This is a genomic window from Pseudomonadota bacterium (genome assembly GCA_013285465.1).
Classification (GTDB): Bacteria; Pseudomonadota; Alphaproteobacteria; order Micavibrionales; family CSBR16-224; genus CSBR16-224.
Map to the genome: position 1 here is coordinate 1,862,694 of CP053449.1, position 57,671 is coordinate 1,920,364.

Sequence of the window (57,671 nt, forward strand, 5' to 3'; positions counted from 1 at the left end):
CTGGTGATGGCCATCCGCCAGATTATCCCGTCCTCGCAGGCTTTTGCCTTTGAGCCGGGTGTTGATCTGGGTGCGCCCGTTTCCTGGCAGGGCGGCGCGCCCTGGCCGGAAGTGTTGAGCAACACGCTGTCAGCGGCCGGACTTTACGCACGTATGCACCGCGATATGGTGATTATCGGTAAATATGACGGCGGCGCAGCCCCCGCACCGGTTTCCGGCGGTGAAGACCATGCGGCTTTTGACGCACCGGTCACCTCCATGACGGCTTCCGCTCCGACACAAAGCACCAAACCGCAAACGGAAATTGAAAAAAGCATGGCCGGACAATCCGGCGGCATGATGACCGCCCCCGCAAGTGATACGGGTATGAACAGTCCGGACAGCGCCCCTGTTGCAGCCGCCGCGCCGCAATGGAGCGTTACCCCCGGCCAAACCCTGCGTGACGCCGTCACGTCATGGGCAACGGAAGCAGGCGTTAAGCTGTACTGGACCACCGATTATGATTACCGTATTGATGCAAGCCATGTTTTCCAAGGCTCTTTCGAAGAGGCGCTGGCACAGCTTCTCGATACTTTTGCCGATACAACACCACAACCTTACGGACAGCTGCATAAAAGCTCCGAAGGCGGCCAGATCCTTGTCATCAAAACATATGACAGCAATCTGGGCTGAGCCTTATATATAAGGTAAATTCTGTTTTAGAGAGCGCGCTGTTTTACAGCGCGTTTTCTTTTGGCTTGTCTTTGGGCATTGTGACATCCGGCGGACGGATATAAAACGGCTTGGCGGGATAGCGGGATGACAGATCAGTATCCGAGACTTCCGCCGCTTCCATCAGCAGCCGTCCCAGCAATATTGATGAATTTTCCGCCGCAAAATCATCCGGAATATCCGGCGCATGATAGCCTGCGGCGTCCAGCTCCCGCAAAACCGGTACGGCGTTCCCCGTTAGCAGCAGACCCTCTTTTTCGGTAAAGCGCGCCATAATACCTGCCGCATCTTCCTGAAACGGGTCGTCTTTCTTTTTGCCGTTTTTATCAAACAACTGGCAGAAACATTCCTTGCGGTGGCTTTCCAGCAGGACAAGCCTGTCCCTGCCCGTATCCGGCGCTGTAGGCAAAGCATAGATAGAAAAATTGTCAAACCCCGCCAACGGCAGACCGGAGGCAAGCGCGATTCCCTGCATGGCGGCAAGGCCGACACGGATGCCTGTAAAGCTGCCCGGCCCCGTTGCCGCCGCCAGCGCATCCAGACCGGAAAAACCGAGCTCTGCCGCTTTCAATGCCTCCATAACCGATGGCAACAGGCTTTTCGCCTGATCGCGCATCTCGCCGGAAACGCGCGTCACAACCGGCACACCGTCACGGAAAACGGAAACCGACATGCCGCGCGTCGCGGTATCAACAGCCAGAATATTCAGCGTGCCGGACATAGGGGTTAAACGATCTCGCAGGCCTGTTCAAAGCTCAGACGCGGACCGCGCGGATGCAATAAGGACGCATCGCCGTAACCCAGATTGCACAGCATATTGGCTTCGAAATTGCTGTCCGGGAAGAACGCCTCTTTGACTTTGCCGGGATTAAAACCGGACATCGGGCCGCAATCCAGCCCCAGACCGCGCGCGGCCAGCATAAAATAAGCCGCCTGCAGCGAGCCGTTGCGCATCGCTGTCTCCCGCACATAGTTTTCTTTTCCCGCACCGGTAAACCAGGATTTTGCATCGGTATGCGGAAACAGTTCCGGCAAATGCTCATAGAATTCCAGATCATTGGCCATGATGACCGTGACCGGTGCGGACATGGTTTTTTCGACATTTCCCGCCATCAAAGCCGGTTTCAGCTTTTCCTTGGCGGCAGGGGATTTGACGAAAACGAGGCGCAGCGGGCAGCAATTTGCCGAGGTCGGGCCGAATTTCATCAATGCGTAAATCTCCTGCAACAGGGCATCATCCACATCTTTCGCCAGCCAGCCGTTATGGGTTCTGGCTGTTCTGAACAGGATGTCCTGTACTTTTGCATCGATTTGCGCCGCATCTACGGCCTGTTTTTCCGCCTGTTGCATACTGCTTTCCTTTCTATTGTCCGGTCGTTTTCCGGTTTTTTATTGCAAATTCCTCTTCTTTTATATATCACTAAGGGCAGATTGCAATGATATTCGAGACTGTATTCAAGCAATGAGGAACCGCCTTCTCATCTTCTGCGCTATATTATTACTGCCCTTCTGCACCGGAAGCGCCCATGCGGAGGATATTCACCGCATTGCCCAGGATCGCAGCAAAGCCGTCTTTTTCGTCTATTTCCACATTGGTGAAGACCAGTATCCCGGTGCCAATATCCAGATGGAGCGCTTTCGCGAACATGTACTGGAAATGAAAACGGCGGGCTATAACGTGCTGCCGCTGGGCGAGATTGTCAGTGCGCTTGAAAACGGCACACCGCTGCCCCAGCACACGATCGGTATTACGCTGGAAGGTGCTTACCGCAGCTCTTTTGAAAATGCCGTGCCGCTGCTGCTGGAAGCCGGTCTGCCCTTCACGATTTTCCTTGCGCCCGAGCGCATCGACCGCGACAGCGATTTTTACATGAACTGGCGCGAGGTCAAGAAACTGGCGCGCAACAATCTGGTGACCATCGGTGCCATGGCCTATTCCTATGATCATCTGATCCGTATGGAGGAAAATGCGCAACGCCAACAACTTACCCGCGCCATCGCCCGTTTTCAGGAAGAGCTGGGGACCACGCCGGAGTTTTTCGCATGGCCGCATGGCGAATATACGGCCGCGCTGCAAGAAACGCTGCCGGAGCTCGGCTTTCGCGCCGGTTTCGGGCAGCAATCCGGCGTTGCCGCACATGGCGGCAGCGATATGATGTCCTTGCCGCGCTTTTCCATGACGGATCAATATGGCGGGCTTGACCGTTTCCGCCTGACGGCGCAAAGCTTTCCCTTTCCGGTTCTGCAGGAAGACCCGCCCGGCATGATCTGGGAGGACGGGCAGAACAGTATCAGCTTTACCCTGCCGCAAGAGCTGCGCGATGCGGCGGAGCGTCTGGCCTGTTTTGTTTCAGATACCGGCAAAGTGCCGCTGACGCGGGCGGATAACGGACGCATCACATTGCAACTTGAAGACATGGTCGCGGCAAGCCGCATCCGTATGAACTGCACCCTGCCCGTCCTGACAGTCGAGGAGACGAAGCACCGTCAACAGATCTGGCGCTGGTATGGCCGGCTTTTCACAGGCAAAGACGGCAGCGAGGCCGGTGATGATGACGAAACACTCATCAGCCTGTCACCTGAAAACGGCGCTTCCAACGAATAAAAAATAGAAAAAACGTCTAGGATTTCTGCAAATCGGCGCGTGTTTCCGGCGCGGTTGCGACGGATGCGTTTTTATCTCTACCGCCGCGGAGCGGTTTCTTCTTGAGATGGGTTTTGTGCAACACGCCCGCTTTTTCCAAAATCGGATAGGCGACAGCCGTCAGATAGCTGTTGATGCGGCGCAGATCTCGCAGGATATCCAGATGCAGGCTGGATGTGGCAACCGTCTCGGCAACACCTTTGCGCAGACGCTCGATATGGCTTTCCGATGCGCGGATTTCGCTTTTGCGGATAGCGGCTTTTTCCTCGACCAGCTTATAGGCCATATCCATATCGCCGGACATGAAAACATTCTGCGCCGCACGCAGATTTTCCATGATGACCGCATGCATTGCGGCAATCTCCTGAAAGCCTTCGTCAGAAAAAGTATATTGGTTACGGATTTTCTTGGCGGCCATTTCCATCAGGCTTTTATCAATGATATCGCCGATATGTTCCAGATTGGTCGCAAAAGTCAAAATCTCCAGATAGCGCTGGCTTTCCTTTTTATCCAGATACTGTCCCGACATCTGCGCCATATAGCGTTTGATATCCTCGTAAAGCCCGTCAACAACATCATCCTGTTCGCGGACGGCCTGTACGCGTTGCAGATTATGGGTTTTGAAGCTCTCCAGCGTGTCGCGCAACATGCGCTGGATATAATCGCTCATCCGCAGCGTTTCGCGCATGGCGCAGGACAGCGCAGCCGGCGGCGTGCTAAGCGCGGAATTATCCAGATAACGCGCCTTGCCTTTTTCTTCCTCCTCGCCCTGATTTTCCGGCAGAATTTTTGCCACCAGTGCCGCAACCGGTTTGGTCAGGAAGATAAAGCTGAAAGCCAGCGCAAGGTTGAACATCATGTGGAAACTGACCATCTGCCTTGCGCGGTCATCACCCATGCCGATTTTCATCAAGGCACCGTGAATAACACCGCCTTCAACAAACAGCGCCTCGCCAATCAGCGGCAGGAAGGGCATTGTTACCATCACAAAAATACCGCGCATCATCAGATTGGCCAGCGGGATGCGCCGTGCCACGGCATTTTCACTCAGCGTCATCATCACAGGCGCAATCGCACCGCCCAAATTCGCGCCCAAAATCATCATTAATCCCATTTGCGGCGGGATGGTCCCCATGCCGACAAAAGATGAAAACAGCAGCACCATCGCCAGACTGGAATGGGCAACCCATGTCAATAAAGCTGCCAGCATCACCGCCAACAACGGTTCAGAAGAAAGAGATTCCACCAAAGCTGCCAGCGTAGGGGAACTGCGCAAAGGTTCGGAAACCGTCACGACCATTTTCAGCGCCAGCAGTATCAGTGCAATCCCGATCATTGCGCGACCGACATGTTTATATTGCCCTCCGCTGAGAGCTTTATTGGTGACATAGCCTGCCGCCAGCAGGATCGGTGCCAGCAAAGACAGATCGAATGTCAGAATTTGTGCGACGAGCGTTGTACCGACATCCGCCCCCAGCACCACGGCAATACCGCCCGGCACTTGTATTAAGCCGCGCCCGGCAAAAGAAGACAGGATCAGCACGGCTGCCGTACTGCTTTGCAGAACCAGCGTAGCCGCCATCCCCGATACCATGCCTTTAAAACGGTTGCTGGTCGAACGCGCAAGCAAACGGCGCAATTCGGCCCCGAATGCGCGGTTAAAACCGGTATTGACCATACTGACGCCCCATAATAGAAGGCAGACACCGCCAATGATGTGGATAAACACTGCAGTAGCGCTAATGAGTTTTCTCCCTGGAGTGAAAACGCGGCATGCGCGTATCTGTTATCTTAGCAAAATATTTGAATAAGCAACAGCGAGATTTTTCAATCCCGCCATTGCGGCAATCCAAAAGAAAATTTACGGGCTGTTAATGCACATCGGCCCAAATGCGGCGTTTTGCGGCATAGGCAAAGCCGGCAAAGAAGAGCATGAAAAACAGAACTTTCAGACCGATTGTTTTACGGTATTCCATATGCGGCTCGGATGCCCAGGCAAGAAACTGCACAACGTCACGCGAGGCACTTTCAACAGAGGCGGAACGCCCGCTTGAATAGGTAATCTGCCCGTCAGACAGCGGCTGCGGCATGGCAATCTGATTCCCGGGGAAGTAATGATTCCAGTGCATACCATCGGGAATATCCACATCTTCCGGCGCTGTGCCATAGCCTGTCAGGAGGGCATAGATATAATCTTCACCGCCGTGGCGGGCTTTAATCAACAGCGACATATCCGGCGGCAATGCGCCGTTATTCGAGAAACGCGCCTGCTCGTCATTTGCGAAGGGAGAGACAAAACGGTCTGCCGGCGCAGCAGCGCGTTCAAACATATCGCCTTCATCATTCGGGCCGTCCATCACGGTGGCCTCGGACGCAACCGCCTTCACTTGCGCTTCGGTAAATCCCAGATCCTGCAAATTCCGGTAAGCCAGCAACCGCAGAGAATGGCAGGACGCACAGGCTTCACGGTAAACCTGAAAACCGCGCTGCAGGGCAGCCTTATCATATTTGCCCATAAAACCTTTATGCGGCCAGTATTGCTGCGGCAGCGGTGTATTGCCTTCCGCAGCATGAGCTGCAGCAGGCAGTACCATCATCATCGCCAGCAAAGCCAGCACCGTCAACGGGTAGATACGCATCGCTTTTGTTGTCATTATTGCGCTCCCTCTTTATCCTGCAAGACCGCAGCATTAATGCTTTTTGGTACAGGCAGTGTTTTCTCATTACGGCTAAGATACGGTATCACCGCCAGGAAGTGCAGGAAGTAATAACCGGTTGCACAACGTGCCAATGTCAGCATCGTGCCTTCAGCCGGCTGTGACCCTGCATAACCCAGGATAAACATTGCCAGCAACAGCAGATAGTTACATTTACGATAAGTCGGACGATAGCGTGAGCTGCGCACAGGTGACTTATCCAGCCAGGGCAGGACAAACAGGATCAGAACCGAACCGAACATCGCGATAACGCCCTGCAGTTTCGCCGTAAACACAATGCCGTGTTCAATGATGAAACCGGTAAACGGAATATGCAGATCCACCGTAAAGGAGCGCAGGATGGCATAGAATGGCAGGAAGTACCATTCAGGCACGATATGCTGCGGCGTCACCATCGGGTCAAAAGGCACGAAGTGATCGGCATGTGTCGCCGCCAGCGGTGCGAAGAATACGATCAGCATATAGGCGATCATAAACACGGTCAGACCGAAGGTGTCCTTAATCGTGTAATAGGGATGGAACGGAACCGTGTCCTTTTTATTGGCCGGCTCAACACCTGACGGGTTGTTTGATCCGGTGATGTGCAATGCCCAGACATGCAGGAACACGACACCGACAATCACGAAAGGCAGCAGGAAATGCAGCGCAAAAAAGCGGTTCAGCGTCGGGTTGCCGACCGAAGGACCGCCCCACAGCCATGTCACGATGGAATCGCCGAAGAACGGTATGGCCGAGAACAGATTGGTAATCACATTCACGCCCCAGCCGGACATCTGGCTCCACGGCAGCGAATAGCCCATAAAGGCTGTCGCCATCATCAACAGGAAGATCAGCACGCCGAAAATCCATAAAAGTTCACGCGGCTGTTTATACGACCCGTAATAAAGGCCGCGGAAAATATGGACATAAACGGCAAAGAAGAAGAAATGCGAACCGTTCATGTGCAGATAGCGCAGCATCCAGCCGTAATTGACATCACGCATAATACGCTCGACACTGTCAAAAGCCATGCTGGTATGCGGCGTGTAATTCATCGCCAGAAAAATGCCCGTTGCGATCATCAGCATCAGCATCACCATCGCGATGGCACCGAAATTCCAGAAATAGTTGAAATTCTTCGGTGTCGGATAAGCGCCATATTCCTTATCCATCATCGTAAAGATCGGTAAACGTTCGTCTACCCAGCGAATAACAGGATTTTCAAAGCTTGATTTATTCAGTTTCGCGGCCATGTTCGTTCATTCTCTTTATGTTTTTTTATGGTCAAATCAACCGATTTTAACAACCGTGTCCGAAAGAAATTCGTAAGGCGGCACCGGCAGGTTTTTCGGCGCCGGACCGGCACGCAGACGCCCGGATGTATCATAATGAGAGCCGTGGCAAGGGCAGAACCAGCCGTTAAAGTCGCCATGCGGCTGACCGGCTTTACTGCCCTGCGGGATACAGCCAAGATGGGTGCAAACCCCGACAACGATCAGCCATTCCGGCTTTTGCGTACGGTCGGAGTCTTTTTGCGGGTCGCGGAGATCCGCTTCATCATCGGCGATTGCCTGTGCGATTTCCTCTTCGGTGCGCCGTTTGATAAAAACGGGTTTTCCCTGCCATTTTACCACGCGGGTCTGTCCGACCTCGATGCCCGACAAATCGACTTCCGTCGTTGCCATTGCCAGCGTATCCGCTGCGGGGTTCATCGTATCAATCAGCGGAACAAGTCCCGAACCGACACCGACGGCACCCATGGCGCCGACTGTCAGGTTAAGAAAATCCCGTCTGCTTTGCGTTTCCGAATCTTTTTTTGCTGCCATTCCTGCACGGCTCCGTTTTTGTTGTTTTGATCCTGTTTTGTCGCGCACTTGATTTAAATCTAGTAACCCACCATTACTGAATAATCCTACAAAAAGCTTTTGTAAAGGCCAAGTTACATTTTTTACTTATCCAGGAAATAGGTATTTTTGTCATCGGTATAGATTGCCATATCCTTATCTCCCGCGGGATCATTGCGGTAGATATATATGACATTGCTGATATACATACCGCGCCCGAGCCTTGTTTTTTCCCAGCCGTTAAACTCCTCGCCCGATCCCGGCATCACGGTGCGCGTCAGATGGGGAAAGACCGAACGCAGCGTATTATCCATACGGCGCGTATAGTCATCCTCGAAATGCGCACTGGCGATCGAGTTCATAATCATAAAACCGCCCGGCTTCAGCGCCGCTTTTACATCCTGAAAATATTCCCGCGTCAAAAGATGTTCGGGCATCGCGAAGCCGGCTTTAAACGTATCCAGCACAATCATATCGTAGAGTTCACCACGCTCCGCCGCCTGATGCACATAGGCGCGCGCGTCAATGACGGCGAATTTCTTGTTTGCGCCCAGCTTGTGCAGCAGCAGATGGTCTTCCGCAGCCTTTTGCAGCGCGGGATCAACATCCACAAACAGATAATCATTATGATCGTCAAAATCACCCAGCGTAAAACCTGCCGCGCCCAAAACCAGAATCTGTTTTTTCGGATCCGCTTTGGCAATCGGTTCCAGATAAGATTTGCGCACCAGCTTGGCGTAGTTGAAGATACTGCCTTCACCCGTTTTATAGCTGGAAGACAGATTGTTATTCAGCAGCATCAGACGGGTATCCTCATCCTTGGAGGAATTGAACACCTGCACCGTGTTATAGCCGTTATTGCTGACAATCCCCAGACTGCGCATCTGTTCGCTGCTATTGGCGGCCAGCATAAAGACAAAAGCCCCCGCCGCCGTTGCCATATAGGCGATTTGACGTTTTTTCGCCAGCAGGAAGATCAGCACGCATAACAGAAAAATCACGAAGACAGCCGTGTAATGCACCCCGACAACCGCCATCAGAACGACGCTTGAAAACACCGAGCCCAAAAACGATCCCAGCGTTGAAAAAGACAGCATTTTCCCCGTCATTTCCGACAAGGCGCTTGAGGAAAAATAATGGCTGACCAGCGGAATGGTTTGCCCCAGCAGAAAGACCGGATAGACCAGAAAGACCGCGCAATAAATCGCCAGCTGTAACAGGCGCTGTTCAATCCCCAGATTATTCAGCGCTCCGAAAAACACTTCCAGCAGAATATAGGACAAACCGACGCACAGAATCAGGGTCGAGCGCGTAACGTTTGACAGCAGCTTCCGGCGCACGGAGATATGGCCCAGCCCTTTTTCACGGCAGCGCTTGCGGAATGTTCCGCCGAAATGATAACCGAAGGCCAGCGGCAGCAACACCGCCGCAATAATAATGGAAATAACATCCGTTCCCGTGCCGATCCATGGCAGCACCAAGCGGATCGCCAGCAGTTCCGATGCAAGGACGATATAGCCCTCCATTAAAATAACCGCAAATAACAGGAATTGCATAACCGCTCCGTTGTTTCTCTGTCGAAAATTCTTTAAAATCAAGCTAGCAGAAAATAACGGAAAGTGACAACGAGAAATGCGCCTTGCCCTTTATGAACCCGACATTCCCCAAAACACCGGTGCGGTGATGCGCCTGTGCAGCTGTTTTGACGTCCCGCTGGAAATTATCGAGCCCTGCGGCTTTGTGCTTAGCGACAGCCGTATGAAACGTGCGGGAATGGATTATATGCAGCATCTGGACCTGACCCGCCACAGTAACTGGCAGGATTTTTACGAAAACAGCCGCAAACACGGGCGGCGCATCATCCTGCTGTCCACAAAGGCGGATTCTTTCTATACCGACTTTACCTTCAAACCGGGCGATATCCTGCTGGGCGGGCGCGAAAGCGTCGGCGTTCCCGATGATGTACATGCCGATGCCGATGCGCGGATTACGATTCCGATGGCGGCGCATGCGCGGTCGCTGAATCTGACGCAAAGCTGTTCCATTGTTTTGGCCGAAGCACTGCGGCAAACGGGGCTGTTTCCCCGTAAGGGCAGGCTTGTCCGCTCCTGATAAATATGGTATCACGGGCGCGGATATCCTTAAAAAAACGCCGGTCATATTTCATGCAAGGAGACTGCACCATGACAGCACATGCCCCGCACCATCGGAAGGAATTATTTCACCTGCAGGGAGAAGACCAGACACGCGCGGCGCTGTGGTTTGAAAAACTGCGCAATGACATCTGCGCGGAATTTGAAAAACTGGAAGATGAATTGACGGAAAGCGAGCTGCCCGCAGGACGCTTCACCCGCAAGACATGGGAACGCGACACATCAGGCCGCGACGCAAATGGCGGCGGCGGCACGATGTCGCTTATGCGCGGGCGCGTCTTTGAAAAAGTCGGCGTGAATATCTCCACAGTTTACGGCACGTTCAGCGAAGAATTCCGCGCGCAAATTCCCGGTGCGGATAAAGACGGTTATTTCTGGGCCAGCGGCGTCAGCCTTGTCGCCCATATGCGCAACCCGCATGTCCCTGCCGTGCATATGAATACCCGCCATATCGTGACATCACAGCGCGGCTGGTTCGGCGGTGGCGCCGATTTGACGCCTGTCTTCCCGCTGGAGCAGGATATTCAGGATTTTCACGGCGCAATGAAAGCGGCCTGCGATCTGCATGATGCGGATTATTATCCCAAGTTCAAAAAATGGTGTGATGAGTATTTCTTCCTGCCGCACCGGAACGAAGCCCGCGGCATCGGCGGTATTTTCTATGACCAGCTGAGCAATGATGACTGGGAAAAGGATTTCGCCTTTACGCAGGATGTCGGACGCGGTTTTCTGGACATCTATCCGCAGCTTGTCCGCCGCCATATGCATAAAAGCTGGACAGCGGAAGACCGCGCCGCCTTACTGCAGAAACGCGGACGCTATGCCGAGTTTAATCTGATTTATGACCGCGGCACGGCTTTCGGTCTGAAAACGGGCGGCAATGTCGAAGCGATTTTAATGTCGCTGCCGCCGGAAGCCAGCTGGGCTTGATGAATCTAATAGGATGCGCGTGCCTGCAGAACTTTCAAAAGCAGGTCATGCACTTTCAGATGTTCATGATCATGCAGCATCTTCTCCGTAACCGCCAGTAGCCGCGTCTGCACCTTTTCCGCGTCAAAAGCGCCGCTTGGCCGGATGGCTTCGCCATTATCGAACATGCTGTAAAGCGTCTGGATATAGGCATTGGCAAGACGCGGTTGATAGCCTTCCAGAAAGGGGCCCTGTCCCTGATCAATGCCGATGGAAATCAGGATGCTGATATTCTGCGTTTTCCCCTCGCGGCTGATGACGGGCAAAAGAATCGGGCTCATATCCACATATTCCAGTGCGCCGTCCTTTTTTTCAGCCTCCGGTTTTTCCGGCGTTGAGGCTACGGCCTGTTGCGGCGGCACAGCCAGCGCCATGCCGCAAAATAACACGCCAATCCACATGTAACGGAGAAACCGCATCAATTCTTTTTCCCTCATCTGCCTGACCGCTTCTGCTGCGGCAGTTTTTTATCTTCTTCCCTTTAGTCTACAGGGAAGAGGTTTACACTTGGTTTAAGCAGGCCGTAAAAATACATACGGCGCTTCTGCGAAGCGCCGTATCTGTTCTCTCCCCCCGAAAGAAACTTTTTAGAAATCAATGCGAATGCGCGGAAAGCGGCGTTTGCGTTCGGCACGGGCATCTTCGGTGAACAGGGCGATATCATCATCCTTCACCACTTCGGCAGTCAGTTTTTCCGGCATTGTGAAGACATGTGCCTCCGCGCCGTTTTTCGCCAGCAATTTGGAAATCACTTTATAACGCGTATGTTCCATATCGCGTTTTTTCACCGCGCGGGTCTGTTTTTCCTCCGGCGAAGACATGGTTTTTTCATCATCAAGCTTGATGTATTTTTCCAGCGCACGATCCAGCGGCGTGCAGCCGTCAAGGTCGCGCTCGCTCAGTTTTGCGCCGTTATCCATCAGCACTTTCATCGCGTCAATATTGCCGTGAATGACCGCCACATGCAGCGGGGTCGAGCCTTCGGCAAATTCCGGACGCGTTCCCAGCGGGTTGGTCAGCGAATAGGCCGATTCAGAGACGCGCTGGAACTGGAAATCAATATCCGCACCTTTTTCAATCAGCGTGCGCATCTCGGAGCCTTTACCTTTTTGCGCCGCCTGGAAAATTTTGGTCAGACCCTGTTTATCAACAGTGTTCACATCTTTTTCCTCCGGCAGATATCTGCGGATATTCCAGATGCTCGGTTTCTTCTCTGCCATGGGTCGTACCTCCAAAAATGTCACATAATGAATATTTCGTAAAAAAGCTGCTTGCGGCAATATATAAAAATCGCTCCGGCTTGTAAATGGTCTAAAGACTTTATATTTCTCTTGACCGCACCGCCTGTTTTTGCTGTCTTGGGTGCAGACTTTAAAAAACACAATATGTTGAAGGGCGGCTAAAAAATGGCTGATATTCTGGACGAAGCGCAGCAGGATCTGAAACAGGAAAAACTGGAACTGCTCTGGCAGGAAAACAGGAATTTCATTATCGGCAGCATTATCTTTGCCATCTTACTGACGGCGAGCCTGTCTTATTGGCGCAACTGGGACTATCAGCAGAAGATGGATGCCACCACGGGCTATTACCATGCCTTTAAAAGCAATGATGTCGATACGATTCTGAATTATGCCGATTCCGCGAAGGGCGACCACGCCGCGCTGGCGCATTTATCTGCAGCCGGTGTTCTGTTCAAAAAGGGACGCAATGACGACGCCGTCAACCAATTACGCGCCGTGCAGGCCGAAAGCGGCGCGGATAAAATGTATCGCGACCTTGCCGCCATAATGGAGGCATCGCATCTTTTGAACAGTGCCGATCCCGCCGCGCTGGAAAAGAAACTGCTGCCGCTGAGCAGCGGCAGCGCATGGAGCCTGACCGCACAGGAGTTCCTGGCCGTATTGGCGGCACGGCAAAAAGATTTCGACAAAGCCGTGCAGATTTTTGACAATCTGCTGCAAAAACCGGACCTGCCGCAAGATATGCGCAGCCGCATCGAAAAACTCGGAGCCCTTTACGCCATCAAAAAGGCGGAAAAAAACGCCTCTCTGCAAAACTAGATCGGATACGGCATGACATCTTTCCGGATGAAATATTTGCGTCATTTTCTTTTTGTACTGTTGCTGACGGCAGTTATGCTGCCCGCCGCCGGCTGCAGCCGCATCAATAAAATCTTTGATGACGGTGACGACCCGCCGCTGCCGGGGGATCGTCTTTCCGTTCTGCAATATCAGGAAGAACTTGAACTTGATCCGGTTCTGGCCGCAACGCAGATGGAGCTGCCGGAAAGTTGGCGCAACAGCTTTTGGCCGCAAGCCGGGGGTTATCCCAGCCATGCGATGGGGCATCTGACGCTCGACACGCCGCTGGTACAAAAATGGTCCGTCTCTGCGGGCAAAACCGGCAAACGCAATAAACCGGTGCTGACGCAACCCGTTATTGCGGATGGCCGCGTTTTCACGATTGATGCGGGTGCCCGCGTCTCCGCCTTTAATGCCGCAAACGGCAAAAAGCTGTGGAACCGCAAAATCGTTCCGAAGAATGAAGAGAATATCGGCACGGCAGGCGGCGGCCTCGCCTTTTCTGACGGGCATCTTTATGTCACGGCAGGATACCGCCAGATTTTATCCCTAAAGCCGGACACCGGCGAAACAATCTGGAAACAAGAGACGACGTCTCCGACGCGGTCTTCACCTGCGGTGGCAGACGGCCGCGTTTTTGTTATTACGCTGGACAATCAGGTGCAGGCCTTCGCCGCGGAAGACGGCAAATTCCTGTGGAATTACACCGGCGTGGTTGAAACCACCAACCTGCTCGGTTCCTCAAGCCCTGCCGTTGACCGCAACACGATTGTTGCCGCACTGTCTTCGGGCGAAGTACTGGCGCTTAGAACCGAAAACGGACAGGTTTTATGGCAGGATAACCTTGCCTCGCTGAAACGCTATGGCGCTTTGCCCGGCATTTCCGATATCCGCGGCATGCCGGTCATGGATCGCGGCATTATATATGTCATCGGTGCCAGCGGGCGCATGCTGGCACTGGACGAAAATACCGGACGGCGCGTCTGGCAGAAAGAAATCGGCGGAACGGAAACGCCGTGGTCGGCAGGTGATACTGTTTTCACCCTGACATCCGACCAGCAGCTGGTCGCACTAAGCCGTCACAGCGGGCAGATCCATTGGGTCACCCGTCTGCAGACCCTGCTGAATGAAAAGGATCAGACCCCTGCCGTCTGGACAGGGCCTGTTCTGGCCGGAGAGCGTTTAATCCTTGCGGGGAATACGGGACATGTTCTGCTGGTGAACCCCTATACGGGTGAGCTGACCGGCAGGCTGAAAGTGAAAGGCGGCACGATTGTACCGCCGGTGGTTGCTGATGGCATGCTTTATATATTGTCGCGGGATGCTCGGCTTTATGCCTTTGGCCTGTCGGAGAAGTAACGCCGCCTGTTGCCATGCGCGCTGTCTATTCCGCCATCATTCTTTATCAAGGTGATTACTTTTTAAAGCCGCCGCCTTTATGGTCGGGCTTGCGCTGTTGCGGTGCTTTTTTCGGCTGATTGCCATTCGCCGCGCGGGGCTGATATTTCCCGTCAAAGGGGTGACCGCCTGTCAGATCTTCGAGCAGGTCGCGGCGGCGGATAAACAAAGGCTTTCCAACAGATTTTCCTGTCATGTCCTCGACCTTCCGCAGCTGCGAACGCAACGGACCGAAGACCGGACGCTGTAAGGCGCCTGTCAACTGGCGTTCGCATTCCGCCATACCCTCGGGGTCGCGCTCTCTGTTCTGTTCAATGCGCTCTTCAACACTGTCCAGAATATCCAGCAATTCCTGCACCAGCGGCTTTATGCGGCGGTCAAAGACACGCTGCGCATCCTCGCCGGCATTAAACTTGCCGGAGACGCCGTTTTTTTGTCCTTTGCCGGATTTCTTTTTCCGCGCCTCTTCATATTCCTGAAAAATGCGGGCTTCCGACGTCAATTGTCCGGCCATAACACCGATCTGATAGATTTCATTCGAAATGCGGCGCTGATGTTTCCAGACATGTTTCTTCTGTTCTGCGGCATCTTCCGGCACATACATATAACATTCGGCCTCGGTTCGTCCGCGGGTAACCATCATCATGGCCCAGCTGGTATCGCCGGGTTTTAAATTCGGCAGCTCCTGCACCTCGTTAATGGCGTTTTTGATACCGTCATGAATACTGGACGGCAGCAGGATCAAATTCGAGAAATGATTGACCTTATAGGTTTTGCGGTGGCCGTTATGGATGCTTTCATCCAGCTCCTGATCATGTCCCCAGTCGCCGCTTCCGGAGCGTTCGATAATGTGATCGACGGTCATGTTATAAACGGCGCGGTCTTCATCGGCGGGATCAAGCCCGTTTTTCATCCGCTTGATACCGTGGTCGCAAATGCCGAGTTTTTTCAGATCCGCCGGGAACTTATCCGCCAGAAACATCAGGAAACGCGGACGGACATAGTCGGAATATTCGCGTTCCGTCTTTTTATTCTGTTCCTTGGAAATACGGGTATAGATCAACTCGCTCAATGTAAATTGCGGCGGAATGTTTTCCAGCGCCTCTTCGAATTTTTTGAGCTTTTCTTTCTGGCTGTCGATGCTTTTCTGAAGTTTTTCGATCGCCTGCTGATCGCTTGTACGGGCGAGTTCTTTCTCTTTTTGGGAAATCATCATGCCGAAACGGCCACGGATATTTTGCAAGAAGAATGCGCGGGATGGCGACGACGATAAACCTTTCGCAGAACCGGATGCCTGCTCACTTAAACCACGGGCCGTATCTGCGGAAACGTTGTGTTTCATCTTCTCCCGGTCTTGATAAAAGCTGTACTTGCCATATGCTAACGGAAGGGCGGCTGTTTTGCAAATATTATTTCACTTTTCTGTCATTTTCGGCATTATTTCATCACATTTTTACCGTTTTAAAAAAATTATACTGTTTTTTAAGACCGTTTCTGTAGAATACAATCTATTGGGGTGAGAAACTATCTCTTACCCTCTTCTTGAGGGGGACTATTTTGGAAGAGCAGATAGAAGAAAAGCCGACAGGCAAGTCGCTTAAAAAAAAGGCTTTTTCTGGACGGACCGGCGAGTTTAAGATTTCGCCCATGCAGCTGTGGTTCAGCCGAATCGGCTGGAAGATCAGTATGCGCGCCTTTTTTACGCTGATTATCATCCAGACCCTTGCCCTTGCCGTCACCCTGCCGAATTTCCAAAACGAATATATTGACCACCTGAAAGAAAACGGCAAAATCGCCTTGATTTCCTCTATGGATCACATGGCGGTGAAACGTGACGTCTCTGTTTTGCCGATTAGCGATAAATCCGCCGATGCCTTGCTGACCCGCACACTGATCATCGGCTTGTCTATTTATGATCTGGAATATAATCATCTCGGCGCCTATGGCAATCTGCTGAAGATGTCTGACGAGACCATTAAAAAAGCCGCAGAAACCGGCATAAATCAAGTCTCTCTGAGCCGCAAAAAAGATTTCCTCAATGTCGTCTATGCGCCGCTGGATCTGGGCCGCCCCTATACGATTGTCGTTCACATGGATTCTTCAAATCTGGCTAGTGCGCTGAAAAGCTATATCATCAGCAGCGCCGTCATCATGCTGATCCTGTCCAGTTTGGTCACCATCGTTCTGATGCTGTCCATCGGCCGTTGGCTGTTGGAGCCCGTCATCCTGCTGCGCAACAACCTGATCGATGCCGCCAAACATCCCGAAACACCGAATATCATGCAGCCGCGGGCGGAAAGCAGTGATGAGGTCGGGGTGGCGCTGAAAATCGCCAATGACCTGATCCGCCAGAATGCGACAAACCTGCTGCGTCTGCGTTCGCAGGCGGAAGACCGCATTCACAAACTGGCTTATTTCGACCGCCTGACCAATCTGCCCAACCGCAGTATGTTCATGGAAAAAATGGATGAATACATCAAAAACATGGTCATCAAAGAGGACAAAAAACTGGTTGTGATGGCGATTGACCTTGATAACTTTAAAGACGTCAATGATACGCTGGGGCATGAAGTCGGTGATAAGGTTCTGGAAGCCGTTGCCCAGCGCTTTGTCCACAATATGCCGGAAAATGCCGTTATCTCCCGCGCCAGCGCCGATGAATTCAATATTCTGGTGCCGATGACGGATAAACAGCGTCCGCAGGATTTTGTCGAAAAAGTCTTTGCCGCGCTGGAAGAACCGATCACCATTTATCAGGAAAGCTTTAAAATCGGCGGTTCCATCGGTGTTTCCAACAGCCCCGGTGACGGTATCGACGGGGCCAAATTGTTGAAAAACGCGGATATCGCCTTGAACCGTTCCAAAGAAGACGGCCGTAATACGGCGCGTTACTATTCCGAGGAGTTCGACAAAGCCGTCCAGAAACGCTTCCAGATGCTGCGGGATCTGCGTGTGGCACTGGATGAAGATCAGTTCCAGTTACATTACCAGCCGCAATTCGACCTGCATACCGGCAAGATGATCGGTACGGAGGCGCTGCTGCGCTGGTGGAAACCGGATAAAAGCAAAGATGGCGGCCATTTTATTTCGCCTGCCGACTTTATTCCCGTGGCCGAACAATCGGGCCTGATCGTCCCGATCGGCGAATGGGTGCTGCGCACGGCCTGTCAAACGGCGACAGAGTGGCTGAAAGAGGGCTTCCCGCCGATCCGCATGGCCGTCAATATCTCCGGCGTGCAGTTCCACCGCAGTAATCTGGTGCGTATCGTCTCTGATGTTTTGCAGGAAACCGGTATTGACCCGAAATTCCTGGAACTGGAAGTCACGGAAAGCATCTTTATGGATGAAATCGAAACAACCATTGCCACGCTGAACAAGCTGCACCAGCTGGGGATCGAGCTGGCGATTGATGATTTCGGAACCGGCTATTCATCCCTTAGTTATCTGCGTCAATTCCCGATTGACCGTCTGAAAATTGACCAGTCCTTCATTCGCAACGCCCTGTCCAACCCCGATGATATGTCGATCACCAAAACCATCATCAGTCTGGGACACAGTTTGAGCCTGAATGTCATCGCCGAAGGCGTTGAAACCAACGAACATGAAGCCTTCCTGAAACAGGAAGGTTGTGATGAAGTTCAAGGCTTTAAATACAGTAAACCGATTGCCAGCGCCGAATTAATGCAGTTCATGCGTACCTATGCGGATGATTTGCAGCCGCCCGGCAAATTAGCCTCCGTCAAGTCCTAAAGCCCGTTTCAGGGGCTAAATATGCGAAAAACCGTTAAATAATTCGTTTTTAACCATAAAACCTACTTTTGTTAACGAATTTGTCATTTTTATATGTAACTCTTATAAGGGGAACAAAGGTCAATAATAATAACCCGCTAACCAATGAAATAAAAAAATGATAGGAATGAGCAACAATATGACATCGGACACGGATAAACGGAATGAGGAAAACTCGTCCGATTTATCCTTTGACATGAATCCGAGTATTTTGCCTGCCGCCGAAGAAAACAAAGGCGACACTGCGCCCGCTCATCCGCCGCCGAACGGGAATGGAACGCCGAACGGAAACGGAAATGACTCCCCCGGCGGCAATGCCGATAGTGACACGGGCGGATTATCTTTGGAACTTGAAACGGATAGCGGCGATGATGACGCCGCCCCGGTCTCCTCCGATGCGCCGCCCGCAGCAGATGCGCCCGCGGAAGCGGGAAAACGCCTGCCGATCGGTGAGAGGCTGATTGTTGCCGGGCTGATTGATAAAGAACAGCTGAACGTCGCCCTTTACGAGAAACAAAACCACCCCGACAAAATGCTTGGGGAAATTATCGTTGATCTCGGCTTTATTACCCCGAATGACCTGTCGGCGATATTGGCGGAGGATGCGGGTTTTGAGAACTTTAACCCGAAAAACGTTCTTTATGACTCTGAAATTCTGGATATGGTCTCCAAAAAAGACGCCCAGAAATTCCAGATGCTGCCGATTTCCATCGACAAAGAGAAAAACGAAGCCACCGTCGCGATGGTTGACCCCTATGACGTTGTCGCAATGGATAAGCTGCGCCGTCTGTTGCCGAAAGGCTGCATTATCAAGCAGCAAATCTGCCCGCAAGGGGTTCTGACGGAGGCGCTTGATGCGGCCTACGGCTACGCCACATCGGTGGAAGGTATTCTGAAAGAGCTGGCCGGTGAAGATGTCAGCAATATCGAGCTGGATGATATTAGCGAAGATGCCGGATATAGCCACCCGATCGTCCGCCTTGTCAACGCGCTGGTGATGAACGGTGTGAAAATCGGCGCCTCGGATTTGCACTTTAACCCCGAGGAAAGCTTTGTCCGTATCCGTTACCGGATTGATGGTGTTTTGCGGTCAACCTATATTATTCACAAAGAATACTGGACCGCGATTGCCCAGCGCCTGAAAATTATGGCCAGCATGAATATCGCCGATAAGATGATGCCTCAGGACGGTCGTTTCAGTATTGAGGCGGCGGGACGCGAGGCTGATTTCCGCGTGTCCTCTCTTCCGACGGTGAATGGGGAAAACTTCGTTCTGCGTGTTCTGGATAAAAGCTCGGGGATTGTGCCGCTGGCGAAGCTGGGCTTTAGCGATCACAATATGAAACTGATTAAAAAAGCCCAATCACGCCCTGAAGGCATCATTATCGTCACCGGCCCGACGGGTAGCGGTAAAACCACCTCGCTTTATTCCATGCTGAATGAAGCCAACCGCGTTGACGTCAATATTATGACCCTTGAGGATCCGGTGGAGTATTCCCTGCCGATGATCCGTCAGGCCAATGTCCGCGAGGGGTCGGGACTGACCTTTGGTGACGGTGTCAAAGCCCTGCTGCGTCAGGATCCGGATATCATCTTCGTTGGTGAGGTACGTGACCAGACGACTGCGGAACAGGCGCTGAAAGCCGCCATGACCGGTCACCAGGTTTACACCTCGCTGCACACCAATGATAGTTTTGGCGCCATCCCGCGTCTGCTGGATTTGAAATTGAAACCGGGGATGCTGGCCGGTGCCATTATCGCCTGTTTTGCCCAGCGTCTGGTACGGCTGTTATGTGCGAATTGCAAACAGGAAAAAACAGCCACGGAAGAGGAATGCCGCCTGCTGGGCGTTGACGCCTCCAATCCGCCCCAGATTTTCGAGGCCAAAGGCTGCCCGCATTGTGACAATACCGGCTATAGCGGCCGGACGGCTGTGGTGGAAATTTTGTTCATGGACGAGGATCTGAACGATCTGGTCGCGGAAAATGCACATAAAGCGCAATTAAAAGCAAAAGCCAAAGAAAAGGGCTTCAAAAGCATGCTGGATGACGGCATTCTCAAAATTCTCGAAGGCAAGACATCCCTTGAAGCTCTGATGAAAGTTGTCGATTTCACAGACAGGATTTAAACCTGCCGCAATATTATGGCTTGTGCTTTTCGGCATGTGATGCCACTCTAAAAGAGTACGTAAATAATGTGCATCGTGCTTTTCCATGATGACGTTTTTTAGGTATGTTTCCGGTGGAGGATGTTGAAAGTAAATGTCTGTAAAATTCAGTTACCGCGCACTTAACACAAAAGGCCACCCCGTCCGGGGTGTGATTTCCGCTGCGAATGAGAATGATCTTGCGCAGCAGCTGGAAAAGCGCGGTTATGAGCTGATTGACTGCAAAGAAGTCAGCGAGAAAAAAGGGAAACTGAGCGCCGCACTGACCCGCGGCGTTAAAACCCGTGATCTGATCCAGCTTTTTGTCCATCTTGAGCAGTTGCAGCGTGCCGGCGTACCGCTGATGGACGGGCTGGCCGATATCCGTGACACAACGGAATCGGCAAAGTTGCGCGATATTATGATGGATATTTACCGTGATGTGTCGGAGGGGCAGTCCCTCTCCGCCGCCATGGCCGTGCACCCGCGCGAATTCGGACAGATTTTTATCTCGCTGATTGCCGCCGGTGAAGAGACCGGTAACCTGACCAACTCCTTCAAACAGCTTGTCCATCACCTGAAATGGACGGATGAAATGAATACGAAGGTAACAAAAGCCACACGTTACCCGAAAATCGTGATTGTCGTGATTTCACTGGTCGTATGGCTGATGATGGCCAAGGTTATTCCGCAGATTACCGAGTTTCTTTTAAGTCTGGATCAGGAAATTCCGCCGATTACCAAGGCGCTGATTGCCACATCGGATTTTTTCGTCAATTATTCCTTGCACACGCTGGGGGTTATGATTGCTTTCTACATGTTCATGAAAGTGATGCGCAGTACCTCTTACGGTTTCCGGCGCGCGACTGATTCCTTTGCCTTGCGCCTGCCGATGTTCGGTATGCTGATCCGCAAAATCAGTCTGTCGCGTTTTGCCCAGACTTTCGGCGTCCTCTTTAATAGCGGTCTGGAAGTTCTGAAATGCCTGAAATCCGCCGAGCAGACCGTCGGAAATCTGGTTCTGCTGGAAGCGCTGGAAGATGTGCGGGAACAGGTGCAGCAAGGAACGCCGCTATCGGATGCGATGGAAACATCGGGGGAATTCCCGTCAATGGTGGTGCGTATGCTGAAAATCGGCGAGGAATCCGGTAGTTTGACAACCGTTTTGAATCAGGTCGTGGAATTTTATAACAATGATGTCAACGATGCCGTTGATGCAATGATTCAAGCAATCGAACCTGCGTTGACAGCCGTACTTGGCTTGATTATCGTATGGATTCTGGCGGCCGTTTTCGGACCTGTTTACGATACGGCCACCACAATGGGAATGTAGGAAAGGACTTACCAAACGCATGGCGAGAAAGCTTCGCGTACTTGTACTGGGTGATGAGGGAATCGCGCTGTTCTTAACGAACGGCACGAAGATCGAACGCGAGTGCTCGCTACCCTGGGCTGTTCCAAATCTTGAGCAAGAGCTCGTGGAAGTTCTGCAAAACAAGAAAAACATCAATACGCCCGTCTTTATTCTTTATGATGCGCTGGAACAGCAATACCGCAAGGAAGATATTGTCCGCACCAATATTCTGGACCAGAAAAAACTGGTGAAACGCAAACTGAGCAGTCTGTTCCCGAATGTTCTGGCCTATTCCTTCGTGCATTTGAAGCCGCCCAAAAAGGCCAAAGTCAAAAGCAAACATAATTCCTATCTGATTGCCGCCCTGCCCTCGACGGAGCATATGCGCCGCCTTGAGGGTATTTTGAAGGAATCACGCGTCGATATTGCAGGTCTGGCCTTCCTGCCTGTTGAATCCTCGCATTTTGCCGGAGCTTTCATTGATAAGCTGACAAAAAAATCGAGCAAGAAAAAAGACAAAGATGCGCCGACCTCGCGCTGGACGCTGATGATCAGTCACCATGAAACGGGCGGTCTCAGGCAGATTTTCACCAAAGACGGAACGCTGGCTCTGACGCGTCTGACGCCGCTGGCCGATAACTCACCCGAAAACCCGAACTGGGTGGAGGAGCTGTATCACGAATTTACCGGTACGATGGGCTATATCTCGCGTTTCGGCTTCTCGACGGCGGACGGGCTGGATATCGTCATCATTTGCAACGAGAACAATAAAAAAGAGCTGCAAGGCCGCGACTTCAAAGGCGCGAATTTACATCTTTATACCGTGGACGAAGCTGCAAAAGTCTTTGGTTTTTCCATTTCCAGCAAACGGAAAAACCCGAATGACCAATATGCGGATTTGTTGCATGCAGGTTGGCTGGCCCGCCAGCGCCGGCTGAAAATGCCGTTCAAAATCGGCTGGATCGAAAAAATCGCCGTACCGCGTCAGGTTGCAAAATCAGCCTCCGGCGTTTTGGCGCTCGGGATGCTGGCACTCTCTTATCTGGCTTTTACAACCTGGCAGCAATATACGGATTTCCAGCAGGATATCGCCGACCGCGAGGGTAATAAGCGTATTTTGGAACAGGAATACGAGCAGGAAGCCAAGATCTTTGATGTGCTGCCTGTCCGTCCGAAAACCGTGCGCACCACACTGGAGATGAAAGACAAAATTGAGGATAGTACGCTTTATTCCTATTCCGTTTTAGAAAAAGTGAATGGCGTCATCAAGGACCGGGCTACATTGCTGAGCCTGACCTATGACGACAAAAGAACGCCAGATGAAGAAATTGTCGATAAAAAGCCGCAAGCCAGAACCGGACTTGCCGGATTGCGCAGCGATAATGAAAACCACTTCTCTGTTTTTGTCCGCTTCCGTTTGCCGGATAAAATGCCGATCGAAGAAAAAATCAAAACCGTTGATGCGGTCAAACTGTCTTTTGAACGCAGCTTTCCCGGTATGAAGGCCGAAGTCACAAAACAATACGGCAGCACTGCCGATCAGATGACTGACGGCGCTTTAAGCGGCAATTTTCAGGACAATGAAAAGAAAAACAAGCAGCAGAACATGCGCCCTGAAGAAAATTACGCTGAAATTATGCTGAAAGGTGCGCGCATATGATGGACACCCTCCGCATTATCGGTCCCAGATTGCTGGCAACACTTGGTGTGCTGGTGGCCTTTAACCTCGCCTTATTTGCAACATGGTTTCTGTGGGCCACGCCAATGCGGACCGATGCGGAAAGAAACCTGCGCAAGCTTGACGGCGAAATCAAAAAATTGCGCAGCTCTATCGTGAATATCAAAGACGAAATGATCTATTACAATGACAATATAGATAAATTTAATGCTTTGAAGGACAAGGGCTTCATTCTGTCCGGAGAGGAAGACAACACCCAGGCGCAGGTCTTTGACTTCATCTCGGCACAGCGCACGGCAAACCGCATTATCAATATGCAGTATGAAATTACGGAACCGACCACCATTAAAAGCCGTGAAATTGAATTAACCAAGCATATGCTGCAAAAGCGCCAGATTACGCTGTCCAATATTGCCGCCTTTTTTGATACGGATATCTTCCGTATGATACACCAGTTAAATACGCAGGCTGCCGGACATACGCGCATTACCTCGGTTTCTTTGGTCAGACCCAACCCCGACAATTTCGAGAAATCTTTGGAACGTATTGCGCTTGGCACGCAAGAGGGGTTAATAACGGCAACGATCCTGCTGGACTGGTATAATATGGCACCATTGCCTGAGGAGAATTTGCCGACAACACCGCGCCGCTGAACAAATGGCACGGAAACATTTTGGAAGAATTGCCGCGCGGAGCAAAAACCTCTATCTTAAAAAAGAAGTGTTTCGCGCATAACAGTATCTTAGGGATATATGAAAGAATATTTTGTACGGATTTTGTGTTTTGCCTGCCTCTGCGCATTTTTGATGGTGCCGCAGCAGGCTGTTTTTGCGCAAAATTCCGCCGCAGACGTTATCGGCGCCGTCAACGGCACGGCGGACACGCCGCAGAACGGAGCGGAACCCGCGCCCATAGATCCGAAAGCCGCACCTTACGGCAAAAGCCTGTTTTTTACGGATGAAGAAATTTCCGCTATTCAGCGTTCCTTGCTTGGCATCAGCCCGACAGGTGACACGCAATCCAACAAACCGAAAAAACCGCGTATTCTGAAATTATCCGGCGTTCTTTACAAATCGCCTGAGGATTGGGTCGTCTGGCTGAACGGCCAGCGCGTCACGCCGAAAAACATCCTGCCCGAGATTATCAATATCGAGGTTGAACCGACCAAAATCCATCTGAAATGGTTTGATTACGGCTTTAACGATGTTATTTTTATCACATTGCGCCCGAACCAGTTTTACGATATCGAGACGGGGCTTTTGCTACCCGGAAAAGGATAAGCATGGCAACGAAAACTTCAAAAAAAACCGCAAAAAAAGCAGCCGCCATTTCCATGAAAGATGTCGCCGCCGATTACGGTAACGGCAATGTCGTGGAACATGTGAGTTTTAATGTTCATACCGGAGAAACCTTCGGCATGATGGGACTGAACGGCGTCGGGAAAACCACCCTGATTAAAATCATGCTGGGATTGATGCCGGCCAGTGCGGGGGAAACAAAGATTTTCAACACCCAGATCCTTGACCGTAAAAGCAAGGAAAAGCTGGCCTATCTTCCCGAAAAATTTGAACCGCCCGCTTTTCTGACGGGGATGGAATTTATCAAATTTTCCCTGTCCATGTATAAAACCCCGTTTCATGAACTGACGGTGCTTGAGGCTGCCGAAAGACTGGCGCTCGACCCCGATGCGCTGTTCCGCCGTGTACACACCTATTCAAAAGGTATGAAGCAAAAAACCGGCCTGCTTGGCACAATCCTGACCGACTGTCCGCTGCTGATACTGGATGAGCCGATGTCGGGTCTTGACCCTTTGGCGCGCGTATTGGTGAAAGACGAAATCGTCGCTTGCCGTGAAAAAGGCATGACGATTTTTCTGAGTTCGCACATCCTGGCTGATATGGATGAGATATGCGATCGCGTCACGATTGTCCATGACGGCGGTTTGCAATTCCTTGGAACTCCCAAAGAGCTGAAGAAGGAAACCAAGGAAGACTATTTAGAACGTGCCTTTTTGAAAAAAATCGGTACAGTAGATAAGAAAAAGGCTGCTTGAAGAACGACCTCTAATCCTTACTGGGAAGATAAAAATGACCGACGAGACAAAACAGGAAAATCCGGAAATCACAGCACCCGAACAGGCTGGCGCCGAAACCGCACCGCCTGCAGCGGATGATGGGGCATCTTCTCTGTCGGATGGCGGCCTGACACTGGATGACAGCGAGCCTGAAATTCCGCAACCGACGGAAGCGCCAACGGAAAAGCCTGCGGATGATATCCCTGAAACCAGCCTTTCCCTTGAAATGGATGAGCCGGAACCCGTTGCGCCCGCCCCTGCGGAAGAAGCGCCCGCACCGGTAGAGACTGCCGCGGAGGTGCCGGTCACAGAAGCTCCCGCAATAGAAGACAACGCTGCGGCACCTGTTTTTGACGATAACGGCGCAACGCAGGAAACGGCACCGCCGGCCGAAGAGCCGGTCATGACCTCCCCGATACAGGAAGAACCCTCTTTTGCTGAAAATCCGGCAATTGAGACGCCTGTTGCAGATGCTCCGGCGGAACCTGCCGCGATGACCGGTACGGAAATGCCGCCTCCGCCGCCTATTGCCGAAGCCCCGCAAGATGATTTCGGTGATGATGCGGGTGGCGCATTTGATGAATTCCCCGGCGATGATACTGCCGCATTCGGCGGTGGTGATGACGGATTTGGCGGCGATGATTTCGGTGATGATGACGGTTTCCCGTCAGAAGACGGCATGATGCCGCCGCCGGAAAAATCCGGTTCAAAAAAGAAAATCCTGATGGCCGGTGGCGCATTAGCGCTGGCCGCCATTGTCGGCGGCGGCTATTTCGTTCTATCTTCCGCAGGCGAGGTTACCCCGCCGCCCAAACGCGTGGCGAAAGTCGCTCCGCAGGACCCCGGCCCCGCACCCAAAAATGATTTTGCCGCTGCAAATACGGGCAGTGATAGCAGCAGCGGAAGTGATGTGATCGGCATGGCGGCACCGCCGCAACCGACCCCCTTGACCAACACTGACAATCTGGATACCGGTTTTGGTGAAAAGACAGAGCTGGCGGCAGTTGCCGTTGAGAAAACCAGTGCCGTCCCCCCGACAGATTCATGGACGATGAGCGATGAAGGCAGCACCGATGATATGCCCGGCGATCTCGCGGCTTTCGGTGATGCTTCTGCAGATGATGCCCTCACAGGAGATGCTTTGGCAGACGGTGCCGAAGATACGGCAATAACTGCACAAACAGCGGATACCGGAACGGCATCCGATTACGACCCGTCGCGGGAAACCGTGACTGTGACTGGCCTTGATGACGGCGCATTGCCGCCGCCGCCCGTTGATACGGAAGCCGATGCCGCACCGCTGGACTTCACCGGAACCGGGGACGATGCTGCGGCAGAAGCAAGCACGGAGACAACGGACGCAGAAAAAACATCTGCTGAAAGCGATATTGTTGCGGACACGGCTACGGATGATCCGCTGACAGCATTGGAAGCAGAGGATTCGCTGGCCGGAGAAAACGGTTTTACGGATTCCCCGCCTGTCGCCATTTCCGATCTGGAACCGCCCGGCATGATGGGTACGCAAACAAGCACAAGCACCGTAGAAACGCCGCAAATCGAGACAGCCACAATCAAGAAGGCTGTTGATCCGCTGGCGGAACCTGCCGTTAAAGCCGCTATTGCGCCGAAAGCGCATGATCCGTTAACTCCGGCGCCCGCCCCCGGTGAGCCGCCGCCGATTTTGTCCAGCACCACGCAGGTCAAAGACATGATGCCGCCGACAAAGCCGGAATTAACTCCTGCGGAACAGGCGCGTATCGAACAGGCACGCATGGCGATGTCGCAGGGACAGCTTGAAGGTGATGCGATTGAAGAACATAAAAAGACTCTGCGTGAAGTGCCGGCGAAGGAGGCCATGATCCGCCCGCTGCCGAAATCCTATCTGATCATGAAACGCGCCGACGGTAAAGCCGGTCAAGCAATCGAGGCACCGCAGCCGCAAGCAGGGACGTCTTTGGCAAATATTTCCAGCAAGCCGGATTTAATGGGACAGGCCGTCGCCGAACAACGTGCGGGGAATACCGCTGCCGCATTGCAGACATATGAGAAAATCCTCAGCGACAACCCGTCGGATCTGAATGCGCTGACAAACATGCTGGGTATTCTGCGCAAGCAGCATAGTACGCTGGCACTGGAAAAGCTGACCGAACTGCACAGCCTGTACCCCCGCCATCCGGGTGTTGCCGCGCAGCTGGCCGTCACCTATGCCGATAAGAAAAGCTATCGGGAGGCGCTGCATTATTTCGATATTGCGGCTTCTTTGGATACGCCGAACGCCTATTACCCGTTCAGCAAAGGAGTTATCCTTGACCGAATGGGGCGCAGAGGCGAGGCAAACAGCTATTATCAGGAAGCGCTCACGATGCTGGAACAGGGCAAAACAGGCCGCCAGCAGGTTCCGCTGAACGCCCTGCGCAGACGTCTCGGCATTCCCGCCTATTAAGGGCTGATATGTGCCTGACCAATAGCTCTTCGCGAAAAGGATGATCATCCGTGCCGTCCCTTCCGATATCTTCGGCTTTGCCGCCATTTCCCTTCTGGCTTGTCACCGGCGGTGTTTTTGTGCTGGGGCTGTTTCTGGGCAGTTTTGTCAGCGCCTTGTCATGGCGGATGCCGCGCGGCTATTCCATTTTAACGATTGAAGGCAGTCAACGCTCCATCTGTCCGCATTGCCGGACACCGCTGGGGGCAAAAGACCTTGTGCCGCTGTTTTCTTATCTTTTTTCCGGCGGCAAATGCCGTCACTGCCACAAAAAGATTAGTCGGCGCTACCCGCTCATCGAACTGATTACGGCCGTGTTTTGCACGGTTATTTTTGCCTTTACCGCATTTGCGCAGGCATCATTGCCCGGCTTTATCATTATGATGATGCTGGCGCTTGTCCTCTCGGCCATGTTTGCGATTGATCTGGAACATAAAATTATCCCGGACAGACTGAATATCGCCGTCGCCGTTTTGGGGATTGCCGCTCTTGTGCTGCCCTCTATAACGGCAGAGACGCCTTTGGCAACACTGGGGGATACACTGGTGACCGCCACTGTGGCCGCTGCCGTTTACGGCGTTCTTCCCATCGCAATTCGCTATATTTTTCTGCTGGTCATGAAAAAGGACGGGCTTGGTTTCGGCGATATAAAATTTTTTGCGGCAGCAGGTTTATGGCTCGGTCTGCCTGCCCTGCCGCTTTTTTTAATAATGTCCGGATTTGGCGGCGTTCTGCTTGGTCTTTTCTGGAAAAAAGCAACGGGAGAAGACGCATTTCCCTTCGGTCCGGCATTGATTATCGCTTTTACGGTCTGTTTATGCCTGCCGGAGAAAATTCTTTCTGCGTTTTTATAGTTTCTTAACCTCCTACTGCGTAATCTAGTAGGAGACGTTTCTGCCGAATGACAAAAAAAGGGGGGCATATAACGGTGGACATTACGGAACTTTTGGCTTTTACGCTTAAAAACGGCGCATCTGACCTTCATTTAAGCGGTACCAACTCACCCATCGTCCGCGTTGACGGGGAGCTGAGACGAATCAAGGCCGACCCGCTGACACATGACATGATTCAGGCCATGCTCTATTCCATCATGACGGAGGAGCAGCGCTCGGAATACGAACGCGATCTGGAAATCGATTTCGCCATTTCCTTTGGCGAAAGCGCCCGTTTCCGTGTCAACGCCTTTACCAACAGACACGGCTCTGCTGCCGTTTTTCGTATCATTCCGCATGAAATGCCGACGCTGGAGGAATTGAACCTGCCGCCGATTATCCGCAGTCTTTCCCGCCTTGAAAAAGGCATCGTGCTGGTCACGGGGCCGACAGGTAGCGGTAAATCAACAACACTGGCCGCCATGATTAACTATATCAACCGCCGTATGTCCAAACATATTCTGACGGTTGAGGATCCGGTGGAGTTTTTTCACTCCTCCATCAAATGTCTGGTGAACCACCGTGAGGTCGGCACCGATACCAAATCCTTTGCCCGGGCGCTGAAAAGTGCCCTGCGTGAGGATCCCGACGTTATTCTGGTTGGTGAGATGCGTGACCATGAGACCATCGCCCTTGCCCTGACCGCAGCTGAAACGGGTCACCTTGTTTTCGGAACCCTGCACTCCAACTCTTGTGCCAAAACCATTGACCGTATCATCGACGTGTTTCCCGCAGCGGAAAAAGCGATGGTACGCGCGATGCTGGCCAGTTCCATTCAAGGCGTTGTGGCACAGACACTACTGCGAAAAGCCGGCGGCGGCCGTTGTGCCGCACAGGAAATTATGGTGGGGACAAACGCCGTCCGTAACCTGATCCGCGAAAACCAGTTGGCGCAGATTTATTCCATGATTCAAACCGGTGCCCGTTACGGCATGCAGACCATGGAAGATGCTGTGACAGATCTTCTTGAAGGCGGTATGATCACGCCGGAAACGGCCAAGGAAGCTCTGGCGGAAGCCGGCGGCGAAGTCAGCGACTTTGACGATGAGGATGAAGCACCGCTGCCGGGCGGCGGCGCACCTGCCGGGCAAGCCCCTGCTCCCGGAGCACCTCCCGCAGGTGCGGAAGGTGATGAGGGAGGATATTCGTTTTGAGCGGCATTGTTATTTACAGCTATCTCGAAGAAATGGTCGAAAACAAGGCCAGCGATCTGTATATCACGGTCGGACTGCCGCCGACGATGCGTATCGAAAACGAGCTAAAAGCGCTTGATTCAAACCCGCTGGCTCCCGATACCGTGCAGGATATGCTGTCCAAGGTTTTAACCAGCCGCCAGCGCCGCGAATATGAAAGCACGATGGAGCTGAACCTTGCCCTTGATATGGGCGATAGCGGCCGTTTCCGTGTCAATGTCCTGCGCCAGAAACAGTTCCCTGCTATGGTGATCCGGCGTATCACATCACAGATCCCCAGTTTCGAAGAACTGCATCTGCCTGATATTTTTCGGACGCTCGCGCTGAAAAAACGCGGATTGATCCTGATTTCCGGTGTTACCTCATCGGGTAAGTCGACCTCGCTTGCCTCGATGGTTGATTACCGCAATCAGAATATGGGCGGCCATATCATCACCATTGAAGATCCGATTGAATATGCGCATGACCATAAAAAAAGCATTATCACCCAGCGCGAAGTCGGGATTGACACCCAATCCTATCAGGTTGCGCTGAAAAACGCACTGCGGCAAAAACCCGATGCTATTCTGGTCGGCGAGATCCGTGATGCGGAGGTTATGGAGATGGCTTTGAACGCTGCGGAAACCGGGCATCTGTGCCTGTCCACCATTCACACTAATAACGCCATTCAGGCCATTGAACGCATGATCAGCCTTTTCCCCGAAGAGAGGCATAATCAGGTGCGGATCGCTCTCTCCATGAATTTGAGCGCAATTGTCGGCCAGCGTCTTGTGAACAACAAATACGGCGGTCTGACCCCCGCCCTTGAGATTTTGCTGAATGAAGCCCTGATTAAGGATCATATTCTCAAAGGCGAAACCAGTAAAATCCGCGAAGTGATGGCCAATAACACCACATCGGGCATGATGCTGTTCGATGACTGCCTGTTCAAACTGTTCCGCGAAGATTTCATCGACGAGAATACGGCTATTGCGGAATGCGACATCCCCAGCGACATGAAGATGCGTATCCAGCAATACCGCATGTCAGGTGTCGTCAATGAAGGCGGAGAAAAATCAGGAGCCTTTGATCAGGTTGACACCTCCAAACTCTCTCTTTAAATGCCGCTTTTACAGACAGTGCGGTTCCGCGACAAAATATACCGCCGGGAAAAGTGTTTTTCCCCTTCTCATGCCAGTTAAAAACCGCTAGAATTTTGCAAAGCGAGTTTATTTGCAAAAGAACAGGTTAATACACGCCATGAAAAACGACCGCCTTTCCATTTTATCCGTTATTGCACTCTGTTGCGCCCTGATGTTCCTGACCAGTTGCGAAATGGCCAAGAACAGTATGCAGTTTGACCGCAGCGCCAACAAAGAGCAGCAGGATTACCGCCGCGCCCTTGCACCGCGCCCCCTGCCGAAAGAAGAAATGGCCGAGGATAATCTGCCGCTTGAATCCTATATCGCCACAGATGCTGTCGAAAAAACCGTTTTTCCGCTGGTTTCCGTTTCCGTCAACCAGACGGTTTCACTCCGCGATCTGCTGTTTGAACTCTCCGAACAGGCCGGTGTCGATCTGGAAATGGATCCGCAGATTCGCGGCACGTTGATTTTCACCGTACGCAACCGTCCTTTTGATGAAGTGATCGAACGTATTACGGCGATGGCCGGTCTGCGCTATACGCTGGATCATAACCTGTTGCGCGTCGAGCTTGACCGCCCTTACGTCAAGAATTATGAGCTGAATTATCTGAATGTCATCCGCAAGGTCAAAAGCAGTATTGACCTTGATGCCTCCGTTATTTCCGAGGATGAGGCAACTGTCGGTTCATCTTCCAGTATCGAGAGTGATCTGGAAACAGATTTCTGGACCAGTCTGGATGCAAATTTATCGCAAATCCTGACCTCCTCGGAGAACCCGATCACGCTGGCAACACTGGCGGATCCTGCCGCCCAGCCCCGCGCCACCCCGCAGGCCGAAAGTGTCAGCATCACAGATATGTCACAATTGCCGCCGCCCATTCTTGATGTCCGTGCGCCGCCGACTGCAAGTGACCCGGCTTTACCGAACCCGGCATCTTCTTATTCCGTGAACCGTCAGGCCGGCATTATCACCGTCTTTACGACACAACGTCAGCACAAGCTGGTTGAAAAATATCTGGTGGATTTGAAGAAAAGCGCCACAACGCAAGTCTTGATCGAGGCGAAAATTCTGGAAGTCACACTGAATGACGAATTCAACACCGGTATTAACTGGGACGCCTTTTTCCGCCATGACCTCACAGGCCTGATTGATTTCGGTGCCAATTTCCCGCGCCCGGGTCTGTCGTCACAGCCTGCCGATGCCTTTAATATCGGTGTCAGACTGGGAAGCGATATTGCCGTTCTCGTTGATGCCATGAACCAGTTCGGTACGGTTCGCGCGCTTTCCAGCCCGCGCCTGACGGTCTTAAACAATCAAAGCGCCATTTTGAACGTCATTGAAAATGAAGTCTTCTTCGAGTTTGATTTTACGCGTGAAACCGACCCGAATACCGGTGCCGTGACAACAGATGTCAGCACGGAAATCCGCGCCGTTCCGATCGGTATCATGATGAATGTCAATCCGTCCGTTAATTTCAAAACCGGCGAGATTACGATGATGCTGCGTCCAACGGCTGTCGCAAAATCCGGCCCCGGCGTTGTTGACCCCAGTATCCGTATTGCGCTGGCCGGTGCAGATGCCGCGACAATTCAAGCATTGGGCAATATTCCGGACAATTTGATTCCCGAATTATCAGTGCAGGAAGTCGATTCCGTTATCAAACTGCAATCCGGCGAAGTTGTCGTAATGGGCGGTTTGATGACCGATAAAAATGCCGTCACACGTACCGGCGTCCCGGTTCTCGGAAATATGCCGGTTGTCGGAAAGCTGTTTAGTTCCCAATCCGATCAGATCGAGAAAAACGAGCTGGTCATCTTTATCCGTGCCACCATTTTACCGGGCAGCGACAGCATCCACGACTATGATAAAGAGCTGTATAAAGAGTTCGGTCAGGACAGACGCCCTCTCAAAATGTAAAGACTGTGCAATAACGGAAGAGAGACAAAGAAGACATGTCCATTCTATCCCTTCCTTTGGTTCGCTACGTCCTCACGGCGGCATTGCGTGACAAGATCGTTATTACAATTTTTCTGATGATCGCCGTCGGTGCCGGTACCGCCAGTTTTCTTGGCGCGGCCAGTGTTGCCGAGCAGCAGGAGCTGGCCGTTGTTTTCGGGGCGGGCGGATTGCGCTTTCTAGGGGCTCTGGGCACCATTCTCTTTTGCTGTTTCCACATCCGCCGCAGTTTCGAACATAAAGAAGTTGAATTTTTGCTGTCGCGCCCGATTTCCCGTATCGGTTTCCTCATCAGCCACGCTGCGGCCTTTATGGTGATCGGAACCGCCATCGCGACTGTCATCAGTATTGCCGTCTTTCTGATAGGTGACGCGAATGTCGGCGGGTTGTTCCTTTGGGGCAGCAGTCTTGCCGTCGAATACATCATTATTGCGACCACGGCACTGTTCTTTTCCATGGTTATTTCCAGTGCCGCCGGTTCCGCCATGGCCTGTCTGGGCGTATATGTTCTGGCGCGACTTGTCGGTATGCTGCTGGGCATCACCTATGTGATGGATAATCCGCTGATGGTCTTTTTGGGATATATTATGGAGATGATCTCCATCATTATCCCCCGCCTTGACCTGATGGCGCAAACCAGCTGGCTGGTTTACGGCGTTGAGGGAATCGACAGCATCGAGTTTATGGGACAAGGCAGCGATATGAGCACTCCCTGGACCGTCTGGCTGTTTGAACATTTGCGCATCGGCGGTTTTATCTTTGTACAGGGGCTGTTTTTTACGGCGCTTTTATTAGGAGCGGCTGTTCTGGATTTGCTCAAAAAACAATTTTAGGGGCAAGCTTTTCGCAATGGAACACAGCATTCTGCAAAGCCGCACGGCAAGCCTGCTTTTTCTGATTCTTGCGCTGAATTTCCTGTTATGGTCGGCCTCGCATAATGTCCGCGCGCGCTGGACAGGTATCCCCCCCGCCCCGTCGGAAAATACCGCGGCAGGAATTACATTGGGTGACCGCCAATTTGCCTATCGCAGCGGCGCCTTGACCCTGCAAAATCTTGGCGACACCGGCGGACGAACGATTGCCTTAAAAGACCTTGACTACAATAAGCTTGGGAAGTGGTTTCACCTTCTCAACAGCCTTGATCCTGTTTCCAACCATGTTCCTCTGATTGCCGCCTATTACTTCGGCGGTATTCAGGCATCGGAGCAAACTTCAGATAAAATACGAATCGTGATTGATTATCTGGCCGGTATCGGCAACTCGCTGGAGCACAATAAATGGCGCTGGCTGGCACATGCCGCCTTTTTGGCGCGGCATAAAACAGAAGATCTTGATTATGCGCTGGAACTGGCCAACAAGCTGGCCTCCATGGACCCCGGCGGCAAGATTCTGCCGCTCTGGGCACGGCATATGCCCGCCTTTATCCTGACCGCGCTGGATCAGAAATCTGCTGCACGTGCCCTGCTGGAGGCCGTGCTGCTGACCGACCCCGACCTTCCGCCTGCGGAAATAAACTTTCTACGCTCCTATCTGATTGAACAACTTGGCGTTCCGGAGGATGAAATCGGCAATTCTTTGGTGACTGTCCCGCAATAAGCGGTTACACTTTACATGAAGTATGTCGCTCCGTTCCGTTTCCCCTCTGACGAAAACCCATGTCGATTTTTTTTAACATCTCTTTTGTCTTGATTGAATGGCTGGCCATTACCGGGCTTGCGCAATGTGTCCTGATTATCGTCTATATGCTTCTGCGTCTTTATAACTGGCGTCAGGCGGTAATCCCCGTGCTTTACTTTCTGGCGCTGGCCTGGGTTTTCTGTATGCAGTTTTCTTTCCGGCTGGAATATGTCGAGAATCTGATAAGGCTCTCTCTTTGGAGCGGCTGGGCTCTTATACCGCCCTTGAACTATCTTTTGATTTTGCAGATAGCCTCCGGTCAACCTCCGAAATTCCGTTATTCCTGGATCATATTATTGCCCATGATTGCGGGTTTTGTGGTTTTCGCCGCCAACAGGGCGGGCTATGTCTGTGAAAACGGCCAATCCGTCTGCGGCACCTTTTTTGAATTTCTGTATCTCGGCAACGGTATTATCGGCGCCATCAGCCTGCTGTTCCTGTTCGGGCACAGCCATTTATTTGAAGATATTAAAGGCAAGGCGCAGGGCGGGCATGAACGATACTGGCTGGTGATCAGTCTTATCCTGACCAATCTTGCTGCGATCGGCATTAATATCTACCGTGCCGCCCAGCCGGATTTGAGTACGCAAACAGCCGATGCCCTCCTGATTATCATTGCGCTGGGCTTCACCTATCTGGCGACCACAATGTTTTTCCGCATTTACCCGCCCGCCATTGATCTGCGTGCAGTGGAAGAAAAAAAGAAAAAACCGGCCAATACCGGACAATTAAGCGATGCCGAATACGCGCTGGCTGAAAAAATCCACGACCTGATGGAGCTGGACAAGCTCTACCATGAACAGAGTTTCAGCCGTGCCGATCTCGCGCGGGAGCTAAACATCTCCGAAAATGCCCTTTCCGCCATCATTAATACCGCCTTCGGTAAAAGTTTTCCGCAGCTTTTGAACGAGCACCGCGTCGAAGATGCCAAACGCATGCTGGAAAATCCCGAAATTCCGATCCAGACGGTTGCTTTCGAGGTCGGTTTTAACTCCCTGCCCTCTTTCAACCGCGTTTTCAAACAAATGGTCGGTCAATCGCCTTCCGCCTTCCGGAATGACAGTCTCGGGTGACCGTTCCCCTCATTTCATCAAAATGAGGATGAATTATCCCGCAAAACAATATTTTCTTCACCTTTTTCAGGAATAATGGGAAAAGGCATAAAAACAGCACAAAAAAAAGCCATGTTCCAAACAAAGACGCAACATATTTCCGGTTTTACCCTTGTCGAACTTTCCATCGTCATGGCGATTATCGGTATTTTGATCGGCGGCGTACTGAAAGGCCGCGAAATGATGATCAATGGTAAGATAACAGCGACTGTCGTACAGATACATGCTGTCGAGGCAGCTGTCACAACATTCCGTGACACATACAACCAGATTCCCGGCGACATGCTAAATGCCGCCGCCCGCATTCCGCATTGCACAGCCCTGTGCAATCCCGACATTGCCACGGCAAGCAACGGTGTCCTTGGCGGTACAGACAGCGCTTTATTAAATAACAGCATGACAGCGACACTGCCTCTGCCGGGCGGTGAAGCCAATGAAACGACATTATTTTGGGCGCATCTGGCCTTGACGGGATTACTTGGCGGTATAACCGATTCCGTCATTCGCGGAGAAAATGTTGCAGAATGGGGAAAAACCCATCCGGCGACAAAAATAGGGGGCGGCTTTTTTGCGGGCATCTTGGCGGATCGCCCGTAACCGTCGCCGGCGCCGGCGGAGGTGGCGGAGGCGGAGGCGGCGGACCACCACCGCCGATGGCACTTGTTCCCGGACGTCCCGCCACGGCTACAGGGCTGTTGCCTTTGGGGCTGGTGATGGTTCTGCGCCATACGATTGAAGGGGATGTGACAGCCGATCCCGGCGTACAACCGCTATCTCCTCACCGCGCTGCACAGCTTGACCGCAAAATGGATGATGGCAATCCGGCGACCGGTATCGTGCAAAGCTATGGCGTCAGCACAAGCTGTTACCGCGATCTGGACGGTACAGGCGTCCATTTCGACTATACGGAGAATCTGTCAAATAATGATTGCGGCTTAATCATACAGATCCAAGGCTGAAAATTCCCAAATGATTCTGATAAATCTTCTGATATCCGGCCACTATCCGGCCGCAATGCCTTGATTAAACTGCATACAATGTCATGCATACTGCGGAATCGGCTTATTTGACGAAAACACGTAATAAAATTACAAAAAAATGCAAAATGAGCAGTCGGGGGCCGATTTTTCATCAAAAATGTGCAAAATGAGAAGAAATGCCTATTCATTCCCCCCGCTATTTTACGAAATGATAAGTCGTCCACCTCAATTTTACAAAATGAGGTGTCATAGCACGTACGGCTTAATTCTTATATTACAATAACTTATGTGAATTTTCACACTCAATTCGCCAAAATGAGGGACAAGGTACGCTTTTGGTAACATTTTGTTCATTTTTTTATTGAAAGATGGAGAATATAGGTTCCAAAATAGTAATAAGGCTTTTGCTATTTGCAATCGCTTGATACTGGGACGGTAGCTTGTAAAGCTTGACGTTAAAATTTGTCAGAGGACTTCAAAGACCGAATGTGCCGCTTAAGATTTTTTTAAAATGGCCTATTCCAGAACACCGACAAATGAAGACGAGCAATGAAAGTAAATTTTTAAGCAACCTGTTAATCTTGAGTAAGGAGTGAAGTAAATGAAAACACGAACCAACGAAAAAGGCTTTACCCTTGTGGAGCTTGCCATCGTGATGGCCATTATCGGCCTTCTCATTGGCGGTATTCTTAAAGGGCAAGAGCTCATGGAAAATGCCCGTGTCGCATCCACTGTGACACAGGTAAAAGCAATTGAAGCGGCAATGACCACATTCCGCGATACCTTCAACGCCATTCCGGGCGATATGGCACGTGCTGATGTCCGTCTTCCGGCTTGTAATGCAAACTGCCTTTCCGGCGGTGCGAATGTCGGTGACGGTACGGTCGGTATCCCGCTTGCCGCAGGTCGAGAGCAAGGCGTCACAACAGGTACGGCACTGCCGGGCGGTGACGGCGATGAAACAACCCTGTTTTGGGTACATATGCTGGTTGCCGATCTGCTTGGCGGTCTGACGGATGTTGCCATTCAGGACGGAAGCTTCATCGGATGGGGTGACACGCACCCGGCCGCGAAAATCGGCGGCGGCTTTGTCGTCGGACATTCCGGTGGTTTGAACACGACACAACTTACAGGACTTCCGGGGCGCCCTGCAGGTGCTCCTGACAATATTCCTGTTGGAACGGTTCTGGTGTTGAAATCTGCCGTTGCCGGCGACTTTGACAACACGGCCGGTGTTCAAGCCGTATCACCGCTGCGTGCCGCACAGATTGACCGCCGCATTGATGACGGTCAAGCAGCAAGCGGAACCGTACAATCTTACGGTGATGCCACCAGCTGCTATTTCGATATCAATGCTGATGGTAGCCAATACGTCTACGCTGAAACGGTCAAAGCCAAAGACTGCGGCATGATGTTGCAGATCCAAGGTTAAGCCTGACAATCAGCTTAGCTGAAGACAAAAGACACCCCGTCCAGAAATGGCCGGGGTGTTCTTTTATGTGTGTTTTTTTATTAATTCAAAACGGATGGCAGCCATGTTACCAGCTGTGGAAAAACGGCCAGCAATACCAGCATGGCTATCTGCATGATAACGAAGGGCAAAACGCCCATATAGATTGTTTTGGTCGATATCTCCGGCGGTGCAATACCCCGCAGGTAAAACAGTGCAAAGCCGAAAGGCGGCGTCAGAAAGCTGGTTTGCAGATTGACGGCGATCATCACACCGATCCAGACCGGATCAAGCCCCATCACCAGCAAGACCGGCGCGACCACGGGAACGACAACGAAGGTAATCTCGATAAAATCAAGAAAGAACCCCATTACAAACATCAGCAGCATCACCGCCAGCATCGCCCCCATCGCGCCGCCCGGCACAGCAGATAGCCAGTTTTCGACCAATATGTCCCCGTCCAATCCACGGAAGACCAGCGAGAAAATAGACGCCCCCATCAAAATCAGAAAAACCATTGCGGAAATATGCACGGTTTCGCGCATCGCATCCTGCAAAACCTCTCCCGTCAGGCTTTTATAGAAGAGCCCCAGTAGCAGGGCGCCTGCCGCACCGATCGCGGCAGCCTCGGTCGGGGTTGCAACACCCGCCAGAATGGAGCCCAGCACCGCAGTCATCAGCAAAAGCGGCGGTAACAGGGTTTTCATGCTTTTTTTCCACAAATCCCCGCCTGTTGCCGCATTTTTTTGTACCGGCACAGCCTGTGGACGAAAAACTGACAAAATCAGCACCCAGAGCATATAGAACCCGACCAGCATTAAGCCCGGCACAAAGGCTCCGGCAAATAAATCAATGACGGAAACGGGCTGCACATCCCACATCCCTGATTCGCGCTGTGCAGCCGCGTGAGCGCCCTGTAAAACGTCTCCGAGCAGTACAAGCACGATAGAGGGCGGAATAATCTGCCCCAGCGTCCCTGAGGCGCAAATCAGCCCTGTCGCCAGTTTCGGATCATATCCTGCGCGGATCATCGGCATCAGGCTTAAAAGCCCCATTGTCACGACCGTGGCACCGACAATGCCGGTCGATGCCGCCAGCAGCATGCCGACAAACACCACGGACAGCCCCAGCCCGCCGCGCAGCCGCCCGAAACAGGCCGCCATCGTATTCAGGAGATTTTCAGCGATTTTTGCCTTTTCCAGCAATAATCCCATGAAAACAAACAGCGGCACAGCCACCAGAACCTCGTTGGTCATGATGCCGAAATAGCGCGAGGGTAGCGCATTCAGTAAAGCGGGACGAAAATCACCCGTAACGATACCGATTCCCGCGAAAATCAGCGCGACACCGCCCAGTGTGAAGGCCACGGGAAAGCCCAGCATCAGCACGCCGCAGGTCGCGGCAAACATGACCACCGCGAGAATCTCAGCTTCCACGCCGGACCTCCCGGATGTTTTGCAACAGCAGCGCCAGCGCCTGCAGGCCCAGAAACAGGCAAAACAGCAGTAACGCCGTTTTCAAAAGGAACAGCCCCTTCATCCCGCCGGCCTGATAGGAGGTTTCAAAACGCTGCCAGCTATCGAGAACATAGGGAAAACTTGTCCGGATAATCACCGCAATCATCGGAAACAGCAGGAATAACGTGCCGCATAGATTAACCCATGCCTTGCGGCGCGGCGACATATCCGCATAGAAAATATCGACGCGGACATGACGGTCATGCCGCAGCGCATAGCCTGCCCCCAGCGTAAATAACAGCCCGTGCATCCAGACATAAAGCTCCTGCATCCAGACAAAGCCCGTATCAAAGCCGTAACGCAGCACAACCACCCCGACGGCGGTCAGCGTCATCAACAGCACCAATATGGCCGTACAGCGTCCGATCTGCTCGTTCACGGCATCAATGGCTTTTATGATTTTATCCATCAAGGGCGGTCCGTAATGTCTTTAAGGTTGGAATAGGACTTTTTTATCTATCATATTTTCAAGGCAATATCCATCCGCACCGCGGCATTCCCCCGTTTACGCTTTATTTACACTTTTGCTTTACAAATAATGTGGAGACAAGAACCAACGGAGGCATTTCGCATCATGAAAACGGCAGATGACAAATTGCTCGAAGCCATTGCTGATAACGATCTGAACGGCGTCAAAGCCGCGATCGGTGCCGGTGCCAATGTCAATGAGATCGGTTATTTTGATGAAACGCCGCTGATTTACGCCGCCCGTTGTCACATTATTGACCCTGAAATTATTTCGCTGCTGCTTGATTGCGGCGCTTTCCCGAACCATCGCGAATATTGCGGCTTTACAGCACTGATGCTGGCCGTCACACGCCGTTCGACGGAGGTCGTCGGCATGCTGCTGAAAGCCGGCGCAGACCCTTATATGACACTGCAAGGCAAGAATATCATCTGGTATGCCCTGCAATCGCCCAATGAAGATATGGTTGATTTTCTGGTATCCTGCGGATTTGATCCCGATATGGTTGATCCCGAAAGCGGATACAGCGCATTGGATTGGGCGCATTACCACAAAATTCCGGGCTATGTCAGCAAGCTGACAGCTGTCCAGCATACGGCTTGCCGTACGCATTAAACGTGCCTCCCTCTTCTGAAATTCTTAACCCGTAACCGCTTGCGTTGCGGGCTTTTTTTTGCTTTTTTCTTGTATTATACATAAAAATTTGCTATAAGAATGAATCGCACACAAGATTTTGAAACAGGCATAAAATTGTCATGGTTTGGCTAACACTCAGAAATTCAGAGAAAAAAGATTGTCTGATACAAACAGACAATATTACCAAAATCGTCCCCTTTGGCGGCGGGAAAAGCGGCAGCACGCCGGGTGTCACGATTTATTTCGGAACCGAGCGCTCGCTAACGACTTATACAAAACGGGAAGATCTTCTGGTGCAGATCAAGGCTGCGGAAAAAGAGGAACGGCTTGAAAAACTCGCCGAACAACAAGTGCTGGTCACGGCTTTTGCCGAGGCACTGGCCGAAAAGCTGAAAGAACCGCGCCGCTATACGGCGCATGACAAAAAAACACCCCCTAACAACCGGACAAATGCAGGGAAACGTCAATGAATGAAAAACTGATACAACTGGCGCATAAAGCCGCGCTGTTATCCACGCAAATTCAGGTCGCAGGGCTTGTCGAGGAAGGATTCGTTCCGCCGGAATATGCGGCGGAGGAATGCCTGCATATTATGGAGACCGGGCCGCTGGCCAAAGTTGAAACAGCGCATAATCTTCTCGGTAACCGGCTGACGGACACGCTGATGACGGGGTTGCTGCTGCAGGATGCCCTGCACGCCATTGTCGAGGAAGAGATTGCCGCCGAAAGTGATGATGACGAGGCCGAACCGCTACCCGACCATATGGAAGAAATGCTGGATGGTTTAAAACAAATGATTGAAGGTGTGAAATCCCTGTCTTCCGATGTGGCTGACCTGTTTGAGGAAATTGAAGAAACCCACCGCCGCGATGAGAATTACAGCGATCCCGCCTATGATGATTTCGATTTTGAGGATGCTCTTTCCAAATGCTCGGAAACCTACCGGCAGATGCATATCCTCGGCTATATTGATGATCTGACCAAGGCGCAGAATGCCGCGACCGGTATTGACATCAACGAATACAGCAATATCCCGATGGATGATATGAGCCTTGAGCTTTATTTCGAGGAGTTTGAAGCCGCACAGCCGCTGCCTGCGGAAATGAATAGCAGTTTTGCCCGCGCCTTCAATGCCGTGGCGCAAAGCCATGATTTCGGACGCTGCATTATGCCGACAGCGGATGGCAAACACACGCTGGGGCTGATTGCGGCCACAGGAGGCAGCGAGAAATATAACTGGACGCGCCGTCCTTCGCGCGGCGGCGGCGGATTCGGGATGTAACAACCCGCCATAAAACAAAACCCTGCAGAAAAATCTGCAGGGTTTATGTGGTTTCTTCATAACGGAAACCGGAAACTTATTTACCGGTGCCTTTTTTCAAAACGACATCGTTAAAGCAAGCCGCTTGCGTGCTTTGCTCATCATCAAACCAGACGCACCAAAAGCTGCGTGGGTTGTTCTCATCCGGACGGCTGACCGTCATTTTCGGGCCACCGCTTTTCAATTGCACAACATCTCCTACATTAAAAGCCATTCGTCTACACTCCTGATCAAAATTATAAAAAAGGCGTCCCACAATATAAGTGTGACACACGTTTATAAGATTAGCCTTATAAAGGTTAACAAAAAGTTACCACGAAAAGATTAAAGATGGAGCGGTCAGGACCGGAAGCGCTTATTCCGGTTTTGCGGCTTGCGCGCTTTGTCCTTGTTATCCTGTTCAGGCGTTATTTTCCAGACAAATTCCGGCACATGTTTTTCATTGCAGAATTCCTCTGCCTGCGCGATCTTGCGCGTTTGCCCCTGCTTATCCGCCTGATAATAAACGCTGTTTGTAATATCATAAGCCGTCAGCCAGCCGCCTTCGATCGTATCGACACAGGTAATATTGCCTTTCGCGGCAGGATGGCCGTTTTGCATGGCGGAATGGCCGCAGATAATCTCTTTGCCGAATGCCGGATCGGGGGTAGCCTCGGACAGGAAGCGGTAACGCAGGGTACGCCGCTCTTGTTCGTCCATGGTCTTATCGCTGTCCCAGCCGGCATGTACGAAAACATGGCTCTCGGTTTCATAGGCCGTGACCGTGTTCTCCAAAAATTGGCGATGGCTGTCGGGAATGTTTTCGCGGAATGTCGCGCAATCCTCGGCGCCATAGGATGACAGCGTTTTTCCGCCGCCATGTTTCACCCAGAAATATTCCAGCTTTTCACTTTCGGCCTGGTCTTTCGGCGTATCCAGCCCGTAAAGCATCCATTCTTCATGATTGCCGCGGATAAAAACGCAGTCATGTTTCTTTTCAAGATCGATCAGATAATCCAGTACGCCTTTTGAATCCGGGCCTTTATCAACAAAATCGCCCAGAAATACCAGACGGTCATCCTCTTGCAAATCAAGGGAGTCGATTAATGCGGTCAGGGCGTCAAGATGCCCGTGAATATCGCCGATGGCAAAAGTTCTCGCTGTCATGATAGAGGAAACCATAAACTCTTTTCCCTGTACTGGCAAGATATCAGGCCGTCTTTTGCCAAGAAACGGCGATAAAAATAATCTGAAAGGGTAAAAATGAAATATACTAAATCATTGAAATAATAGCAATTTACACGCCATATATTGACATAATACTACTTTACCCTTATAGTGTCTGATACTTTATTTTCTAAATAGACAGATTTATGAGGCGCATATGACGGCATCACATGCTGTAAACCCGTTAAAAGCCAGTTTTACCTCTCTCCTGCTTGGCGGCTGCGCCCTTGTTTCCAATACGGCTTTTGCGGAGGATAATCCGCAAGAAAGCGGCACATTGCCCGATACGGTTCCGTCGCTACAAGGCGGGTATGAGGATGAGACATCCCCTTATAACAATATTCTGCGCGACCATCGTAGCCGTACGCATAATATGGAAGATAACGTCAATGACTTTTTCCAGCGCAAGCCGAAAGTGCGCGTCACCCGCGAAAGCCTGTTTATCGGCCCCGCGACACGTTACGATATCCCGCTTCTGCCGGTTGATTCCGGCTTTATGACCGTCACCCGCCAATATATCGAGCTGAAACCGCTGCGCAAAGAATGGTACGGACATGTCAGCGGCATTGAATACGGTTTCCGCGCAGATCTTGGCAAAAGCAGTTACAGCCTTGGCGGCGCGGATTGGAATTTCAGCACCGGCGCAACAATCGGTTATTACGACAGCATCCGCCATGATTATCAGGGCGAAGAAGAGGATGCCCCCGGCAGCTATACCCGCGACAATAACCAGGGCAATAACCGCGCCTTTGCCTTTATTGAAGGGCAAAGCGATTTATATATCGGTAACCTTGCCGCAAATGTGATCGTCGGAACCAGTTTTAACCGTGTTTCCGGCCCCGATATCGGGCATGCCAATGATGCGCGTCTTTATACGCGGATTGAATTTCCGTCATTGTTCGGCGGTGAAAACCAAGGCCATAGCGGTCTGCCCGGCAAGTTCTCCGGCATGGTTTCGGCTTATGGCGGAACGGAAAGTTACGGTGCTCGTCTGGGCATCTATTTCAATGACCTGAAAGCTGAAGGTAAAGGCATCAATTACAGTTTCGGGCCGGAGGTTCGTTATGATAATGAAAACGGCGCGTCCGTAAGGTTGCGCGTCCGCATCGCGCCGAAATTCTGGTAAGAAAAATCGCTACATTTCCAATAATATATAAAAATAAAATTGACAAGTGCCGCAAAACTGGTGATTATACGGAAAGTATTTTTTCCGGGTGCGGCAACGCGTAAGATAAGATACCAAAGAGTTACGAATGAGCGTGTGTTCACTATTATCCAGTACCGTCTTCAAACCCGCCGCTTTTAACGGCGAGGTTCTTGATGCGCTGTCCGGGCAAAAACGTGCCCAGCGCGCCACGGTTCTGGAAGCGCTGGATGCCGCAGAAGGCCCCGTTCCCCTTAATTACACCGAAATGAAAAACCGCTGGGCGGATTTTCGTGAACGTCAAAAAACCGCATTATCTTTGGATGATGTGCAAACAACCATGTGGGCACTGGATAAGGCGGGACAAACACCGCATTTACAGACGATCAGCAGCAAGAAATACGAAAGCCCGCTGTCACAGCTGGAATTTTACGAAGCCGTGCAAAAAGGCGTCACCGATGCCGAGAAACTGAAACAGCAATTGCAGAAACTGCGTGACGAAGCAAAGCAGGAGCGCGGCTATCTGCAAAAAGCTTTCAGCATTTTCTCGAAAGAAAAGCCGCTGGACGAGGTTCTGGGCGATGTTGCCGATTTCGAGATGTATTGCCGCCGCAACCATATTAAATTCGACACCGTCGATAAACAGCTGAAAAAAGGTGCGCGCCATAATACGGCTTGCGAAAAAATCAAGGAATTCCGCTTTTTGGCCGCCGCGACAGGCGGTCTGGCGCTTGGCGCTGCCGGCGTAAATGCCGCAACTGCTTTGCCGTTTCTGGCAGCCGTTCCCGGATTGTTCTTCGGTGCCCTGCCCTATGTCGCCGTCCCGTTCATCTGCCTGAATATCTATAAAGCCTTTTCGCAGAAAAGCATCATCGAAGAAGCCGGAACTTTCGGGCGTTTTGCCGGAACCATGACAGCGGGATTTCTGATCAGTCTGGGCGTCACGACCATGATGTCAGGCATGCTGAATCCTGTCGATATTGCAGGTGTTGACGCACTTGCCCCCAGCGCCAGTGAAGCCGCTGCCGCAGGCGAGAAATCATTCAGCCCCGCACAATATATTCTGCACGGCATTGTCGGCTCTGCCGCTTTTGCCTCAATCTACCGTTCCGCCAAAAGCGGCAAGGACAAACTGATGAATGGCGACGGCAAATTGTCGAAACTGTTTAACGGCGCGCATGATCTGGTCATCAACCGTTACACCCGCCCCGCCATCAATGCGACCGGTAATGTCGCCAACAAGGCCGCAAACGGTATGGACAAGTTTTTTGGCCATTATATGAATTATCTCGGTATTCCCGCGATTTTTACAATGATGTCCTCCACCTTTGCCGCAGGCGGCATCGGACAGCTGGCCGGCTATGCGGGATATTACCTGACCGTCTTTACGGGTTTCGGCGCGGCGGCGGTTGCGCTGGGCGCGGCCTCCTATCTTTACGGCTGCCGCAAACAGCAGCTGAAATCCATGTTTAAAACCGTTGCCACGGCTTTCAGTATTTCCTCCAGCGCAGCGACCATGCCGGTAACCAAGGAAAGCCTAAAGGAAATCGGCGTTTCCGAAAAGACCCGCAACTCCGTCGTGCCGCTGGGAGCAAATTTCAACATGATGGGAACGGCGCTGTATCTGGGCACAACGGCGGCCTGTGCATCCGTTATGTTCGGTATTCCGCTGGGCGTGATGGGAACAGTCGCCGTATTGGGAACGGTTCTGGCGACGGCTTTCGGTGCACCGGGCGCACCGTCTTCAAATCTGATCCTGCTGGATCCGGTGCTGAACAAACTCGGCATGATGCCTGCACAAATACAGAAAATGTATTCCATTGTTCTGCCGGTCGACCGTATTTTTGACATGTGCCAGACCTCGCTGAATGTCTGGGGCGATATGATCGTCGCCATCGGCAAAGATAAGCGCGAAAAGAAAAAGCAGGCGGCCATCGCTTCGGGAGCCACTCATCACAAAATCATTGAGAAACGCGCACAATCCATTCTGAAAACATCGTCCAAAGCACTCAAAAGCCGCACGATCTAAAGCGGCGGCTTGTCTGAAAATCATATAAAAGAAAGATTTATTCTTCGGAAGGTTTTCCGTTTTTTACAACGCTCATTTGTCCGACTTGCGGCGCTGTCTGGCGGTATCCGCCGCCGCTATTATAGGGTGCGGCATTTCCGCCGTTCCCCATCATTCCGCCGCCACCCATACCGCCGGGGCCTTGCATACGCGGTGCCATCATCAGATTTTGCTGAAGACTGGGCTGCGGTTGTTTCGGGGCAATGCTCCAATTATGCAGAATCTGCTTGGCGACCGGACCGACAAAGCTGATATCGCTTCCTTCCACAAGCGCCACATCCGTTACACGGAAACCGCCCGGATGCGCGTTCTTACCAGCGCCGCCGCTTTCCTCTTCGGATTTATTTAGATCTTCTGCAAAATTTTGCACCGGAATAATCCTTTTATTTTAAAGTCGCTGTCGCAATCAGCGTCTTTCGTCAATAAACACGACAGGAAGTTCTAGAATATTTGATACCTCGCCGTCAAGAATATAAGCGAAATAGGTCTGCCCCTGCCGTTTCCATAGTTCGACTATATCATATTGCAGTGGATATGACAAGTCTTTTCCATAAACATTTTCCTCGTCATATATGAGGCGTACCGTCGCATCTTCGGTATAAAAGCCGATCATAATCGGCTGCACGGGAAGCTCGCGGTCACATAAAAGACAGGTTTTGCCGTCATCGGTTCTGGCCACGGCAATATTGATACCCTCATGGTGTATCTCCATCTGCTGTTCGATGGTCAATTTTTTGAAATTAATGTCTTTCATCATTGCTTTGCGGCCTTCTGTTTCCGGGGCATGATGCCATGCCCAAGGCAAGAACTCAAGAAAACAGACTGAAAAATAAACGGAATCTGTGCATTCCGCACAGATTCCGCAAAACTGTTATCGTCGGTTTAATCAGCCGAAGGATTTGCCTTTCGGCTTACGCGGCTGTTTTTGTTTCGGCGCTTCCGAATCTTTTTTCTGAGCCCGATCCACAAGGGTTTTTACCCCATCGACGACACCGTTGCCGAATTTACTTTTTGCAACAGGGCTTTCATCTTTTTTCGGGCTATCCGGCTTTTTGTCCTGATCTTTTTTCTGCTCCGGATCTTTTTTCGCGGCGCCGTCTTGAGACTGGCTAACGCCGGCCTGTTCCATGACTGTTTTCGAATCTCCACTTAGACCGGCAGCAGAGCCTTGTACAGGTGTTACACCGGCTTCGGCTTTTTTGAGCGTTGCCGCCCATTTCATACCTTTGAAAGCCATTTCAACCGCACGTACGAGACCGTAGGAAACTTTATAGCCAAATTCATAACCGGCACGGAACTCTGCCGTACGGTTTGAGTAAGCTTTCATATCCTGATCCAACTGTTTCATCAGCGGATGACGGTTATCTTCCGGATTCACCCCGTCACGGATCTGTTTGAGCAAATTTTTGGTCTCATCATCATTATCGTTTTTCTGAGACTTTTCCCCGCTCTTATCGCCATCATCATTATCATCTTTTTTCGGCGGTTTCGGGCCTTCGTTTTTCGGCTCGTCCTTTTTGGGTTCATCCGGTTTTTTAGCGTCTGCCTCCGGCTTTTTATCTTCAGATTCCGGCTTTGTCGGCTCATCATCCGCCATTTTCGGAGTCGCGGGCGCCTCCGTCACAGTGACGTCCTGATCCTTTTTGCTACCCGCATCATGCGTTTCCACATCGGGTGTCGCACCAAATTTTGTGCCTTTAGAAGCCTGTTCGTCCAACGCCATTGCCGTTACTCCTTAAAAAAAACCCTTTATTTGACCTGTGTCCGCATTACATATCGACAAATATCACATCGATCTCGTAAATATCGGAAATACCGTCCTTGCTGACCACAGCAAAATAGGTCATACCCTCACGTTTCCATATATTGATTTTATCATAATCCAACGGATATTGCAAGCGGAAGCCCTCCGTTCCAAAGTCACCGCCGATCAGATGAATGGCGGCCGTATTATTGTCCAGTACGACCACGCTCGGCAGATGTTCCAAAGGATAGTCGCAATAAATACATGTGCGGCCGTCTTCCGTTTCGGCAATCGCGATATTCAGATCTTCGGCCTTTACCTGACATTCGACAAAGGGGATTTCGATGATTTTTTTCTCGCCATCTTCGGGAGGGGTAAAGCGGCTGCTACTCATCTGATATACCTCGCAATTTCAACATTTTCCTTTTAACAGGACTCCACGGGCGGAGCCGCAATCTCTGTCAAAACCGTAAAATTATACATTTTCCGGACCCGTCTTTTTCGTCAGTCCATTCTATATTGTCATACTTAGCATATCGTTAACGCAAGACAAATCTTTCTTTCCCGCAGTCTTGCAAAATCCCGCATCTTCTCTATGCTTGAGGGCGGTTCATCACGATATATTATAGAGGAGAATGATCATGACACTTGCAACCGCCCAAGATAAAGCCGGAGATGTTTTCACACTGCCGGAACTGCCCTTCGCCAAAAATGCGCTGGAGCCGCATATGTCCGCAGAGACATTCGATTACCATCACGGCAAGCACCACAATGCCTATGTCGTTAAAGCCAATGAGTTGATTCAAGGCACCGGTCTTGAAGACCTGCCGCTGGAAGAGATTGTCCGTCAGGCAAAAGCCAAAGGTCTGGGCCCGCTGTTCAACAATGTCGGACAGCATTTCAACCACAGCTTCTTCTGGCAATGCATGAAGCCGCAAGGCGGCGGAGAGCCGACAGGCGCGCTGCTGGAAAAAATCAATGCCTCATTCGGCAGCTTTGACAAATTCAAGGAAGACTTCGTCAATGGCGGCATCGGCCAGTTCGGCAGCGGCTGGGTCTGGCTGGTGGAAAACGGCGGTAAACTGGAAATCGTCAAAACGGCCAATGCCGAAACACCGCTGACCGAAGGTAAAAAACCGCTGCTGGTTTGTGATGTCTGGGAACACGCCTATTACATCGACTTCCAGAACCGCCGCCCGGATTTCCTGAAGTCATTCCTGGAAAATCTGGTCAACTGGGATTTCGTCGCAAGCAATCTTTAACGCGGCTGAAAAGAACTTTTAAAAGCGTCGCAGCCTTAACGGTTGCGGCGTTTTTTTTTGCACTTGATATATTGACATATCACAATACATATATATTATGTATATTATGAGCAATATAACCGCATTGGACATTACGGAGATCGAGCAGCAGCAGCGCCGCGTTATGACGGGGCTGGACCGCCTGCGTGATGACGACGAGGTGGAAAGCCACCGCAAAACATTTCTGCGCATCGCCACGCCGTCACGCACACATCTTGATTCCGGCGATATCGGCTTTTTTCATGCCCGCATCAAAGACGCGGACAAGGTTGATGAAATACGCGATGTGCTGTCAATTTACTTCAACCGCTTGATCAATGACGAAAAACATCTGCGCAAAGACAACAACCAGCTGCTCAATGTCGTGGATTACAGCTCGGGCACCAGTTGGGACGGCACACATTTCCGCGAGATCAGCGTCGAGATCATTTCAGGAAACCGTATCCGCGTCAGCAATTCCTATGAAAGCCATGTGGTGGATACGGAGCTGGAACCGCAGGAATTTCTCCGCCTTTGTCAGGACAATGCCCTGCCCTATGCCAGCTATTACAAGGATTTTGTCACCGCCGCGCAAGCCATCCCCGAAACAGCCGCCCTACTGAAACAGGTAGAGGATCAGAAAAGCCGCCCCGCGCGCGATGCCGCGCGCATCAGCAAACAGCAGGCGCTGCGCAATCACCTGCGCCGCCGCCGCTAATTCCCGTTATTCTATTTCAAAGACCGCACGGATATTCGCCGTCACATTGATCTGCCCCGGCGCAAAACCCGCCGATTGCAGCGGATCGGCACCGCCTGCGCTGAAATTCTGGATCACATTCTGCGACATCTGCGCATGACCGCCGCGATGGCGGTTATAAGAGCCGTTGCCGTAAGAGCCGTAATAATACCAGTTTGCCTGTTCGACATTGATCGTCAGCGGACGCAGAACTTTTGCCCCCATCGCCGCTGCAACGGCATCCGCCTTTTCACGCGCCGCTTTTGCCGCCAGTTCACGCGCATGGTCGCGGTGTTCGCGCAGCTGATTGGTCAGGAAAGTAACATCGACAATCTGCACCGTGACGCCTTCACGATTGCCGCGCGCCACCAGAGCCGTCATCAAAGCTTCGAACAGGGACAGGTCCTGCAAACGGATCACCAGCCCCTTGGTCGCCGTGATGAAATCAACGCGGGTATTGTCGCAATCGGGATGTCGCCTGTAGTCGCAATCGACATAGGTCGGTGCCAGCGCCATATGATCGGTATGGATGTAATCACGCTTGACGGCAAATTCCTGCTGCACCGCCTGCACCATGGACAGAACGGTTTCATCAACGCTTTGCTGTGCTTTGACCAGATCACGGTCGCGCCCGATGATATCCAGAACAATGCGTACTTCATCCGGGGCAACGCGAATCATCGCATCACCCGCAACGGAAATTGTCCGCGGCATCTGCCCTTCTTTCGTCACCGAAACCAGCTGTGCCTGTGCCGGCGATACCATCATCATCAAAGCCGCCGCGACTGTCAAAATCTTTAAAAACCGCATCATTCCACCCTTTCCTGTCTTACAGATAAACCTTGGTCATTCTACACGGGGGCAAAAAAATCGCCAATTCAAAATATCCTTTTCCATAAATTAATACTTTTTTCATAATTTAACTTTATTCTATATGTATCTTGAATATGTCAATAATTGGAGCAAGCAAAAAAATGACAAATAATACCTCCAAATATTCCGGCGAATACAAGGCAGCCAGCGCCAAGCCGAAAATGACCCTTGAAGGCGTCGACTGGAAACAGGCTGATGAAAAATACGGCCTGATCGAATTTTGTAACGGCAGAGATCAGAACGGGCGCCTTTACTGGGCGTATCTGACCCTGTTCCCCAGCAAATACCGTGAATTCAAAGCACGCGCCGCAGCAGGCGAGAGCTTTCACCTGCTGGATTACGGCGAAGAGCTGGCATCGGGCTGGGGCAAACATCCGCCGGAACATGTGAAAAAAGAGCTGGAAGAAAAATACGGGCTGAACCACAAGACCAGCCTGGAGGATGACGTCAGAAAACAACTGGAAAAAACACAAACGGGATAATAACAAGAAAATCTGAAGGAGACGACAATGACAACCGTGGATAAACCCAATCTTTCGGAAGGCGTATTCGATATTGATGTGCATGTGACGCTTGATGCCATGGACAAAAAAGAAGAACGCGCCATGAAACGCGGTGAATTTCTCAAAGACTTCACCGCTGTCCTGGCGGCAACGGGGCTGGGCTTTCTGGAAGCCAACGCACCGGGGGCTGCGATTGCCTTTATTTTCGGCGCCATCGGCCTATTCGCGAAATATTCCGGTATTTTCGGCGGCAATGATGCCGAAAAAGACTGCAAAAGCGAACGCAACATGCCGCTGCGCCCCGCAATGGCCACCGTTCCGGCTTAAAGAAATACTTACGGGCAGGTAATTGACTTTTACCGCCGGCAGGAGGATGATTTTTCTTAAAGAAACATCCCAAGAAACTATCGGCGGCTTTTTATGACATCAAAAAAATCGACTCTTTTCTCCGCGGGAATTTTTTCCAATATCCGCGGAGATATTTATGGCGGCATTACGGTCGCCGTTGTTGCTTTACCATTGGCGCTCGCTTTTGGAACGGCTTCGGGGCTGGGGCCTGTCTCCGGACTTTACAGCGCCATTGCGCTCGGCTTTTTTGCCGCGCTGTTCGGCGGCACGAAATGCCAGATATCCGGCCCCACAGGCCCGATTACCGTCATTATGGCCGCTATTGTTGTACAATATCAGCATGATCCGGCCATGGTTTTCACCATCGTCATGCTGGCGGGGCTGTTTCAAATTCTGTTCGGTGCCATCAAGATCGGGCGTTATATCACCTATATCCCCTACCCCGTTATCAGCGGATTTATGAGCGGTATCGGATTGATTATCATTATCCTGCAGCTCGGCGTCCTTGCCGGATATAAAGCCCCCGATCAGGTGATGGCCGTCTTGCCGAAACTGCCGGAATTCTGGGCGCATCCATATTGGCCTGCCGTCAGCGTCGGCCTCACGGCGCTTGGCATCATGATTTTTATGCCGAAATCATGGCGCAACATTCTGCCGCCGCCGCTGGCCGCACTGGCAGCCGCCACATTGTTATCGCTTTTTGTGATACAGGGAGCGCCTGTACTTGGCGAAGTCCCGAAAGGCCTGCCCGATATCCATCTGCCGAAATTTACGCTGGATGCCCTGCCGAACATGCTGGGTTCCGCCCTGATTATCGCTTTGCTGGGAACCATCGACAGTATTCTGACCTCATTGGTTGCCGATACTTTTACCCATACCCAGCATAATTCCGACCGCGAACTGATCGGACAGGGAATCGGCAATATGGCCGCAGGACTGCTCGGCGGCATTGCCGGTTCGGGTGCGACCATGCGGACCGTCACCAATATCCGTGCGGGCGGACGCACCCCCTTATCAGGCATGTTCCATGCGCTGCTGCTGCTGGCGTTTCTGGTCGGGCTGGGTTTTGTTATTGCCGATATTCCGCGCGCCGCGCTGGCCGGTGTGCTGATTAAAATCGGCTGGGACATTATTGACTGGCGTTTCCTGCGGCAATTGAAAATGGCGGGTATGCGCGGCGTGGAATATCACCCTGTTGTCATCATGCTGGTCGTTGCCGGACTGACCGTTTTTGTCGATCTGATTATGGCGGTTTTTCTCGGTATTCTCATGCAAAGCCTGATTACCGCCGACAGCCTTGCCAAACACCAGATCGAGGAGGTCGAGTTTGCCTCGAAGGGAACGCTGAAGGGCAAAAAGAAAAAACTGCGCACGAAAGAAAAGAAACTGCTGCAACAGGCCGGTGAACGCCTGCTGCTGCTGCGCTTTGCGGGACCGCTTAGCTTCGGCACGGCACGCGACCTTGCCGCGCGGCTGCATCTGGTCAGCCGTTTTGACAGTATCGTCATTGACTTCAGCGACTGCAAAATGATGGATGTCTCCATCATGATGACGATTTCCGACATGATTACGGAGCTGACGCAGGATTGCAAAACCCTGTTTTTATGCGGCACGGAGAATGAAATTTACGCCCGTTTGCAGAAATACGGCATTTTGTCACCCGTGCCGGAAAACCAGATTTTCACGACGCGGCTCGAGGCTTTGCAGGCCGCTGTTGCGCAACTGGAAAACAATATTTGACAAAACGGCACAGAATCACATATAAATATATTATGTGTAAAGAAATGAACGCAGAATCCTGTCTTGATATCACCGAAAGCGCCCTGCTTTCCGGTTCTGTTTTCTTTTGCCCGCCGCGACGACGTACTCGCTGACCGCCCCATCAGGGCACAGGTCTTGCAAGAGACACGTTGCACATCACACAACTAAATCTTCAAAGTCTTAAATCCTGATACTAGGCGGTTCTAACAAGAACAGTTTTCCCAATTTTTTTGTATCGGATATTAAGACAATGACAAAGAGTAACAACAAGAATGACATTTTAAATATGGGCACGCTTTGCAAAAGCGGGCAGAGCTATACCGTCAAGCTGCTGGACGCGGATTGCCTTGATGAAATTCTGGGCTTGCAGCAGAAAATCATCGACTCCCTCCCTGACGACCAGAAATCCTTCATCCTTCCCAAATCCAAAACCTTTTTCGAAAACCATTTTAAACGCGGCGCCAATACCATGATCGGCATTTATTGCGAGGGCGAGCTGATTGCGCAATCCATCGTGCTGAACCCGAATGCCGCGCATCCCGAAACAGGTATGGTCGATATGGAGCTTGTGGATACGCCCGAAACGCTGTCTATTATCGAGGGCGTGCTGGTTGACCCCGCCTATCGGGGCAACAGGCTGATGGAGGAAATGGTCGGGCATTGGATTGACTATGCCGAACAGATCGGCCGGAAACATGTGATTGCCGAGATCGCCATTGATAATCCCTATAGCTGGGGCGTGTTTCTGGATAAAGGCTTAACGCTGCATTCCACCGGCACCGACCCCGATGACGGCACAGAGCTTTACAACGCCCATGAAAGCATCGCCAATATCCGGTCAAAACAGCTTTCGGGCGTGTTTAACCATTATGCGGAAAAGAAACATTGTGATGCGCATGATCTCGACACGCAGAAAGAACTTCTGAATCAGGGTTTCAAAGGCGTAGCCTATGACCGGAAAAGCAAAAAGCTGACCATGGCAAAATAGCCCTGCCGCCCCTCTTTCCCTCAAAACCATGCTATAATGGAAAAAGGGGGAACATTGATGGAAAAAAGCCAGTCGTCGCAAATGGCGATTCTTATCTGTGCCACTTTTACAATGGTGATCGTACTACTGCTTGCCGCAGCCGGGTGGTACAGTCACGGCCTGCGCACCACATATTACACACACAGGCATCATTTTGATGAAATTGCCGTCTTCATATTCATGAGTGCGATCATCTGTCACATCTTGTTTTATACAATGGTTTTTGAAATCCCTTATAAAAAACATGCTGCTTCTTTGCTGTCTTTTATCAGTATTTTATGGCTTGAGGGAGAAGCGCTGAGCTACAGTCATTTCTGGATCAAGAGTTTCTATTTATTACTGGCCGCTTACAGCTTCTATATTCTCTGGCAACTGCGCTGGAACGCAACCGCTATAAATAAAACAACATTTCTTTTTGCACTGATGATCGCTTGTACTGCGGCTTTCATCCCTTATACATGGCTTGAATTCAAACCTCCTGTATCGCATATGCCCATATGCAGTATAGGGAATATCACATATCCATAGCAATCATTCCGAAAAGCGCAAAACGGCAGGAATTTATAAATTTTGAGAGGGTGGAGGTGGTGATTTCGGTTGCGGATTATTTTCCAGCGCGGCGGCGGGCTTCTCATTATCATTCGCGGTTTTTTCGGCCTGTTTTTCGGCGGCGATTTTGGCGATTTCCTTGCGCGTTTCGGTCAGCGTGGCGCGCGCGGTGGATAGCGGATCACTTTGACCGGGCAGGTGCAGATAATTCACATCCGACAAACCGCCAATTCTTTCGACCCAGTCATTTTCCAGCGCGCCTGCGGATAAGCCATGTTCCTTGCTTTTCGCGCAGAGATTTTCGATGATTTTTTCATGCAGGTTTTCCGTGTCATGGTCGTAATGCGCCACGCGGGAGGGTTTGGTAAACCATGCATCAAAAGCCGCACGTTTGGCGCGGCCATCGTAAATTGATTGCGGATCGGCTTCATAAGCGGCTTCATAGGCACGGCACATCTCCTCGTAACCGACCGCCGCCGTTTTTTCGTAGGGGCCGGCATCGCCCGCCAGCTTTAACTTGAACGTCACATCAATCGCCGCCGCTTGCGCATCGGCCTCCTGCACAGCGCGGAACAGCTGATGATCCTCCAGCGACAGCAGCATATCGGGATTGCCCAGATCATTCATATGATGGCGCATATGCTGCGCCTCATGCACCAGCGCCTGTGCAATATTGTCGTCATGCAGGGATTCATTCAGGATAATCTTGGTGCCGACATAGATATATTTGCCGTTTTCAATACGGTCGATGGTCAGGGATGAGGCGGCCTCGAATAAAGCATCTTTTTCAAAGCAGATCTCGATCTTGTGATCATTCAGGAAGGTGACCATATCATAGCCTTCGGACACAGCGGCCAGACGTGCGAGAATATCGTCGCAACGGGCGGCATGCTGTTTTTTCAGCCGTTTCTCGCGTTTTTTCGCGGTCATATATGTCGTTTCCCTGTCCTGTAAGACAAGATACTATACGAAACTGTGCAAAATACGACAATATATTTCAAAAACCGCCGTGTTTTTACATGCCTAGTTGCCTTCAACCCTGTTTCAGCCTAACATCAGGAGATATTAGAGGATATTGATGTTATGACTGAAAACCTGCATCCCGTGCTTTTATTTTTCTTTTCGCTGAACGAAACCATGCAATCGCTTTTGCTGGGCAGTTTGATTGTTGTCGGCATTTTGCTGATTGCGCTGATCCCCGCCCGCGCGGCCAAGAAATTTCCCGTCATGCATCTGGCGCTGGCGCTCGGCCTTGTGCTGGCCTTCCTGCTGCCGCAGAAAATTACCCGCAATCTTGAAACCCGTTACGGCCATCACTTTGTCGTCACATCGACATTGCAACAATCGCCTGCGCTGGGGGATTTGTTTGCCGCCCATCCCGATGCTGCCGAAAACTTCCGGCAATATGCGCAAGACGCGATTGCACAGGGTTTGACGCGGGAGGCGCTCTCCGCACAAATTGCCGCCGAAGTCTCGCATATCATCAGCAAATACACCGAAACCTATATGCCTTTTGCCACGGATGAGGCTGTTTACAATAATTTGAAATTCTCGGCTGAAACGCTGACAAAGCTGAAAGAAAATCCCGCTTTATGCCTGATCTATACCGATAACATGATGCGCGAAAAAGAGCTGGATATGCTGAAAGAGGCACTAGGCGATGATATTCTGACCCGCGCGCAAAGTTTTAAATATGCGATTATCGAGAGCGGGCTTGCCAATACCGCAAAAACCAAAGAAAAGCCGATGGCGCTTGAAACGCTGCTGGACAAGCTGAAAGCCGGATATGCCGCAGCCGGCTTTAATATGGCGGAGCTGGCGGCTCTGGACGGCAGCGGCAATTTCTCGGCCGCCGAAAGCTGCAATGCGCAGGCCAATTTCCTGACCGTTCTTTCCGCAATGTCTCCGGAAGACGGCGCGCATATTTTCCGCAGCATTGTCGAAATGTCGTCTTTAAGCCAGCCGCCGGAAATACCTGCCGCCGCGCCGCCTGAAGAAATGCCCGAAAAAGCCGCCGTTGAAGCGGCACCTGTTCAGGACGAGACAGC

General features: G+C 51.6%; 57 protein-coding genes (2 of these 57 cut by a window edge). 37 read left to right on the forward strand and 20 right to left on the reverse strand.

What is annotated here, in order from left to right; genetic code table 11:
- A protein-coding gene (locus HND56_09050) for a hypothetical protein (protein QKK05825.1) crosses the window boundary here: on the forward strand, positions 1-672 show its 3' portion. The gene continues 453 nt to the left of window position 1, outside the view; 672 of the gene's 1,125 nt are visible here — the last part of the coding sequence; its start codon lies beyond the left edge, outside the window; the stop codon is at positions 670-672.
- Between the two features lie 43 nt (positions 673-715).
- Here HND56_09050 and tsaB read toward each other — a convergent pair whose 3' ends face one another.
- Entirely contained in the window at positions 716-1,432 is a 717-nt protein-coding gene (tsaB, locus tag HND56_09055; protein QKK05826.1) for a tRNA (adenosine(37)-N6)-threonylcarbamoyltransferase complex dimerization subunit type 1 TsaB, read from the reverse strand.
- A 5-nt stretch (positions 1,433-1,437) separates the two neighbouring features.
- Positions 1,438-2,061, reverse strand: a complete 624-nt coding sequence (locus HND56_09060; protein QKK05827.1) for a malonic semialdehyde reductase — start codon at positions 2,059-2,061, stop codon at positions 1,438-1,440.
- A 112-nt stretch (positions 2,062-2,173) separates the two neighbouring features.
- On the opposite strand from HND56_09060, the gene HND56_09065 reads away from it, so the two are divergent.
- Positions 2,174-3,316 carry a polysaccharide deacetylase family protein gene (locus HND56_09065; protein ID QKK05828.1) on the forward strand — a complete coding sequence of 381 codons (1,143 nt, stop codon included), beginning with the start codon at positions 2,174-2,176 and terminating at the stop codon, positions 3,314-3,316.
- Between the two features lie 16 nt (positions 3,317-3,332).
- On the opposite strand, the gene HND56_09070 is transcribed toward HND56_09065, so the two are convergent.
- From HND56_09070 to HND56_09090, 5 genes are all read right to left on the reverse strand, one after another.
- Positions 3,333-5,033: a Na/Pi cotransporter family protein gene (locus HND56_09070; protein QKK05829.1), complete on the reverse strand. Its 1,701-nt coding sequence runs from the start codon at positions 5,031-5,033 to the stop codon at positions 3,333-3,335.
- Between the two features lie 193 nt (positions 5,034-5,226).
- On the reverse strand, positions 5,227-6,009 hold the full coding sequence (locus HND56_09075; GenBank protein ID QKK05830.1) for a cytochrome c1: 783 nt from the start codon (positions 6,007-6,009) through the stop codon (positions 5,227-5,229).
- The gene (locus HND56_09080) at positions 6,009-7,304 is read right to left on the reverse strand and encodes a cytochrome b (protein QKK05831.1); all 1,296 of its coding nucleotides are present in this window, start codon (positions 7,302-7,304) and stop codon (positions 6,009-6,011) included. Before HND56_09080 ends, HND56_09075 begins: the two co-directional genes overlap by 1 nt.
- A 36-nt stretch (positions 7,305-7,340) precedes the next feature.
- Positions 7,341-7,877, reverse strand: coding sequence for a ubiquinol-cytochrome c reductase iron-sulfur subunit (gene petA / locus HND56_09085; GenBank protein QKK05832.1), 537 nt, complete (start codon positions 7,875-7,877; stop codon positions 7,341-7,343).
- A gap of 122 nt (positions 7,878-7,999) precedes the next feature.
- Complete coding sequence (locus tag HND56_09090) at positions 8,000-9,451, reverse strand: fused MFS/spermidine synthase (protein ID QKK05833.1); 1,452 nt, start codon at positions 9,449-9,451, stop codon at positions 8,000-8,002.
- Positions 9,452-9,527: 76 nt separating this feature from the next.
- Between HND56_09090 and HND56_09095 the strand changes: the two genes are divergently transcribed.
- Together HND56_09095 and hemF are read left to right on the forward strand one after the other, a co-directional pair.
- Positions 9,528-10,007 (forward strand): tRNA (cytidine(34)-2'-O)-methyltransferase, encoded by a 480-nt coding sequence (locus HND56_09095; protein ID QKK05834.1) that lies wholly within the window; start codon positions 9,528-9,530, stop codon positions 10,005-10,007.
- 71 nt (positions 10,008-10,078) lie between these two features.
- Complete coding sequence (gene hemF, locus HND56_09100; protein QKK05835.1) at positions 10,079-10,978, forward strand: oxygen-dependent coproporphyrinogen oxidase; 900 nt, start codon at positions 10,079-10,081, stop codon at positions 10,976-10,978.
- A gap of 5 nt (positions 10,979-10,983) precedes the next feature.
- Here hemF and HND56_09105 read toward each other — a convergent pair whose 3' ends face one another.
- Positions 10,984-11,436: a hypothetical protein gene (locus tag HND56_09105; GenBank protein ID QKK05836.1), complete on the reverse strand. Its 453-nt coding sequence runs from the start codon at positions 11,434-11,436 to the stop codon at positions 10,984-10,986.
- 168 nt (positions 11,437-11,604) lie between these two features.
- Positions 11,605-12,237 carry an ankyrin repeat domain-containing protein gene (locus HND56_09110; GenBank protein ID QKK05837.1) on the reverse strand — a complete coding sequence of 211 codons (633 nt, stop codon included), beginning with the start codon at positions 12,235-12,237 and terminating at the stop codon, positions 11,605-11,607.
- Positions 12,238-12,423: 186 nt separating this feature from the next.
- Here HND56_09110 and HND56_09115 point away from each other — a divergent pair, with 186 nt between their 5' ends.
- On the forward strand, positions 12,424-13,077 hold the full coding sequence (locus tag HND56_09115; protein ID QKK05838.1) for a tetratricopeptide repeat protein: 654 nt from the start codon (positions 12,424-12,426) through the stop codon (positions 13,075-13,077).
- 36 nt (positions 13,078-13,113) lie between these two features.
- Positions 13,114-14,457 (forward strand): PQQ-binding-like beta-propeller repeat protein, encoded by a 1,344-nt coding sequence (locus tag HND56_09120; protein QKK05839.1) that lies wholly within the window; start codon positions 13,114-13,116, stop codon positions 14,455-14,457.
- A 55-nt stretch (positions 14,458-14,512) separates the two neighbouring features.
- Here the strand turns inward: HND56_09120 and HND56_09125 are convergent, their stop codons facing one another.
- Positions 14,513-15,712, reverse strand: coding sequence for a hypothetical protein (locus HND56_09125; GenBank protein QKK05840.1), 1,200 nt, complete (start codon positions 15,710-15,712; stop codon positions 14,513-14,515).
- A 431-nt stretch (positions 15,713-16,143) separates the two neighbouring features.
- On the opposite strand from HND56_09125, the gene HND56_09130 reads away from it, so the two are divergent.
- The 18 genes from HND56_09130 to HND56_09215 all read left to right on the forward strand — a co-directional run bounded on the left by HND56_09130 (position 16,144) and on the right by HND56_09215 (position 38,426).
- On the forward strand, positions 16,144-18,246 hold the full coding sequence (locus HND56_09130) for an EAL domain-containing protein (protein QKK05841.1): 2,103 nt from the start codon (positions 16,144-16,146) through the stop codon (positions 18,244-18,246).
- A gap of 235 nt (positions 18,247-18,481) precedes the next feature.
- Entirely contained in the window at positions 18,482-20,413 is a 1,932-nt protein-coding gene (gene tadA, locus HND56_09135) for a Flp pilus assembly complex ATPase component TadA (protein QKK06610.1), read from the forward strand.
- A 133-nt stretch (positions 20,414-20,546) separates the two neighbouring features.
- Positions 20,547-21,764: a type II secretion system F family protein gene (locus HND56_09140; GenBank protein ID QKK05842.1), complete on the forward strand. Its 1,218-nt coding sequence runs from the start codon at positions 20,547-20,549 to the stop codon at positions 21,762-21,764.
- A gap of 19 nt (positions 21,765-21,783) precedes the next feature.
- Positions 21,784-23,445 (forward strand): hypothetical protein, encoded by a 1,662-nt coding sequence (locus tag HND56_09145; protein ID QKK05843.1) that lies wholly within the window; start codon positions 21,784-21,786, stop codon positions 23,443-23,445.
- Positions 23,442-24,116, forward strand: a complete 675-nt coding sequence (locus HND56_09150) for a hypothetical protein (protein QKK05844.1) — start codon at positions 23,442-23,444, stop codon at positions 24,114-24,116. The genes HND56_09145 and HND56_09150 overlap by 4 nt, the downstream gene beginning before the upstream one ends.
- 99 nt (positions 24,117-24,215) lie before the next feature.
- Positions 24,216-24,743, forward strand: a complete 528-nt coding sequence (locus HND56_09155; protein QKK05845.1) for a hypothetical protein — start codon at positions 24,216-24,218, stop codon at positions 24,741-24,743.
- Between the two features lie 53 nt (positions 24,744-24,796).
- On the forward strand, positions 24,797-25,516 hold the full coding sequence (locus tag HND56_09160; GenBank protein ID QKK06611.1) for an ABC transporter ATP-binding protein: 720 nt from the start codon (positions 24,797-24,799) through the stop codon (positions 25,514-25,516).
- A gap of 34 nt (positions 25,517-25,550) precedes the next feature.
- Positions 25,551-27,980 carry a hypothetical protein gene (locus HND56_09165; protein ID QKK05846.1) on the forward strand — a complete coding sequence of 810 codons (2,430 nt, stop codon included), beginning with the start codon at positions 25,551-25,553 and terminating at the stop codon, positions 27,978-27,980.
- A 50-nt stretch (positions 27,981-28,030) separates the two neighbouring features.
- Positions 28,031-28,873, forward strand: a complete 843-nt coding sequence (locus HND56_09170) for a prepilin peptidase (GenBank protein QKK05847.1) — start codon at positions 28,031-28,033, stop codon at positions 28,871-28,873.
- Positions 28,874-28,947: 74 nt separating this feature from the next.
- On the forward strand, positions 28,948-30,105 hold the full coding sequence (locus HND56_09175; protein ID QKK06612.1) for a type IV pilus twitching motility protein PilT: 1,158 nt from the start codon (positions 28,948-28,950) through the stop codon (positions 30,103-30,105).
- A gap of 32 nt (positions 30,106-30,137) precedes the next feature.
- Positions 30,138-31,244 carry a PilT/PilU family type 4a pilus ATPase gene (locus tag HND56_09180; GenBank protein ID QKK06613.1) on the forward strand — a complete coding sequence of 369 codons (1,107 nt, stop codon included), beginning with the start codon at positions 30,138-30,140 and terminating at the stop codon, positions 31,242-31,244.
- A 139-nt stretch (positions 31,245-31,383) separates the two neighbouring features.
- Positions 31,384-33,186 carry a type II and III secretion system family protein gene (locus tag HND56_09185; protein QKK05848.1) on the forward strand — a complete coding sequence of 601 codons (1,803 nt, stop codon included), beginning with the start codon at positions 31,384-31,386 and terminating at the stop codon, positions 33,184-33,186.
- Between the two features lie 35 nt (positions 33,187-33,221).
- The gene (locus HND56_09190) at positions 33,222-34,058 is read left to right on the forward strand and encodes a hypothetical protein (GenBank protein ID QKK05849.1); all 837 of its coding nucleotides are present in this window, start codon (positions 33,222-33,224) and stop codon (positions 34,056-34,058) included.
- Positions 34,059-34,074: 16 nt separating this feature from the next.
- Entirely contained in the window at positions 34,075-34,821 is a 747-nt protein-coding gene (locus HND56_09195) for a hypothetical protein (protein ID QKK05850.1), read from the forward strand.
- Positions 34,822-34,880: 59 nt separating this feature from the next.
- A complete protein-coding gene (locus HND56_09200) occupies positions 34,881-35,975 on the forward strand; it encodes a helix-turn-helix transcriptional regulator (protein ID QKK05851.1) in 1,095 nt (364 codons plus the stop codon).
- Between the two features lie 111 nt (positions 35,976-36,086).
- Positions 36,087-36,611, forward strand: coding sequence for a prepilin-type N-terminal cleavage/methylation domain-containing protein (locus HND56_09205; GenBank protein ID QKK05852.1), 525 nt, complete (start codon positions 36,087-36,089; stop codon positions 36,609-36,611).
- Positions 36,612-36,667: 56 nt separating this feature from the next.
- Positions 36,668-36,973 carry a hypothetical protein gene (locus tag HND56_09210; protein QKK05853.1) on the forward strand — a complete coding sequence of 102 codons (306 nt, stop codon included), beginning with the start codon at positions 36,668-36,670 and terminating at the stop codon, positions 36,971-36,973.
- A 622-nt stretch (positions 36,974-37,595) separates the two neighbouring features.
- Complete coding sequence (locus HND56_09215) at positions 37,596-38,426, forward strand: prepilin-type N-terminal cleavage/methylation domain-containing protein (protein QKK05854.1); 831 nt, start codon at positions 37,596-37,598, stop codon at positions 38,424-38,426.
- An 80-nt stretch (positions 38,427-38,506) separates the two neighbouring features.
- Here the strand turns inward: HND56_09215 and HND56_09220 are convergent, their stop codons facing one another.
- Both HND56_09220 and HND56_09225 read right to left on the reverse strand, forming a co-directional pair.
- The gene (locus tag HND56_09220) at positions 38,507-39,880 is read right to left on the reverse strand and encodes a TRAP transporter large permease subunit (protein QKK05855.1); all 1,374 of its coding nucleotides are present in this window, start codon (positions 39,878-39,880) and stop codon (positions 38,507-38,509) included.
- Positions 39,870-40,370 (reverse strand): TRAP transporter small permease subunit, encoded by a 501-nt coding sequence (locus tag HND56_09225; protein QKK05856.1) that lies wholly within the window; start codon positions 40,368-40,370, stop codon positions 39,870-39,872. Before HND56_09225 ends, HND56_09220 begins: the two co-directional genes overlap by 11 nt.
- A 165-nt stretch (positions 40,371-40,535) precedes the next feature.
- Between HND56_09225 and HND56_09230 the strand changes: the two genes are divergently transcribed.
- From HND56_09230 to HND56_09240, 3 genes are all read left to right on the forward strand, one after another.
- Entirely contained in the window at positions 40,536-41,042 is a 507-nt protein-coding gene (locus HND56_09230) for a hypothetical protein (GenBank protein QKK05857.1), read from the forward strand.
- A gap of 140 nt (positions 41,043-41,182) precedes the next feature.
- Positions 41,183-41,533, forward strand: a complete 351-nt coding sequence (locus HND56_09235; GenBank protein ID QKK05858.1) for a hypothetical protein — start codon at positions 41,183-41,185, stop codon at positions 41,531-41,533.
- On the forward strand, positions 41,530-42,345 hold the full coding sequence (locus HND56_09240; GenBank protein QKK05859.1) for a hypothetical protein: 816 nt from the start codon (positions 41,530-41,532) through the stop codon (positions 42,343-42,345). The genes HND56_09235 and HND56_09240 overlap by 4 nt, the downstream gene beginning before the upstream one ends.
- Before the next feature lie 76 nt (positions 42,346-42,421).
- Here HND56_09240 and HND56_09245 read toward each other — a convergent pair whose 3' ends face one another.
- Together HND56_09245 and HND56_09250 are read right to left on the reverse strand one after the other, a co-directional pair.
- On the reverse strand, positions 42,422-42,598 hold the full coding sequence (locus HND56_09245) for a DUF2158 domain-containing protein (GenBank protein ID QKK05860.1): 177 nt from the start codon (positions 42,596-42,598) through the stop codon (positions 42,422-42,424).
- Positions 42,599-42,723: 125 nt separating this feature from the next.
- Complete coding sequence (locus HND56_09250; protein ID QKK05861.1) at positions 42,724-43,545, reverse strand: serine/threonine protein phosphatase; 822 nt, start codon at positions 43,543-43,545, stop codon at positions 42,724-42,726.
- A gap of 202 nt (positions 43,546-43,747) precedes the next feature.
- On the opposite strand from HND56_09250, the gene HND56_09255 reads away from it, so the two are divergent.
- Both HND56_09255 and HND56_09260 read left to right on the forward strand, forming a co-directional pair.
- A complete protein-coding gene (locus tag HND56_09255; protein QKK05862.1) occupies positions 43,748-44,716 on the forward strand; it encodes a hypothetical protein in 969 nt (322 codons plus the stop codon).
- Between the two features lie 127 nt (positions 44,717-44,843).
- Positions 44,844-46,763, forward strand: coding sequence for a cation:dicarboxylase symporter family transporter (locus tag HND56_09260; GenBank protein QKK05863.1), 1,920 nt, complete (start codon positions 44,844-44,846; stop codon positions 46,761-46,763).
- Between the two features lie 37 nt (positions 46,764-46,800).
- On the opposite strand, the gene HND56_09265 is transcribed toward HND56_09260, so the two are convergent.
- From HND56_09265 to HND56_09280, 4 genes are all read right to left on the reverse strand, one after another.
- Positions 46,801-47,172 carry a hypothetical protein gene (locus HND56_09265; protein QKK05864.1) on the reverse strand — a complete coding sequence of 124 codons (372 nt, stop codon included), beginning with the start codon at positions 47,170-47,172 and terminating at the stop codon, positions 46,801-46,803.
- 36 nt (positions 47,173-47,208) lie between these two features.
- Positions 47,209-47,559 carry a hypothetical protein gene (locus HND56_09270; GenBank protein QKK05865.1) on the reverse strand — a complete coding sequence of 117 codons (351 nt, stop codon included), beginning with the start codon at positions 47,557-47,559 and terminating at the stop codon, positions 47,209-47,211.
- 129 nt (positions 47,560-47,688) lie between these two features.
- Positions 47,689-48,525, reverse strand: a complete 837-nt coding sequence (locus HND56_09275; GenBank protein ID QKK05866.1) for a hypothetical protein — start codon at positions 48,523-48,525, stop codon at positions 47,689-47,691.
- A 46-nt stretch (positions 48,526-48,571) separates the two neighbouring features.
- Positions 48,572-48,940, reverse strand: coding sequence for a hypothetical protein (locus HND56_09280; protein QKK05867.1), 369 nt, complete (start codon positions 48,938-48,940; stop codon positions 48,572-48,574).
- Positions 48,941-49,187: 247 nt separating this feature from the next.
- On the opposite strand from HND56_09280, the gene HND56_09285 reads away from it, so the two are divergent.
- Positions 49,188-49,808, forward strand: coding sequence for a superoxide dismutase (locus HND56_09285; protein ID QKK05868.1), 621 nt, complete (start codon positions 49,188-49,190; stop codon positions 49,806-49,808).
- A 106-nt stretch (positions 49,809-49,914) separates the two neighbouring features.
- Positions 49,915-50,544 carry a hypothetical protein gene (locus HND56_09290; protein ID QKK05869.1) on the forward strand — a complete coding sequence of 210 codons (630 nt, stop codon included), beginning with the start codon at positions 49,915-49,917 and terminating at the stop codon, positions 50,542-50,544.
- Positions 50,545-50,550: 6 nt separating this feature from the next.
- Here the strand turns inward: HND56_09290 and HND56_09295 are convergent, their stop codons facing one another.
- Entirely contained in the window at positions 50,551-51,375 is an 825-nt protein-coding gene (locus tag HND56_09295; GenBank protein ID QKK05870.1) for an SIMPL domain-containing protein, read from the reverse strand.
- 161 nt (positions 51,376-51,536) lie between these two features.
- Here HND56_09295 and HND56_09300 point away from each other — a divergent pair, with 161 nt between their 5' ends.
- The 5 genes from HND56_09300 (at position 51,537) to HND56_09320 (ending at position 55,602) form a co-directional block, all read left to right on the forward strand.
- A complete protein-coding gene (locus HND56_09300; protein ID QKK05871.1) occupies positions 51,537-51,917 on the forward strand; it encodes a hypothetical protein in 381 nt (126 codons plus the stop codon).
- A 27-nt stretch (positions 51,918-51,944) separates the two neighbouring features.
- Entirely contained in the window at positions 51,945-52,265 is a 321-nt protein-coding gene (locus HND56_09305) for a hypothetical protein (GenBank protein QKK05872.1), read from the forward strand.
- Positions 52,266-52,358: 93 nt separating this feature from the next.
- Entirely contained in the window at positions 52,359-54,026 is a 1,668-nt protein-coding gene (locus HND56_09310; protein QKK05873.1) for a SulP family inorganic anion transporter, read from the forward strand.
- 271 nt (positions 54,027-54,297) lie between these two features.
- Entirely contained in the window at positions 54,298-55,035 is a 738-nt protein-coding gene (locus HND56_09315; protein QKK05874.1) for a GNAT family N-acetyltransferase, read from the forward strand.
- A 57-nt stretch (positions 55,036-55,092) separates the two neighbouring features.
- Complete coding sequence (locus HND56_09320) at positions 55,093-55,602, forward strand: hypothetical protein (GenBank protein QKK05875.1); 510 nt, start codon at positions 55,093-55,095, stop codon at positions 55,600-55,602.
- 33 nt (positions 55,603-55,635) lie between these two features.
- Here the strand turns inward: HND56_09320 and HND56_09325 are convergent, their stop codons facing one another.
- Complete coding sequence (locus HND56_09325; GenBank protein ID QKK05876.1) at positions 55,636-56,553, reverse strand: hypothetical protein; 918 nt, start codon at positions 56,551-56,553, stop codon at positions 55,636-55,638.
- 153 nt (positions 56,554-56,706) lie between these two features.
- On the opposite strand from HND56_09325, the gene HND56_09330 reads away from it, so the two are divergent.
- On the forward strand, positions 56,707-57,671 hold the 5' portion of the coding sequence (locus HND56_09330) for a hypothetical protein (GenBank protein QKK05877.1). Its footprint extends 28 nt past the window's final position; the window shows 965 of its 993 coding nt (coding positions 1-965); its start codon is at positions 56,707-56,709; its stop codon lies off the right edge, out of view.

What these genes read in the sequence shown, in the direction of transcription:
- tsaB (QKK05826.1), bottom strand. Translation starts at nt 1,432, where the DNA reads ATGTCCGGCACGCTGAATATTCTGGCTGTTGATACCGCGACGCGCGGC.
- HND56_09060 (QKK05827.1), bottom strand. Translation starts at nt 2,061, where the DNA reads ATGCAACAGGCGGAAAAACAGGCCGTAGATGCGGCGCAAATCGATGCA.
- HND56_09065 (QKK05828.1), top strand. Translation starts at nt 2,174, where the DNA reads ATGAGGAACCGCCTTCTCATCTTCTGCGCTATATTATTACTGCCCTTC.
- HND56_09070 (QKK05829.1), bottom strand. Translation starts at nt 5,033, where the DNA reads ATGGTCAATACCGGTTTTAACCGCGCATTCGGGGCCGAATTGCGCCGT.
- HND56_09075 (QKK05830.1), bottom strand. Translation starts at nt 6,009, where the DNA reads ATGACAACAAAAGCGATGCGTATCTACCCGTTGACGGTGCTGGCTTTG.
- HND56_09080 (QKK05831.1), bottom strand. Translation starts at nt 7,304, where the DNA reads ATGGCCGCGAAACTGAATAAATCAAGCTTTGAAAATCCTGTTATTCGC.
- petA (QKK05832.1), bottom strand. Translation starts at nt 7,877, where the DNA reads ATGGCAGCAAAAAAAGATTCGGAAACGCAAAGCAGACGGGATTTTCTT.
- HND56_09090 (QKK05833.1), bottom strand. Translation starts at nt 9,451, where the DNA reads ATGCAATTCCTGTTATTTGCGGTTATTTTAATGGAGGGCTATATCGTC.
- HND56_09095 (QKK05834.1), top strand. Translation starts at nt 9,528, where the DNA reads ATGCGCCTTGCCCTTTATGAACCCGACATTCCCCAAAACACCGGTGCG.
- hemF (QKK05835.1), top strand. Translation starts at nt 10,079, where the DNA reads ATGACAGCACATGCCCCGCACCATCGGAAGGAATTATTTCACCTGCAG.
- HND56_09105 (QKK05836.1), bottom strand. Translation starts at nt 11,436, where the DNA reads ATGCGGTTTCTCCGTTACATGTGGATTGGCGTGTTATTTTGCGGCATG.
- HND56_09110 (QKK05837.1), bottom strand. Translation starts at nt 12,237, where the DNA reads ATGGCAGAGAAGAAACCGAGCATCTGGAATATCCGCAGATATCTGCCG.
- HND56_09115 (QKK05838.1), top strand. Translation starts at nt 12,424, where the DNA reads ATGGCTGATATTCTGGACGAAGCGCAGCAGGATCTGAAACAGGAAAAA.
- HND56_09125 (QKK05840.1), bottom strand. Translation starts at nt 15,712, where the DNA reads ATGATGATTTCCCAAAAAGAGAAAGAACTCGCCCGTACAAGCGATCAG.
- HND56_09130 (QKK05841.1), top strand. Translation starts at nt 16,144, where the DNA reads ATGCAGCTGTGGTTCAGCCGAATCGGCTGGAAGATCAGTATGCGCGCC.
- tadA (QKK06610.1), top strand. Translation starts at nt 18,482, where the DNA reads ATGAATCCGAGTATTTTGCCTGCCGCCGAAGAAAACAAAGGCGACACT.
- HND56_09140 (QKK05842.1), top strand. Translation starts at nt 20,547, where the DNA reads ATGTCTGTAAAATTCAGTTACCGCGCACTTAACACAAAAGGCCACCCC.
- HND56_09145 (QKK05843.1), top strand. Translation starts at nt 21,784, where the DNA reads ATGGCGAGAAAGCTTCGCGTACTTGTACTGGGTGATGAGGGAATCGCG.
- HND56_09150 (QKK05844.1), top strand. Translation starts at nt 23,442, where the DNA reads ATGATGGACACCCTCCGCATTATCGGTCCCAGATTGCTGGCAACACTT.
- HND56_09155 (QKK05845.1), top strand. Translation starts at nt 24,216, where the DNA reads ATGAAAGAATATTTTGTACGGATTTTGTGTTTTGCCTGCCTCTGCGCA.
- HND56_09160 (QKK06611.1), top strand. Translation starts at nt 24,797, where the DNA reads ATGAAAGATGTCGCCGCCGATTACGGTAACGGCAATGTCGTGGAACAT.
- HND56_09165 (QKK05846.1), top strand. Translation starts at nt 25,551, where the DNA reads ATGACCGACGAGACAAAACAGGAAAATCCGGAAATCACAGCACCCGAA.
- HND56_09180 (QKK06613.1), top strand. Translation starts at nt 30,138, where the DNA reads ATGGTCGAAAACAAGGCCAGCGATCTGTATATCACGGTCGGACTGCCG.
- HND56_09185 (QKK05848.1), top strand. Translation starts at nt 31,384, where the DNA reads ATGAAAAACGACCGCCTTTCCATTTTATCCGTTATTGCACTCTGTTGC.
- HND56_09190 (QKK05849.1), top strand. Translation starts at nt 33,222, where the DNA reads ATGTCCATTCTATCCCTTCCTTTGGTTCGCTACGTCCTCACGGCGGCA.
- HND56_09195 (QKK05850.1), top strand. Translation starts at nt 34,075, where the DNA reads ATGGAACACAGCATTCTGCAAAGCCGCACGGCAAGCCTGCTTTTTCTG.
- HND56_09200 (QKK05851.1), top strand. Translation starts at nt 34,881, where the DNA reads ATGTCGATTTTTTTTAACATCTCTTTTGTCTTGATTGAATGGCTGGCC.
- HND56_09205 (QKK05852.1), top strand. Translation starts at nt 36,087, where the DNA reads ATGTTCCAAACAAAGACGCAACATATTTCCGGTTTTACCCTTGTCGAA.
- HND56_09210 (QKK05853.1), top strand. Translation starts at nt 36,668, where the DNA reads ATGGCACTTGTTCCCGGACGTCCCGCCACGGCTACAGGGCTGTTGCCT.
- HND56_09215 (QKK05854.1), top strand. Translation starts at nt 37,596, where the DNA reads ATGAAAACACGAACCAACGAAAAAGGCTTTACCCTTGTGGAGCTTGCC.
- HND56_09225 (QKK05856.1), bottom strand. Translation starts at nt 40,370, where the DNA reads ATGGATAAAATCATAAAAGCCATTGATGCCGTGAACGAGCAGATCGGA.
- HND56_09230 (QKK05857.1), top strand. Translation starts at nt 40,536, where the DNA reads ATGAAAACGGCAGATGACAAATTGCTCGAAGCCATTGCTGATAACGAT.
- HND56_09235 (QKK05858.1), top strand. Translation starts at nt 41,183, where the DNA reads ATGGTTTGGCTAACACTCAGAAATTCAGAGAAAAAAGATTGTCTGATA.
- HND56_09240 (QKK05859.1), top strand. Translation starts at nt 41,530, where the DNA reads ATGAATGAAAAACTGATACAACTGGCGCATAAAGCCGCGCTGTTATCC.
- HND56_09245 (QKK05860.1), bottom strand. Translation starts at nt 42,598, where the DNA reads ATGGCTTTTAATGTAGGAGATGTTGTGCAATTGAAAAGCGGTGGCCCG.
- HND56_09250 (QKK05861.1), bottom strand. Translation starts at nt 43,545, where the DNA reads ATGGTTTCCTCTATCATGACAGCGAGAACTTTTGCCATCGGCGATATT.
- HND56_09255 (QKK05862.1), top strand. Translation starts at nt 43,748, where the DNA reads ATGACGGCATCACATGCTGTAAACCCGTTAAAAGCCAGTTTTACCTCT.
- HND56_09260 (QKK05863.1), top strand. Translation starts at nt 44,844, where the DNA reads ATGAGCGTGTGTTCACTATTATCCAGTACCGTCTTCAAACCCGCCGCT.
- HND56_09270 (QKK05865.1), bottom strand. Translation starts at nt 47,559, where the DNA reads ATGATGAAAGACATTAATTTCAAAAAATTGACCATCGAACAGCAGATG.
- HND56_09275 (QKK05866.1), bottom strand. Translation starts at nt 48,525, where the DNA reads ATGGCGTTGGACGAACAGGCTTCTAAAGGCACAAAATTTGGTGCGACA.
- HND56_09280 (QKK05867.1), bottom strand. Translation starts at nt 48,940, where the DNA reads ATGAGTAGCAGCCGCTTTACCCCTCCCGAAGATGGCGAGAAAAAAATC.
- HND56_09285 (QKK05868.1), top strand. Translation starts at nt 49,188, where the DNA reads ATGACACTTGCAACCGCCCAAGATAAAGCCGGAGATGTTTTCACACTG.
- HND56_09290 (QKK05869.1), top strand. Translation starts at nt 49,915, where the DNA reads ATGAGCAATATAACCGCATTGGACATTACGGAGATCGAGCAGCAGCAG.
- HND56_09295 (QKK05870.1), bottom strand. Translation starts at nt 51,375, where the DNA reads ATGATGCGGTTTTTAAAGATTTTGACAGTCGCGGCGGCTTTGATGATG.
- HND56_09300 (QKK05871.1), top strand. Translation starts at nt 51,537, where the DNA reads ATGACAAATAATACCTCCAAATATTCCGGCGAATACAAGGCAGCCAGC.
- HND56_09305 (QKK05872.1), top strand. Translation starts at nt 51,945, where the DNA reads ATGACAACCGTGGATAAACCCAATCTTTCGGAAGGCGTATTCGATATT.
- HND56_09310 (QKK05873.1), top strand. Translation starts at nt 52,359, where the DNA reads ATGACATCAAAAAAATCGACTCTTTTCTCCGCGGGAATTTTTTCCAAT.
- HND56_09315 (QKK05874.1), top strand. Translation starts at nt 54,298, where the DNA reads ATGACAAAGAGTAACAACAAGAATGACATTTTAAATATGGGCACGCTT.
- HND56_09320 (QKK05875.1), top strand. Translation starts at nt 55,093, where the DNA reads ATGGAAAAAAGCCAGTCGTCGCAAATGGCGATTCTTATCTGTGCCACT.
- HND56_09325 (QKK05876.1), bottom strand. Translation starts at nt 56,553, where the DNA reads ATGACCGCGAAAAAACGCGAGAAACGGCTGAAAAAACAGCATGCCGCC.